Annotated in this window: 58 protein-coding genes, 2 tRNA genes, 1 other RNA gene and 1 pseudogene; 21 read left to right on the forward strand and 41 right to left on the reverse strand. The window is 56.6% G+C overall.

Going from position 1 to position 55,741, the window contains the following annotated elements:
* Positions 1-177: 177 nt before the first annotated feature.
* On the reverse strand, positions 178-2,676 hold the full coding sequence (locus UN63_RS03555; RefSeq protein ID WP_219821060.1) for an ABC transporter permease: 2,499 nt from the start codon (positions 2,674-2,676) through the stop codon (positions 178-180).
* Positions 2,667-3,353: an ABC transporter ATP-binding protein gene (locus tag UN63_RS03560; protein WP_104485413.1), complete on the reverse strand. Its 687-nt coding sequence runs from the start codon at positions 3,351-3,353 to the stop codon at positions 2,667-2,669. Before UN63_RS03560 ends, UN63_RS03555 begins: the two co-directional genes overlap by 10 nt.
* A 777-nt stretch (positions 3,354-4,130) precedes the next feature.
* On the opposite strand from UN63_RS03560, the gene UN63_RS03565 reads away from it, so the two are divergent.
* Both UN63_RS03565 and UN63_RS03570 read left to right on the forward strand, forming a co-directional pair.
* Positions 4,131-4,970 carry an alpha/beta fold hydrolase gene (locus tag UN63_RS03565; protein ID WP_229793514.1) on the forward strand — a complete coding sequence of 280 codons (840 nt, stop codon included), beginning with the start codon at positions 4,131-4,133 and terminating at the stop codon, positions 4,968-4,970.
* Positions 4,960-5,868 carry a sensor domain-containing diguanylate cyclase gene (locus tag UN63_RS03570; protein WP_104485415.1) on the forward strand — a complete coding sequence of 303 codons (909 nt, stop codon included), beginning with the start codon at positions 4,960-4,962 and terminating at the stop codon, positions 5,866-5,868. The genes UN63_RS03565 and UN63_RS03570 overlap by 11 nt, the downstream gene beginning before the upstream one ends.
* 192 nt (positions 5,869-6,060) lie before the next feature.
* Here UN63_RS03570 and UN63_RS16925 read toward each other — a convergent pair whose 3' ends face one another.
* From UN63_RS16925 to UN63_RS03585, 4 genes are all read right to left on the reverse strand, one after another.
* Positions 6,061-6,342 (reverse strand): hypothetical protein, encoded by a 282-nt coding sequence (locus UN63_RS16925; protein ID WP_146084710.1) that lies wholly within the window; start codon positions 6,340-6,342, stop codon positions 6,061-6,063.
* Positions 6,343-6,594: 252 nt separating this feature from the next.
* Positions 6,595-6,972 carry an ankyrin repeat domain-containing protein gene (locus UN63_RS03575; protein WP_104485416.1) on the reverse strand — a complete coding sequence of 126 codons (378 nt, stop codon included), beginning with the start codon at positions 6,970-6,972 and terminating at the stop codon, positions 6,595-6,597.
* 408 nt (positions 6,973-7,380) lie between these two features.
* Positions 7,381-7,605 carry an amphi-Trp domain-containing protein gene (locus UN63_RS03580; RefSeq protein WP_104485417.1) on the reverse strand — a complete coding sequence of 75 codons (225 nt, stop codon included), beginning with the start codon at positions 7,603-7,605 and terminating at the stop codon, positions 7,381-7,383.
* Positions 7,606-7,784: 179 nt separating this feature from the next.
* Positions 7,785-8,033: a DUF3297 family protein gene (locus UN63_RS03585; protein WP_104485529.1), complete on the reverse strand. Its 249-nt coding sequence runs from the start codon at positions 8,031-8,033 to the stop codon at positions 7,785-7,787.
* Positions 8,034-8,682: 649 nt separating this feature from the next.
* Here UN63_RS03585 and UN63_RS03590 point away from each other — a divergent pair.
* Complete coding sequence (locus UN63_RS03590) at positions 8,683-9,441, forward strand: IS4 family transposase (protein WP_104485418.1); 759 nt, start codon at positions 8,683-8,685, stop codon at positions 9,439-9,441.
* A gap of 369 nt (positions 9,442-9,810) precedes the next feature.
* Here UN63_RS03590 and ffs read toward each other — a convergent pair.
* Positions 9,811-9,908: signal recognition particle sRNA small type (gene ffs / locus UN63_RS03595), an RNA gene on the reverse strand.
* Positions 9,909-10,068: 160 nt separating this feature from the next.
* On the reverse strand, positions 10,069-11,796 hold the full coding sequence (locus tag UN63_RS03600; protein WP_104485419.1) for an SLC13 family permease: 1,728 nt from the start codon (positions 11,794-11,796) through the stop codon (positions 10,069-10,071).
* A 121-nt stretch (positions 11,797-11,917) separates the two neighbouring features.
* Between UN63_RS03600 and cysD the strand changes: the two genes are divergently transcribed.
* Both cysD and cysN read left to right on the forward strand, forming a co-directional pair.
* On the forward strand, positions 11,918-12,817 hold the full coding sequence (gene cysD, locus UN63_RS03605) for a sulfate adenylyltransferase subunit CysD (RefSeq protein ID WP_104485420.1): 900 nt from the start codon (positions 11,918-11,920) through the stop codon (positions 12,815-12,817).
* Positions 12,817-14,739, forward strand: a complete 1,923-nt coding sequence (gene cysN / locus UN63_RS03610) for a sulfate adenylyltransferase subunit CysN (RefSeq protein ID WP_104485421.1) — start codon at positions 12,817-12,819, stop codon at positions 14,737-14,739. The genes cysD and cysN overlap by 1 nt, the downstream gene beginning before the upstream one ends.
* A gap of 249 nt (positions 14,740-14,988) precedes the next feature.
* Here cysN and UN63_RS03615 read toward each other — a convergent pair whose 3' ends face one another.
* The 5 genes from UN63_RS03615 to prmB all read right to left on the reverse strand — a co-directional run bounded on the left by UN63_RS03615 (position 14,989) and on the right by prmB (position 19,064).
* Positions 14,989-15,285 (reverse strand): YfcL family protein, encoded by a 297-nt coding sequence (locus UN63_RS03615; protein WP_104485422.1) that lies wholly within the window; start codon positions 15,283-15,285, stop codon positions 14,989-14,991.
* A complete protein-coding gene (locus UN63_RS03620) occupies positions 15,286-16,416 on the reverse strand; it encodes an ATP-NAD kinase family protein (protein WP_104485423.1) in 1,131 nt (376 codons plus the stop codon).
* A 15-nt stretch (positions 16,417-16,431) separates the two neighbouring features.
* On the reverse strand, positions 16,432-16,956 hold the full coding sequence (locus tag UN63_RS03625) for an elongation factor P hydroxylase (protein ID WP_104485424.1): 525 nt from the start codon (positions 16,954-16,956) through the stop codon (positions 16,432-16,434).
* A gap of 79 nt (positions 16,957-17,035) precedes the next feature.
* Complete coding sequence (aroC, locus tag UN63_RS03630; RefSeq protein WP_104485425.1) at positions 17,036-18,121, reverse strand: chorismate synthase; 1,086 nt, start codon at positions 18,119-18,121, stop codon at positions 17,036-17,038.
* Between the two features lie 22 nt (positions 18,122-18,143).
* Complete coding sequence (prmB, locus tag UN63_RS03635; protein WP_104485426.1) at positions 18,144-19,064, reverse strand: 50S ribosomal protein L3 N(5)-glutamine methyltransferase; 921 nt, start codon at positions 19,062-19,064, stop codon at positions 18,144-18,146.
* Positions 19,065-19,113: 49 nt separating this feature from the next.
* Here prmB and smrB point away from each other — a divergent pair, with 49 nt between their 5' ends.
* A complete protein-coding gene (gene smrB / locus UN63_RS03640; RefSeq protein WP_104485427.1) occupies positions 19,114-19,638 on the forward strand; it encodes an endonuclease SmrB in 525 nt (174 codons plus the stop codon).
* A gap of 293 nt (positions 19,639-19,931) precedes the next feature.
* Here smrB and UN63_RS03645 read toward each other — a convergent pair whose 3' ends face one another.
* The 4 genes from UN63_RS03645 to UN63_RS03660 form a co-directional block, all read right to left on the reverse strand.
* Complete coding sequence (locus UN63_RS03645; protein WP_104485428.1) at positions 19,932-20,144, reverse strand: DUF1107 domain-containing protein; 213 nt, start codon at positions 20,142-20,144, stop codon at positions 19,932-19,934.
* Positions 20,145-20,189: 45 nt separating this feature from the next.
* Positions 20,190-20,702 (reverse strand): phosphohistidine phosphatase SixA, encoded by a 513-nt coding sequence (gene sixA / locus UN63_RS03650; protein ID WP_104485429.1) that lies wholly within the window; start codon positions 20,700-20,702, stop codon positions 20,190-20,192.
* 330 nt (positions 20,703-21,032) lie between these two features.
* A complete protein-coding gene (locus UN63_RS03655) occupies positions 21,033-21,167 on the reverse strand; it encodes a TIGR02808 family protein (protein ID WP_104485430.1) in 135 nt (44 codons plus the stop codon).
* A 266-nt stretch (positions 21,168-21,433) separates the two neighbouring features.
* On the reverse strand, positions 21,434-21,634 hold the full coding sequence (locus UN63_RS03660; RefSeq protein ID WP_104485431.1) for a hypothetical protein: 201 nt from the start codon (positions 21,632-21,634) through the stop codon (positions 21,434-21,436).
* A gap of 302 nt (positions 21,635-21,936) precedes the next feature.
* Between UN63_RS03660 and UN63_RS03665 the strand changes: the two genes are divergently transcribed.
* Positions 21,937-22,374, forward strand: a complete 438-nt coding sequence (locus UN63_RS03665) for a universal stress protein (protein WP_181068167.1) — start codon at positions 21,937-21,939, stop codon at positions 22,372-22,374.
* 66 nt (positions 22,375-22,440) lie between these two features.
* Here the strand turns inward: UN63_RS03665 and nfsA are convergent, their stop codons facing one another.
* Complete coding sequence (gene nfsA / locus UN63_RS03670) at positions 22,441-23,166, reverse strand: oxygen-insensitive NADPH nitroreductase (protein ID WP_104485433.1); 726 nt, start codon at positions 23,164-23,166, stop codon at positions 22,441-22,443.
* A gap of 69 nt (positions 23,167-23,235) precedes the next feature.
* Between nfsA and UN63_RS03675 the strand changes: the two genes are divergently transcribed.
* Complete coding sequence (locus UN63_RS03675) at positions 23,236-23,904, forward strand: DUF2982 domain-containing protein (protein ID WP_229793512.1); 669 nt, start codon at positions 23,236-23,238, stop codon at positions 23,902-23,904.
* 73 nt (positions 23,905-23,977) lie between these two features.
* Complete coding sequence (locus UN63_RS03680) at positions 23,978-24,907, forward strand: LysR family transcriptional regulator (RefSeq protein WP_104485435.1); 930 nt, start codon at positions 23,978-23,980, stop codon at positions 24,905-24,907.
* A 156-nt stretch (positions 24,908-25,063) separates the two neighbouring features.
* Here UN63_RS03680 and UN63_RS03685 read toward each other — a convergent pair whose 3' ends face one another.
* Together UN63_RS03685 and UN63_RS03690 are read right to left on the reverse strand one after the other, a co-directional pair.
* Positions 25,064-26,734 carry an AMP-binding protein gene (locus UN63_RS03685; RefSeq protein ID WP_229793511.1) on the reverse strand — a complete coding sequence of 557 codons (1,671 nt, stop codon included), beginning with the start codon at positions 26,732-26,734 and terminating at the stop codon, positions 25,064-25,066.
* A gap of 178 nt (positions 26,735-26,912) precedes the next feature.
* Entirely contained in the window at positions 26,913-27,512 is a 600-nt protein-coding gene (locus UN63_RS03690) for a TetR/AcrR family transcriptional regulator (RefSeq protein ID WP_104485436.1), read from the reverse strand.
* A gap of 123 nt (positions 27,513-27,635) precedes the next feature.
* Here UN63_RS03690 and UN63_RS03695 point away from each other — a divergent pair, with 123 nt between their 5' ends.
* Entirely contained in the window at positions 27,636-28,334 is a 699-nt protein-coding gene (locus UN63_RS03695; protein ID WP_104485437.1) for a glutathione S-transferase family protein, read from the forward strand.
* Between the two features lie 86 nt (positions 28,335-28,420).
* Here the strand turns inward: UN63_RS03695 and UN63_RS03700 are convergent, their stop codons facing one another.
* The 4 genes from UN63_RS03700 to UN63_RS17170 form a co-directional block, all read right to left on the reverse strand.
* Positions 28,421-28,762, reverse strand: a complete 342-nt coding sequence (locus UN63_RS03700) for a Fis family transcriptional regulator (protein ID WP_104485438.1) — start codon at positions 28,760-28,762, stop codon at positions 28,421-28,423.
* A gap of 74 nt (positions 28,763-28,836) precedes the next feature.
* On the reverse strand, positions 28,837-29,055 hold the full coding sequence (locus tag UN63_RS17385; RefSeq protein WP_219821061.1) for a diguanylate cyclase domain-containing protein: 219 nt from the start codon (positions 29,053-29,055) through the stop codon (positions 28,837-28,839).
* A gap of 11 nt (positions 29,056-29,066) precedes the next feature.
* Positions 29,067-29,258: a diguanylate cyclase domain-containing protein gene (locus tag UN63_RS17455; RefSeq protein ID WP_373294569.1), complete on the reverse strand. Its 192-nt coding sequence runs from the start codon at positions 29,256-29,258 to the stop codon at positions 29,067-29,069.
* Positions 29,186-29,701, reverse strand: coding sequence for a response regulator (locus tag UN63_RS17170; RefSeq protein ID WP_219821063.1), 516 nt, complete (start codon positions 29,699-29,701; stop codon positions 29,186-29,188). The genes UN63_RS17455 and UN63_RS17170 overlap by 73 nt, the downstream gene beginning before the upstream one ends.
* Positions 29,702-29,735: 34 nt before the next feature.
* On the opposite strand from UN63_RS17170, the gene UN63_RS03710 reads away from it, so the two are divergent.
* Positions 29,736-30,035 carry a hypothetical protein gene (locus UN63_RS03710; protein ID WP_104485439.1) on the forward strand — a complete coding sequence of 100 codons (300 nt, stop codon included), beginning with the start codon at positions 29,736-29,738 and terminating at the stop codon, positions 30,033-30,035.
* 3 nt (positions 30,036-30,038) lie between these two features.
* Here UN63_RS03710 and UN63_RS03715 read toward each other — a convergent pair.
* A tRNA-Ser gene (locus UN63_RS03715) sits at positions 30,039-30,126 on the reverse strand.
* A gap of 244 nt (positions 30,127-30,370) precedes the next feature.
* On the opposite strand from UN63_RS03715, the gene rnt reads away from it, so the two are divergent.
* A complete protein-coding gene (gene rnt / locus UN63_RS03720; RefSeq protein ID WP_104485440.1) occupies positions 30,371-31,087 on the forward strand; it encodes a ribonuclease T in 717 nt (238 codons plus the stop codon).
* Positions 31,088-31,144: 57 nt separating this feature from the next.
* On the opposite strand, the gene UN63_RS03725 is transcribed toward rnt, so the two are convergent.
* Positions 31,145-31,843 (reverse strand): cupin domain-containing protein, encoded by a 699-nt coding sequence (locus tag UN63_RS03725; protein ID WP_229793510.1) that lies wholly within the window; start codon positions 31,841-31,843, stop codon positions 31,145-31,147.
* A gap of 222 nt (positions 31,844-32,065) precedes the next feature.
* Positions 32,066-33,544 carry a molybdate ABC transporter ATP-binding protein ModF gene (gene modF / locus UN63_RS03730; protein ID WP_104485442.1) on the reverse strand — a complete coding sequence of 493 codons (1,479 nt, stop codon included), beginning with the start codon at positions 33,542-33,544 and terminating at the stop codon, positions 32,066-32,068.
* A gap of 170 nt (positions 33,545-33,714) precedes the next feature.
* Between modF and UN63_RS03735 the strand changes: the two genes are divergently transcribed.
* Entirely contained in the window at positions 33,715-33,960 is a 246-nt protein-coding gene (locus tag UN63_RS03735) for a TIGR02647 family protein (protein WP_104485443.1), read from the forward strand.
* Between the two features lie 99 nt (positions 33,961-34,059).
* Here the strand turns inward: UN63_RS03735 and UN63_RS03740 are convergent, their stop codons facing one another.
* Positions 34,060-34,665, reverse strand: coding sequence for a peroxiredoxin C (locus tag UN63_RS03740; protein WP_104485444.1), 606 nt, complete (start codon positions 34,663-34,665; stop codon positions 34,060-34,062).
* Positions 34,666-34,902: 237 nt separating this feature from the next.
* On the opposite strand from UN63_RS03740, the gene UN63_RS03745 reads away from it, so the two are divergent.
* Positions 34,903-36,225: a Na+/H+ antiporter family protein gene (locus tag UN63_RS03745; RefSeq protein WP_104485445.1), complete on the forward strand. Its 1,323-nt coding sequence runs from the start codon at positions 34,903-34,905 to the stop codon at positions 36,223-36,225.
* Between the two features lie 274 nt (positions 36,226-36,499).
* Here the strand turns inward: UN63_RS03745 and UN63_RS03750 are convergent, their stop codons facing one another.
* Positions 36,500-37,402, reverse strand: coding sequence for a LysR family transcriptional regulator (locus UN63_RS03750; protein ID WP_104485446.1), 903 nt, complete (start codon positions 37,400-37,402; stop codon positions 36,500-36,502).
* 201 nt (positions 37,403-37,603) lie between these two features.
* Between UN63_RS03750 and aguB the strand changes: the two genes are divergently transcribed.
* Complete coding sequence (gene aguB / locus UN63_RS03755; RefSeq protein ID WP_104485447.1) at positions 37,604-38,494, forward strand: N-carbamoylputrescine amidase; 891 nt, start codon at positions 37,604-37,606, stop codon at positions 38,492-38,494.
* Positions 38,494-39,564 (forward strand): agmatine deiminase, encoded by a 1,071-nt coding sequence (gene aguA, locus UN63_RS03760; RefSeq protein ID WP_104485448.1) that lies wholly within the window; start codon positions 38,494-38,496, stop codon positions 39,562-39,564. The genes aguB and aguA overlap by 1 nt, the downstream gene beginning before the upstream one ends.
* Before the next feature lie 298 nt (positions 39,565-39,862).
* Here aguA and dedD read toward each other — a convergent pair whose 3' ends face one another.
* The 6 genes and pseudogenes from dedD to UN63_RS03790 all read right to left on the reverse strand — a co-directional run bounded on the left by dedD (position 39,863) and on the right by UN63_RS03790 (position 45,116).
* On the reverse strand, positions 39,863-40,567 hold the full coding sequence (gene dedD / locus UN63_RS03765; protein WP_104485449.1) for a cell division protein DedD: 705 nt from the start codon (positions 40,565-40,567) through the stop codon (positions 39,863-39,865).
* Between the two features lie 37 nt (positions 40,568-40,604).
* Complete coding sequence (gene folC / locus UN63_RS03770) at positions 40,605-41,843, reverse strand: bifunctional tetrahydrofolate synthase/dihydrofolate synthase (protein WP_181068171.1); 1,239 nt, start codon at positions 41,841-41,843, stop codon at positions 40,605-40,607.
* Positions 41,840-42,703 (reverse strand): acetyl-CoA carboxylase, carboxyltransferase subunit beta, encoded by an 864-nt coding sequence (gene accD / locus UN63_RS03775; protein ID WP_104485451.1) that lies wholly within the window; start codon positions 42,701-42,703, stop codon positions 41,840-41,842. The genes folC and accD overlap by 4 nt, the downstream gene beginning before the upstream one ends.
* A 281-nt stretch (positions 42,704-42,984) precedes the next feature.
* Complete coding sequence (truA, locus tag UN63_RS03780; protein WP_104485452.1) at positions 42,985-43,779, reverse strand: tRNA pseudouridine(38-40) synthase TruA; 795 nt, start codon at positions 43,777-43,779, stop codon at positions 42,985-42,987.
* A 92-nt stretch (positions 43,780-43,871) separates the two neighbouring features.
* Positions 43,872-43,994: pseudogene (locus UN63_RS03785) on the reverse strand (FimV/HubP family polar landmark protein); the annotation flags it as partial.
* Positions 43,995-44,012: 18 nt separating this feature from the next.
* Complete coding sequence (locus tag UN63_RS03790) at positions 44,013-45,116, reverse strand: 4-phosphoerythronate dehydrogenase (RefSeq protein ID WP_104485453.1); 1,104 nt, start codon at positions 45,114-45,116, stop codon at positions 44,013-44,015.
* Positions 45,117-45,261: 145 nt separating this feature from the next.
* Between UN63_RS03790 and UN63_RS03795 the strand changes: the two genes are divergently transcribed.
* On the forward strand, positions 45,262-45,993 hold the full coding sequence (locus tag UN63_RS03795; RefSeq protein WP_104485454.1) for a phosphatase PAP2 family protein: 732 nt from the start codon (positions 45,262-45,264) through the stop codon (positions 45,991-45,993).
* A gap of 78 nt (positions 45,994-46,071) precedes the next feature.
* Here the strand turns inward: UN63_RS03795 and fabB are convergent, their stop codons facing one another.
* Positions 46,072-47,286, reverse strand: coding sequence for a beta-ketoacyl-ACP synthase I (gene fabB, locus UN63_RS03800; protein WP_104485455.1), 1,215 nt, complete (start codon positions 47,284-47,286; stop codon positions 46,072-46,074).
* Between the two features lie 105 nt (positions 47,287-47,391).
* Between fabB and mnmC the strand changes: the two genes are divergently transcribed.
* Entirely contained in the window at positions 47,392-49,383 is a 1,992-nt protein-coding gene (gene mnmC, locus UN63_RS03805) for a bifunctional tRNA (5-methylaminomethyl-2-thiouridine)(34)-methyltransferase MnmC2/FAD-dependent 5-carboxymethylaminomethyl-2-thiouridine(34) oxidoreductase MnmC1 (protein WP_104485456.1), read from the forward strand.
* Positions 49,384-49,387: 4 nt separating this feature from the next.
* Here the strand turns inward: mnmC and UN63_RS03810 are convergent, their stop codons facing one another.
* Positions 49,388-49,882, reverse strand: a complete 495-nt coding sequence (locus UN63_RS03810) for a DUF922 domain-containing protein (RefSeq protein WP_229793509.1) — start codon at positions 49,880-49,882, stop codon at positions 49,388-49,390.
* Between the two features lie 192 nt (positions 49,883-50,074).
* Here UN63_RS03810 and corA point away from each other — a divergent pair, with 192 nt between their 5' ends.
* Positions 50,075-51,022 (forward strand): magnesium/cobalt transporter CorA, encoded by a 948-nt coding sequence (gene corA, locus UN63_RS03815; protein ID WP_104485457.1) that lies wholly within the window; start codon positions 50,075-50,077, stop codon positions 51,020-51,022.
* 108 nt (positions 51,023-51,130) lie between these two features.
* Here the strand turns inward: corA and nrdD (UN63_RS17175) are convergent, their stop codons facing one another.
* The 3 genes from nrdD (UN63_RS17175) to nrdG are packed head-to-tail and all read right to left on the reverse strand — an operon-like array spanning position 51,131 to position 52,561.
* On the reverse strand, positions 51,131-51,694 hold the full coding sequence (gene nrdD / locus UN63_RS17175; RefSeq protein ID WP_219821067.1) for an anaerobic ribonucleoside-triphosphate reductase: 564 nt from the start codon (positions 51,692-51,694) through the stop codon (positions 51,131-51,133).
* On the reverse strand, positions 51,663-52,094 hold the full coding sequence (gene nrdD / locus UN63_RS17180; RefSeq protein WP_219821064.1) for an anaerobic ribonucleoside-triphosphate reductase: 432 nt from the start codon (positions 52,092-52,094) through the stop codon (positions 51,663-51,665). Before nrdD (UN63_RS17180) ends, nrdD (UN63_RS17175) begins: the two co-directional genes overlap by 32 nt.
* Entirely contained in the window at positions 52,091-52,561 is a 471-nt protein-coding gene (nrdG, locus tag UN63_RS03825) for an anaerobic ribonucleoside-triphosphate reductase activating protein (RefSeq protein ID WP_229793508.1), read from the reverse strand. Before nrdG ends, nrdD (UN63_RS17180) begins: the two co-directional genes overlap by 4 nt.
* A 188-nt stretch (positions 52,562-52,749) precedes the next feature.
* On the opposite strand from nrdG, the gene UN63_RS03830 reads away from it, so the two are divergent.
* Complete coding sequence (locus UN63_RS03830) at positions 52,750-53,220, forward strand: CreA family protein (protein ID WP_104485458.1); 471 nt, start codon at positions 52,750-52,752, stop codon at positions 53,218-53,220.
* A gap of 86 nt (positions 53,221-53,306) precedes the next feature.
* Here the strand turns inward: UN63_RS03830 and uvrB are convergent, their stop codons facing one another.
* Positions 53,307-55,307, reverse strand: a complete 2,001-nt coding sequence (gene uvrB, locus UN63_RS03835; protein ID WP_104485459.1) for an excinuclease ABC subunit UvrB — start codon at positions 55,305-55,307, stop codon at positions 53,307-53,309.
* 155 nt (positions 55,308-55,462) lie between these two features.
* On the opposite strand from uvrB, the gene UN63_RS03840 reads away from it, so the two are divergent.
* Positions 55,463-55,538: transfer RNA gene (locus UN63_RS03840), tRNA-Asn, on the forward strand.
* The last annotated feature ends 203 nt before the right edge of the window (positions 55,539-55,741 follow it).

A 55,741-nucleotide genomic window follows, 5' to 3' on the forward strand; every position in this document is an offset into this window, starting at 1 on the left:
TGGCGTGAGCATAGCCCTGGCTTGATGCGCCCAGACCGGAAAAGCCGGCTCTGCCGCCATTAACATCCGTACCGTTATCCGCTTCAGGTACAGAAACCGGGCCGCAGGCCCCGAGCAGCAACAGGCATAGCACGGATAAACCTCGACTCAGTGGGCTCTGGTGCCACCGTTTGATCATCAGGTGTCCTCCTCGGCCAGCAGTGACCGGGGCGGCGTGCGCCACAGCTTGAACATCGGCAGACCCGCCGCCAGCAGGGCGACCAGCACGGCGGTGATCAGGGTCAGGCTCATCTCGCCGGGAAAAATGTGCAGCGGCAGCCGCCAACCAAAGGCGGCCACATTGATGCCCCACACCAGACAGGCGGTAATGGCGATACCCAGGGGAATGGCCAGCAGGCCCGTGACCAGGGCGGCACCGGCCAGCTGAGCCAGCTGTATGCCAAGCAGCCGACGCAGTGGCACCCCAATCGCCCACAGTGCTGCCATACGCCGGCGTCGTTCCTGGGCTTGAGCCAGCAGGGTCGCCAGCAGCGCCAACGCCGCCACGGCAAGGGTCAGGGCATTCAACGCCCGGGTGATGGCAAAGGTGCGCTCGAAAATGGCGGTTGCCGTGGCCTTGACCTCGCGCTGGTCTCGCAAACTGTGCGGCGTCAGGTCGAAACGGTCGATCAGCTGCTGGCGTAGCAAACCGGCATCTTCACCAGACTGCATCACAATGCCGATGGAGACCGGCGGCACCTTGAACAACCGCCGTACCTGCGGCGTGGCCAGCACCACCTCGCCCCGCGGGTTGCCGTAATCGGGGTAGATGCCCACCACTGTGACCGATTCGACGCCCCCGGACGTGGCCAAGCTTAGCCGGTCTCCCAATACGATGCCCTCACCCCGGGCCAGCTGCTCGTTGATAAAGGCCTCGCCGTGCTGGAGCGCCTGCCAGGCGGCATCCCGATCACCCAGGGTGGCGAGCAGCGGCCAGTCCGCCATCAGCGTTTGGCCCGGCGTGATGCCAAACACCGGTAGCGGCAGGCCCGGACGACGGGGATCGCCCTTGCCCGTGGTGATTTCGAGCAGCTGCGATTCGGCGTCGGCGGTGATCAGCCGCTCCTTGACCGCATCGTGCCGGGCAAGCCAGGTATCGATATCGGCGAACCGGGCCGCCGGCGGCTTGAAGTAAAGATCCGCCGTCAGCCGCTGATCGAGCCAGTCGAGAAAAGTCAGACGAAAACCGCCGACCATGCTGCTGACGCCCAGGTTGGCAGCAAGCGCAATCAGCAGCGCCATCATGGCCAGCGACAGCCGTGGCAACTGCAGTTGTAAATCGGCCAGGGCCCACTGGGTAAGTGGCCAGCTGCGAGCCAGGCGTGTCAGCCCGCCGAGCGACAAGGACAGTACCAAAGCCAGCAACGGTGGCAGCCACAGGGCAGCGGCCAGGATGATGGCCGCGACCAGGCCGAAACCTGCTCCCAGCCCCTCGCCGCTGGGCCGGGTAACCAGCCATAGCCCGAGCACCAGCGCCGACAGCCCAGCCACCCCGCCCAACCGTGCTTGCACCCGCAGCTGACGCTGAAAACCGGCTCGCCACGCCTGCGCCTGACCGAGCCCCAGCAGACTGATACGGCTTGCCCGCCACAGCACGCCACTGCCGGCAATGAAGAGGCCACCCTGCGTCACCCCAATACCGCCCAGCCAGTAATGCCAGGGCAGGCTGAGCGTGTCGCTGACGTCGGCACCATAAAGGCTTTGCAGCGTGGCGGCTACGTCAGGCAGCAGTGTTTTGGCCAGCCACAACCCGCTTACCAGCCCTGCCAGCGCGCCAAACAGCCCCAGCAGCACAAGCTCCAGTGCCAGCAAGGTAACCAGGGTGCGGCCAGACACGCCAAGGGCACGTAGCGTGCGCAACAGCCCCAGGCGTTGCTCCAGCGCCAGCCCCAGCGCAGCCTGAACGATAAACAAGCCGACAATCAGGGCAAGCATCGCCATGGCCGTCAGGTTGAGATGAAAACTTTGGGTCAGCTCACCGGGGCCCGCCCGGGCATCGGCGCGAACCAGGATGAATCCGTCGGGAGCCGCAGGCAGCGCATCCACGGCGCTGACCAGCGTGGTGATACCATCGCCGCCGCCCAGCAGCCGGGCGGCGATGGCGATATCCATCACCAGGGTATTGGGCGGCAGTTCGGGCACCTCCATCATGGGGGGAAACGGCGTGCCACCGTGCAGTGTTGGCTGAGTACCCAGCTGGGAGCGGGTATCTGGCGCCAGGCGGGTCTGCCAGGGGGGCAAAAGAAAGTCCTGCAGCTGACCCGGCACTCGGGTGCGGGCCAGGGTGCTGTTGCCGGGCAAGGTAAGTGGATCGATACCAATGAGGGTGATTTTCTTGCCGCTGTCGGTAACAAGCTCGCCCTCAAGCAGTGGCGAGACCAGTACACCTGCCCGGCGCAGCTGAATGAAGTCGTCTCGGGTCAGTGCCTGGCCATCCTCACGTTCGAGGCGATCGAAGCCGCTGCCCAGTAGTGCCTCTGCCCGAGCATAGTTGTCTCGCGCCGAGGCATTAATGGCCTGTACACCACTCCATAGCGCCCCCGCAACCCAGAGCCCCAACAGCAGCATGGCCAGCTGACCGGGGTGGCGCCGATAGTGCGATAACAGCGTCGCCAACGCCACCATCATCAAGCGCATGGCAAGCGGCTCTCGGCGGGATCGACCAGCAGCTGGCCACGGCGCAGGGTTAAACGACGATCCAGCGGGGCCGCGACCTTGGGGCTGTGCGTCACCATCAACAGGCTACTGCCGCTTTCGGCAACCAGCTCCAGCAGCAGTGTGAGCACCACTTCGGCGGTGGTTTCATCCAGATTGCCGGTGGGCTCATCGGCCAGCAACAAGGCCGGGCGAGGCGCCAGCGCGCGACCAATGGCCAAACGCTGTTGCTGACCGCCAGACAGCTGCTCGGGATAATGGCGCTCGCGCCCGGCCAGACCCAGTCGCTCCAGCAGCCTGGCCGACCAGGCTGGATCTTCACGCCCCGCCAGCCGGGCCTGCAGGCGCAAATTGTCGGCCACGTTGAGGCTGGCGACCAAATGAAACTGCTGAAACACCAGGCCGATAGTTTCGCGTCTGACGCGCGCCCGGCCGGGTTCATCCAGGCTGGCCAGAGACTGATTACCGATGTATACCTCGCCCTGGTCGGGCAGGTCGAGCCCCGCGGCCAGGTGCAACAGCGTCGACTTGCCGCAGCCCGACTCCCCCATCAGCGCCAGACTTTCACCGGCGCCAAGGTGCAAGTCCACGCCTGACAACACGCTCAGCGGCCCCTGGGGGGTCGTGTAGGTCTTGTAGACCTGGCGAAACTCGAGCATAGCGGACTCCCTGTTTTTTAACGTCACCCTTGTTTTACACCAGAATAGTGGCACAAATTCCCGACCGGCCCCGGCCTGCGCGATGAAGTCAAAAACATAACGCCCGTGGCATCGGCTTAAACTATCGCAGGTATATTTAAGCCATGCCGCTGCTGACTAAACAGTATCAGGGGCAGATACCCAAGGGCGACGTATGATCACTTTTCACTCAACCTGATCAATCCTCGATCGGTCAAGCAGCAAGATGAACGGTTGGCCTTATCTCCTTCGCCACAAGAGAGTAAATAGTAGAAATTTCGACCAGCACATCGCACCGACTGAGCATGGTGAACAAAAGAAAGCTTTGCTATCTGAATGACGATTATTTATTAAAACTAATGGACTGTTCAAATTATAAACGCTGATGCGTCAACCATGGGTCTTCCACCGGCTGGAAATGGGTTTTAAAGGTCTCAATGTGTATAGAATTCTCGCAAAAGGGAGTATAAGATAATAACCAATAGATCTCGCCAACCAGAACTCTTTTTGTTCAAAAAACGTTCGCGACCTCACACTGCTTGATCAATAATCTAATAAAACCAAAATAATATTGAAGTAATAAGTAAAAGGTGTGACAAATGAAACGACATTGGTAAAATAACACTAGCATTCATAATGTTAGGTCTCAGTGATTTTTGTCGATTTAGCTGAACACTGAATGCTCCCTCATATTATGTTTTGAACCTTGTCCTTTTGTTATAACTAGTAATTTAGTGGGGATACCTCAGGTTCTACACCTTGAAATTTAACATTAGAGCTACAACTATGAACTATTGTGATGATGTGTTAAAAAGAAATAATGTTACCGTTTTAGGTGAAGGTAACACCACGTTATTATTAGCACACGGATTTGGCTGCGACCAAAATGTGTGGCGATTTTTATTTCCGTATGTTAAAGATGATTATAAAGTCATTCTGTTTGATTATGTAGGATCCGGCAAGTCTGACATATCGCAGTTTAAGCCCCAAAAATATAATACATTAGAAGGGTATGCCGAAGATATTATTGATATATGCGAAGCATTATCGCTAAATAATGTCACTTTAATTGGTCACTCTGTCAGTAGCATCATAGGTTTATTGGCCTCCATTAAAAAACCAGAACATTTCGCCAAACTGGTCATGGTATGCCCATCACCTTGTTTTTTGAATTATCCTCCTGATTATTTTGGTGGTTTTGATGAAGCTGACCTACATGAATTGTTAAGTTTGATGGATAAAAACTACATTGGTTGGGCTGAATATTTAGCACCTTTAGTGATGGGCGTTAATAATTCAGAAACGCTGATTGGCGAACTTTCAGGTAGTTTCTGCTCTACTGATCCAGTCATTGCCAAAAGCTTTGCCAAAGCGACATTTTTTTCTGATCACAGAGCGAATTTACATCACGCTAAGCACCCAACGTTGATATTTCAAAGTGAAAATGATGCGTTAGCCGCCAAGTCAATTGGCGAATACATACATAACGAAATACCGTGTTCATCACTAGAAGTGATTGAAGCGGAAGGTCATTGTTTACATATGACTCACCCAGAATTAATTTCATCTCTGTTAATAAAATATATTAATGAAAAATAACCTTACCAATATAGATCCTTGTTTTACGCTGGATAATTTACCTTGTGGTGCGTTAGTCACTGATGCTGAGCATGTCATTCTTAATGTGAATGCATACTTTGCTAATGAACTTTATTGGGATATAAACCTCCTTATTGGTCATAAGGTCGAAATAATTTTAACCAAGGCATCTAAAGTTTTTTATCAAAGTTATTTAATGCCTATGTTATTACATGAAAAGAATTGCGAAGAAATACAATTAAGCATTGTAAATGGAAACGGTAAGCGCATCCCTATTACTGTTAACGCAAAGGTGGATGCAAATAAAAAAATTTATTGGAGTTTTTTTACTGCCAGTAATAGAAATAAATTATATGATGAGCTTATTCAAGCTCGTGAGAAATTGGAGTTACAAACTAAAGAGTTAAAAGAGTTGGCATCTATTGATGAGTTAACTGGCCTGCTAAATAGACGAGAAATTAAATCTCGATCAACATTTGTATTATCGCAGTTGACTAGCGACCAACACCCAATATCGATACTAATGATAGATATAGATTTTTTTAAGAGCATTAATGACAACTATGGCCATACAGAAGGAGATAGAGTATTAAAAGAGCTTGGTCGCGTATTAATGAACTGCGGAAGGAAAAGAGATTTAATTTCTCGGTATGGAGGGGAGGAATTTTTAATTTTATTACCTGACACGGACTTAGAGCAGGCAGTGATTTTTGCGAACAGACTACACAATTCCGTAAGTACAATATTAATTGACGGGAAGCCATTAACAATAAGTGTTGGCATTAGTTTATTCGATGAAGAAATGTCTTTTGAGGAAGCTGTAAATGAGGCCGACACTGCGTTGTACAAAGCGAAAGACTTAGGTAGAAATAGAACAGAAGTGTTCTCTTTAGCTTAACCTTCATATCAGCCACCTTTCATAGTATTACCTCAGTATCTAGCTGCAAAATAATAACGCTCACCTTTGAAAAAAACCAAGGCCAGGCCTTACATTTCACACTTTCATCATATTTAATCTCCCCCATTAGAATTCACATTGTTTGGCCATTGCTTTGCTAAGTGTAAAGCCTGATCCCGTTATTTCCCCTGACTATTTTGAGTGTTGCATTGGATTTCGAATATAAGCAGGGATGTTTATTATCTCACTATTATATCTGTCATCTTGCGTTACTGGGGTTGATCTGAAGCTTTGCTCTTGTGATAAGATCTGTTGTAGTTCATCGGAGCTGATGCCAAATATTTTTCCTGCCACCATCAAGCCATTAATATAACTTTTAGCTTGAGCTCGCTCTATAGGTGATTGTTTTACTACAGTGAAATAATCTCTGAATGAAGTTTGAAGGTGGGCTATAAAATTTTGTTTGTTATTCATCTATTTGTTCCCTGTACATTTAAACTACTGGTAATATTATTTGCGATGATAACCGCAGAAAAATGAAAAGCATATGAACGCCATGCTTTCATTTGAACCCACCGAACTCTGCAATACAAGAAATCGGAGGAGATTTTACATTATACAGTTTTAATATAATAACCGCTCCATTCACATTCGTATTGTTTGGTCCTTATCGGTACTGGTTTGGCCAAGTGTAAAATGTAAGGCCTGATCCTATTATTTTTGTGGTTAATAATTTCTGCTTGACACTCCACCAAACTCGGTTAATAAATCTACCATAGCTTCGAGCCTATCTGATACTGCATAGTCCAGTGGTGACCAACCATGAGTATCTGTAACATTAACATCTTCCCCCCTGGAAACAAGATATCTTACATACTCTTGGCGATCATAAGTGACTGCATGAAACAATGACGTTCTGTTTCTGTTATCGCCGTGCTCCATGTCAGCACCCGCTGCTAACAACACCTTGGCTGATTCAAGCTTCCCTTTTCTTCCAGCCCAGATCAAACTGGTTATTTTATTTTTATCCAGGCATTCAACATCAATTCCACTCGCAATCGCCTTCGAAAGCTTATCTACGTTCCCTGTTCGGCAGGCTCGCATGAAATTTTCGATTTCATTACTTAACTCGAATTCCTTGTGTGCTTAACGTCGGTGATAAGCCGCGGCGTCATTGGTCTACTTCATCACATGGCATCTCCGTCCCACCACGACCTCGATAGCAAGTGCGCGCGGCGACCCAGCCGAAGCAAACCGTTCGAAGAGGACCATCCGACGCCGTGTTGTCGAAGTCAAGGCGCTCAATGCCACGACACGAGCACTCCTTGTACCAAGCCCCCATGGCTCCACCCGCCGCGCACTCGTGGTAAAAAAATATCCAGGATATGGCGACTACAAGCAACGGCACACCAAACAGTGCTATCCATTTTTTGTTACGCATGCTGCCTCCGCACGCCCGCCATAAGCGTTTTGGAAAGCTGTCACTCGTTATATTAACTTTTAATGATGAAGTTATTCTAGGGTCCATTTTATCTGAAATTCTATTTCTTCTTCTGAATCTCCTCGCTCGTGCTCAACACTGTACTCGGCACGAACGGGAACATAAATCCTTTCACCGGCTATCTGTATCTCGAATTGTTTACCGCTCTCCAATGCGTCTGCCAAACGTCTCAATTTAGCGACAAACTCAGGTGTGGAATATGCTTTTTCAATATCTCTTTCTTTTTTTGAACTCATTAGATCATTTCCTTTTCTGCCATGTACAACACATCATTGTAGATTAAAAAACATTTTGAGGCACAACATTAAAGCAACATCTGGTTGAGTGACATCAATACATCATGGCACATGCAAAAAAAGAGCCTGAATTTCTCCAGGCCCTCTTTTAGTGACGATAGTAAGTGGTATAAAACCACTTAACTATAAAAGGCTTCAACAGTCCCTTTCAGCGTAATCAGCATCGGTTGTCCGCGACGATCCAGGGCTTTAGGCGACGGAATTTTCACCCAACCTTCACTGATGCAATATTCTTCGACGTCGGAACGCTCTTTGCCGTTAAGTCGAATACCGATGTTGTGCTCGAAAATCTCTGCCACATGGTGTGGGCTGCGGGGGTTAACCGAAAGGCGATCCGGTAAAGCGGGTAGCGAGTTAGTGTCGTTCATGTTCAACCTGAGGTAAATAAATAGTGCGCTATTGTAGACAATATGCGTCTGGCGCTCAAGAACTGTAGCAACTTTCACAAGCCCCATACGAACCCAACTCTTGCAGCCGCCTGGAACAGAATTTTAGATGAGAACAAAGCGGAGTTTATTAGTACCAAGCTCAATAGCATTGTCATGATTTCTTGCAACTAAAGTGATGGGTTTATCTTGTTTTTAATAAGAAAATCACTTTACATATAACGTTTTATTAAATGGCCGGCTTTAGCCCATCCTGAGTGAACAAAGCGAGCGGCTTGAACCTCTTGTTATGTGCTCTTAACTCGTAGCCAATGTTTTTTTATTTTACCTGCCGCTTAATCTTTCCAGCTTTTATAAGCTGATTGAATGAAGTAGTGAAATTAGAAGCTCGGGAAACGAGTCTGGTTGCTGAAGCAGCATCAGCAGTTCATGCCGTTGCCGGGGTTGGAGCTCAGTCAGGTGGCGTTTAAGTTGGGCAAAATCTGTACTTTTCATCTCTCAGTCTCCCACGAGGTGACTGGTTCAAGTATAGCTTTCAACGATTAACTCAAACATAGCCGCCGCTTACCGTGGCTGGAGTGAAACCAAAGCAACTTATCGCCTGCTGGAGCAGGATATCAGCTGGGATACCTTGCTCCAGCCTCATTGGGACAGCACTCTGGCCCGGGCGGCAGAGCACAACACCGTACTGTGTCTGCAAGATACCACCGGGCGCAAGCTCAAGGAGGTCGTCGCGGCGGAGCCGGCATTAGGTGAGGTACGCTTTACCTTGCCCAAGGGGAGAAAACGCCCCTCCAGGTCGGTCACCCTGAGCATCCGTGTCGCCCGGGTGGAGTTGAAACAACAGCAGTTGCCCATCACCGTGGTGATGGCAGAAGAACAGAGCGCCCCAGCGGGGGCAACGCCAGTCAGCTGGATACTGCTCAGTAACATCCAGGTAGAGACGCTATCCGGCGCTCAGGAACTGCTCAACTGGTACCTGTGCTGTTGGGAAATTGAATTATTTTTCAAAACGTTAAAGAGTGGCTGTCGAGTAGAGTCGATGCAACTGCGCAGCCGGGAAAAACTGGAACGGCTGCTGGTAATCAAGATGATTGTCGCTTGGCGAGTGATGTACCTGATGCGGCTCAATCGCGTGGTGCCGGAGCACAGCTGCGAACTGGTTTTTGACCCAGAAGAATGGCGGATAATATACGCTTCGACGTTACGGAAAACGCCGCCTAAAGAGGCCCCGAGCCTAAGAACCCTGCTCCACTTGGTGGCCTCTTACGGTAGTTTTTTAGGGCGTAAGGGAGATGGAGAACCCGGGTTACAAACGCTGTGGCTGGGCCTGGAGCGTTGCCATGATATGGTTCGTGCCATACAAGAGACAAAGGAATTGTTGGGCTGACTTATGGGTAAAGGGATGACCTTGAAGTCTGGCGTGTAGGGCAACCTTTTACCTTCGAAATTATAATAGAAGCCTTCAGGTTGTGCCTCAAACGAAACTATGCCGGGGGAATACTCAAGGTGGAAGCAGGTATCAAATTCAAGAGAGGATTCTACCGTCATTACAGCGTGCATCTTGGCGCTTGCAAAACGGAAGAGGTTTTTTACTCGGGAGTGCTTCAACCGACGCCGATACATAACCAAGCTACCATCTGTAGTTTTACTACTACAAAAATAGTCTATGTCAGCTTATGGGGCAATTTATGTCGGCTTTAACTGGAAATATGTCAGCTTATGGTGCAAGCGACAACATCTGAAAATTGGAGGTGACCGCCGCCAGCCACATCCCGGCACTCAGAGGTTCCTGCTTTGGTTGCTCCCTTCCGGGCCTGGCCAGGTAAACAAGATTCTGATGCGAGAGGACCAACGGGGTCACCATCGAAGAAAGGCCAGTTTAGCAAAGATCTGTTTGATTGCAATAAGCCACTGACTGTTTGCGGATTTATTGCTCAATCAGGAAGATCGTGAGGGGGAAACGGTGCCCGCTTGTTTACATCTCCCCCCTCACACCTTTCCCTTCACTGTTCAATTAAAACGGGAACATAAGCGGCACCAGGGTGATCACCCCCGCCGAATACAGCAGGCTGATCGGCAGCCCCGCCTTCAGGTAATCCACCATGCGATAACGCCCGGGCGAATAGACCATCAGGTGGGTCTGGTAGCCGAACGGGATGATAAAGCAGGCACTGGCGCCAAAGGCCACCGCCATGATAAAGGGCATGGGGTCGGCACCAAAGGCACTGGCGGTAGATAAACCGATGGGAAACACCAGGGCGGCAGCGGCGTTGTTGGTCACCACTTCGGTGAGGATCAGCGTAATCAGGAATACCCCGATAAAGGCACCGTACACCCCATAACCGCTACAGATGCTGCGCACCGCGTCGGCCACCAGTTGTGCCCCGCCCGAGCTTTCCAGCGCCTTGGCCACGGTAAGCGCCGAGCCGATGATCAGCCACAACTCGAACGGAAAGCGTCGGCGCAGCTCGCTGATGGTCAGAATGCGGGTCAGCAGCAGCGCCGCCAGCAATACCAGCAGGCCGTTCAACAGCGGCACCAGCCCGGCCGCCGCCAGGGCAATGACCACGCCAAAGCCGCAAAAGGCCAGCAGGCTCTGGTTTTTGCGCAGCTTGGGTCGCTGCAGGGTGCCGCTCAACACGTGAAAGTTGCTGTCGATGTTGCGCTGATCGGTAAAGTCGGGGCCCACCGCCAGCAAAAGGCTGTCGCCTACCCGCAGCGGAATCTGCCCCAGCTGGCCGGTCAGCCGGCGCCGGCCGCGGCGAATGCCCACCACACCGGCGTTGAACAGGGTGCGAAAGTCCACTTCGCGCAGGGTGCGTTTGGGCAGTTCCGACTCGTTGGCGATCACCACTTCCACCAGGTTGGAGGCCAGCAGCCGATCCGCACCGTGGCCGAACAGCTGCAAACCGGGAAAGCGCTGCAACGCCTGCACCTTTTCCACTTCACCGGTAAAGACCAGCACATCACCCTGCTGCAAGACTTCGTCTGGCGACACCGGGCTTAGCAGCCGTTCATGACGCATTATTTCCAGCAGGAAGAGTCCGTCCAGACTGCGTAGCTGGTTGGCTTCTATGCTGTTGCCGATCAGCGGCGAGTCGGCCATGACCTGAGCTTCCAGAAAGTAGGACTGGGGTGTTTCCTGATCGAGCATCTGGTTTTGCGGCAACAACCGGGCACTGAACAGCAGCCCCAGTATGCACAGCAAGGCCACCGGCAAGCCGACCATGGTGAACTGAAACATGCCCAGCGGCGGCAAGCCGGCGTTGATGACGAAGGAGTTCACCACCAGGTTGGTTGAGGTGCCCACCAGGGTGGTAACGCCGCCCAGAATAGAGGCGTAAGACAGCGGGATCAGTAGTCGAGAAGCCGGAATGTAACGCTGCCGTGAAATCACCCCCAGCAAAGAGCCCACCACGGCGGTGTTGTTGAGAAAGGCGGAAAGAAAGGCGGTCACGCCCATCAGCCGCAGGCTCGCCATCGACTCGCGCCCCTTGAGCAGGGTGTCCGATAGCCGGTCGAGCAGGGGCGAACGCTCCAGCGCCAGCGACACCAGCATCAGCACCAACAGGGTGATCAATGCCGGGTTGGAAAAGCTGGTCAGCAGCGCCTGTTGTTCTGTTACGCCCAGCAGCACATAGCCCACCGCCCAGCCGGTAAACAACACCGCCGGTGACACTCGCCCCTGGATCAGCAGCGCCAGTAAGGCGCCAATTGATGCTAATACCAAATATGCCGACATATATAACCACTCGCTCTTTAGCAGGGCTATCATTGTAACCATATATCAAATAGACTGGATACATAGATCATCTATAACATTTGGTTATTAGTATAATCCATAATTGAGAGCGGTATCACATATGAATCTGACGCATCTGCAACGGCTGGAAGCCGAAAGTATCCACATCATGCGGGAAGTAGTGGCAGAGGCCGACAACCCGGTCATGCTCTATTCCATCGGTAAAGACAGCGCCGTGATGTTGCATCTGGCCATGAAAGCCTTTTACCCTTCCCTTCCGCCCTTTCCGCTGCTGCATGTGGATACCCGCTGGAAGTTTCGCGAAATGTACGAATTCCGCGATCAGATGGTAGAAAAGCTGGGCATGGACTTGCTGGTGCACGTCAACCCCGAGGCTGTAGAGAAGGACATCAACCCCTTCACCCACGGCTCGGCTGTGCATACCGACATTACCAAGACCGAGGGCCTGAAGCAGGCTCTGGACCAGTACGGCTTTGATGCCGCCTTTGGTGGTGCCCGCCGGGATGAAGAAAAATCCCGCGCCAAGGAGCGTATTTTCTCGTTCCGTACCGCTCAGCACCGCTGGGACCCCAAGAACCAGCGCCCGGAGCTGTGGAAGCTGTATAACGCCCGCAAGCAAAAGGGCGAGTCGATTCGGGTGTTCCCGCTGTCCAACTGGACCGAGCTGGATATCTGGCAGTATATCCACCTGGAAAACATTCCCATCGTGCCGCTGTATTACGCAGCCAAGCGCCCGGTGGTGGAACGCGACGGTGCCCTGATCATGGTGGATGACGAGCGCATGCCGCTGAAAGAGGGAGAAGTGCCGATGATGAAGAACGTGCGCTTCCGTACCCTGGGTTGTTATCCGCTGACCGGTGCCGTGGAGTCGGAGGCCGACACCCTGCCCGCCATCATTCAGGAAATGCTGCTCACCAAAACGTCTGAACGTCAGGGCCGCATGATCGACCACGACTCCGCCGCATCCATGGAAAAGAAAAAACAAGAGGGCTACTTCTAATGGCGCACGTATCCGACCTCATCTCCTCCGATATCGAGCAATATCTGCAGGCCCACGAGCACAAGAGTCTGCTGCGTTTCATTACCTGTGGCAGCGTGGACGACGGCAAAAGCACCCTGATCGGGCGTCTGTTGTTCGAGTCCAAGATGCTGTTTGAAGATCAGCTGGCCGCCATGGAGGCCGACTCCAAGAAGTGGGGCACCCAGGGCGACGATATCGACTTTGCCCTGCTGGTCGACGGCCTCGCCGCCGAGCGCGAGCAGGGCATTACCATCGACGTGGCCTATCGCTTTTTCTCTACCGACAAGCGCAAGTTCATCGTGGCCGACACCCCGGGGCACGAGCAGTACACCCGCAACATGGTCACCGGTGCCTCTACCGCCGACGCCGCCATTCTGATGGTCGATGCCCGTAAAGGCATCCTCACCCAGACCCGCCGTCACAGCTACCTGATGTCGCTGCTGGGCATTCGCCAGATTGTGGTGGCCATCAACAAGATGGATCTGGTCGAGTATTCCGAGCAGCGTTTTAACGACATCGTCGAAGAATACGGCCAGTTTGCCGAACAGCTGGGCCTGACCAACATCACCTACATTCCGATGTCGGCGTTCAAGGGCGACAACATCGTTGAGCCCAGCCCCAGAATGACCTGGTACCAGACGGATAAGTACAAGGGCACCACCCTGATGGGCTTTCTGGAAACCGTGGAAGTGGACGACACCCGCATGCAGCGCGCGCCCTTCCGTCTGCCGGTACAGTGGGTCAACCGCCCCAATCTGGACTTCCGTGGCTTCTCCGGCTCGATCACCAGCGGCATGATCAAGCCCGGTGACCGCATTCGGGTTCAGCCCTCGGGCAAGGAAAGCTCGGTCGATCGCATCGTCACCTATAGCGGCGATCTGGAGCAGGCGGTAGCCGGCCAGTCGGTCACCCTGACCCTGAAAGATGAAATCGATATCTCGCGTGGTGATGTGATCTCCATCGCCGACGCGGCGGCCGAAACCGCCGATCAGTTTGAAAGCACTCTGGTGTGGATGCACGACGACGCCCTGCTACCCGGTCGCCCCTATCTGTTGAAGATTGGCACCCAGACCGTGACCGCCAGCGTCACCGACATCAAGTATCAGGTGAACGTCAACACCCTGGAGCACACCGCCGCCAAGCAGCTGGAGCTGAACGGCATCGGCGTCTGTAACCTGAGTCTGGACCGCGCCATCGCCTTCGATGACTACCAGACCAATAAAGACACCGGCGGCTTTATTCTGATCGACCGCCTGAGCAACACCACGGTGGCGGCCGGCATGCTGCACTTTGCCCTGCGCCGCAGCCAGAACATTCACTACCAGCATGTGGACGTGAACAAGGACGCCCGCGCCCAGGCCAAGAGCCAGAAGCCTAGCGTGCTGTGGTTTACCGGCCTGTCCGGTGCCGGCAAGTCGACCATCGCCAACCTGGTGGAGAAAAAGCTGCACGCCCAGGGCCGCCACACCTACCTGCTGGACGGCGACAACGTACGCCACGGTCTGAACAAGGATCTGGGCTTTACCGATGCCGACCGGGTAGAGAACATCCGCCGGGTGGCGGAAGTGTCGAAGCTGATGGTAGATGCGGGACTTATCGTGCTGACCGCCTTTATCTCTCCGTTCCGTGCCGAGCGCCGCATGGCCCGCGAGCAGCTGGAGGACGGCGAGTTCATCGAGGTGTTTGTGGATACCCCGCTGAACGTGGCCGAAGAGCGTGACGTGAAGGGGCTGTACAAGAAGGCCCGAAGCGGCGAGCTGAAAAACTTCACCGGCATCGACTCGGCCTACGAGCAGCCGGAAGCGGCGGAAATCCACCTGGATACCACCCGCCTCAGCGCCGAGGAAGCGGCCGACCAGGTCATAGACGCACTGCGCCAGCGCGGCATTATCACCGCCTGAACGCCCAGCGTTTAACCGTAAGAAAAAAGGAGCCGAAAGGCTCCTTTTGTACGCCTACAGTAACCCCTCCCCAACCCTCCCGAGGCTTCTATCGTCATTCCCGCGCAGGCGGGAATCCAGTGTTCTATCCCTATGCCATGGATCTCCGCCTTCGCGGAGATGACGGCAATAAACCACGGCGCCATGCCTGTGACGCAAAAAGGCCGGATTGCTCCGGCCTTTGGTATAGGGTGTTTTACAGCGCCGCGCTTATTCGGCGGTCGCGACCGTCTGTTCTATCTTGCTGACCAGGTCCGCCCAGAATGACTGCACCAGTTTCTGATCATCATCGTTCAGCTCACCGCTCAAAATGGCCTGGTTGAGGCTGGTGTTGACCCGGGCTTTTACGTCCCGTATGTGGTTTCGGCCGGCTATTTCGCTCTGGGCGACCGACAGGGTGATGTGTCCGCGCAGGTAACCACCGGCAAACAGCTGGTCGTCTGTGGCGGTTGCTATGTTGCCGTCGATTTCTGCCAGCAGCAGCCGTTCAAATTCAAAAATATTCATTTATTGCGCCTCGTCTTCCGGGTTTGCCACCCGCACCAGAACTTCATCATGATAGCCAGTGATCACGCGTATCAGGCCGCCAAGCGCTCGGTCCAGTTCGAAATCATTGGTGTCCACTCGCAACGGGCGGCCTTGCAGCGAATTAAGCTTGGTCTTGGTCGCCAGTAGCCAGATATTGTCGCGCCCCACGGCCTTGATCACCTCGGGGCTCAGCTGTTGATTGCCACGGCCAAAAATATGGCCCTGGCCCCCTATCAGGGTGATCACCAGCTTGCATTTCTTGTCCCTGATTTGTTGATACAGGCCTCTGGCGTCCAGATCCGAAGCCACCAGGCGCTTCTGGTAAACCAGATCCACGCCCAGCAAGGTATTCTCGAGCCCCAACCGTTCCATCACCGCTGCCACTGTGCCGCCGGAGCCCATGATGAAATGGCAGTCGTCGTGTTCTTCCATCCGCTCTATGATGTCGTCGGCGATGTCGGTCAGCACCAATTCGTCGGACTCCACGCCGGATACCTTGACCGCCTGCACGTAGCTCAGGTCACCCGGTATCAGCATTTCGCCGTAACGGCGGGCATGCACCCGGCCTTCGCGAAAGGCGGCTTCGTCGATGTCCATCACGTCCGCTGCCAGCAGGCTGACCGGCTCGCCACGCACCAGCATGGCCAACAGGCGGCCGGTGCCGGCGGGCGTGACACCATAGACGCCGGAGTGAATTTTCACCCCGGCGGGAATGCCCAATACACAGAGGCCTTCGGGTGCGGCGGCGCACACATCCCGTGCGGTGCCGTCGCCGCCGGCGAACAGCAACAAGTCTATGCCTTGCTCCACCAGCGAGGTCACCGCGTTGCGGGTGTCGTTGGCCGTGGTGGGGCTGGCGGGCTGATAACAAACTTCGACGGGCAGGTCCAACTGGCGACAGACGGTTTCACCCATGTCACCGGCTACGGTGAAGAGCATGAATCTGTCTTTGAGGGCCCTCAGTTCGGCCAGCGCCAGCTGGGTGCGCTTCAGCGCCCGGGGTTCGGCCCCCAGCGCCAGCGCCTGTTCGGCCATGCCGTCGCTGCCCTTGAGCGCCACACTGCCGCCCAGCCCCGCCAGGGGATTGATAATCAAGCCAATCTTAAACATCACTGCCCTCTTGTATTAGCTAAAGTCGGCCGCCGTGAGTACCGGGCGCCGGTAATGACGTCGCAATGCCGCCATCAGCGTCTGGGCTCGGGGCGGAAAGCCCTGCTCCAGATAACAGAGCGCCTGTTCCCGTACCTTCGCCTTGAAGGCGTGCCTGTCCGGCTCCACGCTGCCGTTGAGGTTGTCGCAGCTCACGTTGAAGTGAAAACCACAACACAACGACAACGCCCATTCGATGGCCTGGGGTTTGATCTCCACGCCTTCAAACTGCTGCTGCTGTTCGCCATCACGACCGTCCGGGCAATACCAGTAGCCATAGTCCACCTGGGTGCGCCGGGCCTCGCCCGCCAGCAGCCAGTGGGCCACCTCGTGCAGGGCGCTGGCAAAAAAACCATGCGCAAACACAATACGATGATGATCCACCTCGGCGTCTGCCGGCAGATAGATGGGTTCGTCATCACCCCGCTCGAGGCGGGTATTGTACGTGGCTGCAAAGCAGTGGTTAAACAGGGAAATCAGATCCCGGTAGCAAAATGACATAAAAAAGCGGCCCTCGATTCAGGGCCGCCATTTTACCCGGCTACGGGGGGTAAACAAGGGGGAAAATTAACCCTGCCTGTTAACTCAGCTTTGGCGTTCCGGTATGTACCTCGGCGTTCTGGCCTCGGTTGAGCAGCAAGTGGTCCAGCAGCACTATGGCCAGCATCGCCTCGGCGATGGGCACGGCACGAATGCCCACACAGGGGTCGTGACGACCACGGGTCACCAGCTCGGCCGCATCACCGGTAGTGTCGATGGTATTACCCGGCACCATAATGCTGGACGTCGGCTTAAGCGCTATGCTGGCCACGATGTCCTGACCGCTGGAAATACCACCCAGAATGCCGCCCGCATGGTTGCTGGCAAAGCCGTCCGGGTGCAGCTCGTCGCGGTGCTCGGAGCCTTTTTGCTCCACCACCGCAAAGCCGTCACCGATTTCCACGCCCTTGACCGCATTGATGCTCATCAGCGCATGGGCGATGTCGGCATCCAGACGATCGAACACCGGCTCACCCAACCCGACCGGCACACCCTGGGCCACGACCTGAATTTTGGCGCCGATGGAGTTGCCTTCTTTTTTCAGGTCACGCATGTATTGATCCAGCGCGTCCAGCTTGCCTGCATCGGCAAAGAAGAAGGGATTGGTTTCAATCACACTCTTGTCGAACGCCTCGGCCTTGACTGGGCCCAGTTGGGTCAGGTGCCCGAAGATGGACACGCCGTACTTGGCCAGCACCTTCTTGGCGATGGCGCCGGCGGCCACCCGCATCGCGGTTTCCCGCGCCGAAGAACGGCCACCGCCGCGATAGTCGCGAATGCCGTACTTCTGGTGATAGGTGTAATCCGCATGGCCCGGACGGAACAGATCCTTGATGTCGGAATAATCCTTGGAGCGCTGATCAGTATTTTCGATCAGCAGCCCGATGGAGGTGCCCGTGGTCTTGCCTTCAAACACGCCGCTCAGGATCTTGACCTGATCCGCTTCCCGCCGCTGGGTGGTAAAACGGGAGGTACCCGGCTTGCGCCGGTCCAGATCCTGCTGCAAGTCTTCTTCGCTCAGTTCAATGCCCGGCGGTACGCCATCGACCACGGCGCCCAGGGCCAGGCCATGGCTCTCACCGAAAGTTGAAACGCGAAAAAGGGTGCCGATACTGTTCCCTGCCATTAGTGATTTCCTTTATTGATATTTAAAACTGGTCCCGAAAGGGTTCAAGATCGCGACGACTGATCACAAAGACGCCATGGCCACCGTGCTCGAATTCAACCCACAACAGCGGCAGCTGGGGATAGGCCTCTTCCATGTGTATCTGGCTGTTGCCCACTTCCACCACCAGGATGCCGTCTTCGGTGAGAAAGTCGCAGGCCTGGGCCAGCAAACGACGGGTAAAGTCGAGACCATCGCAGCCGGACGCCAGCGCCAGCTCGGGCTCGTGCTGAAATTCTTCCGGCAGGTCGCTCATGTCTTCGGCGTCCACATAGGGTGGATTAGCCACGATCAGGTCGTATTGGTCGCCTTGTGGCAACGCCGAGAACAGGTCCGATTCTATCGGAATGACTTGCTGCTCCAGGCCGTGGTTCTGGATGTTGATTTCCGCCACGTCGAGTGCATCACGACAAATATCCAGCGCGTCCACTTCAGCATCCGGGAAGGCGTGCGCCAGCGCAATGGCGATGCAACCGGAGCCGGTGCACAGGTCCATGATGCGGCGGGGCTCCAGGCTCAGCCAGGGCGCAAAACGACCTTCGATCAGCTCGGCGATGGGTGAGCGCGGGATCAGCACACGTTCGTCCACATGAAACTCGTAACCGGCAAACCAGGCGGTGTGGGTAATATAAGGAGTGGGTATACGCTGCTCGACCCGCATCTTGAGGGCATCAAGCAAGACTTGCCGCTCGCTGGTCAGCAGGCGGGCATCCCGTACCTGTGGCGGGCAGTCCTGGGGCAGATGGAGCAACGGCAGTATCAGCTGCACCGCTTCGTCCCAGGCATTGTCGGTACCGTGGCCATAAAAAAGGCCGGCCTGTTGAAAACGGCTGACGGAAAAACGTAACCAATCGCCTACAGTGTGCAGCTCGATGAGTGCTTCATCATTAAAAAGCGTGTCCAAAACCCCTCCGCCTCGATAAAATGGCTGTTTTTAATAATCGGATACAGACATGCCCCCCACCTCTTACCCCGAAGACGACGAAAAAGCGCTCTTTAAGGCAGCGGTGCAGGGTGTCCGCAAATTGAAGCAGGATACCATAAGTCCGCACCGGGCGCCGGTCAAGGTGAAAGCACAGCGGCAAATGGTACGCAAAGAACGGGCCGAGGCGCATCCTTTTTCCGATGTGTACGAGCCTTATCTGGATCAGGAGGGGCCGACCCGCTATCGCGACCCCGACACCTCGGCCTATGAGCTGAAAAAACTGCGCCGGGGCGACTATGTGCCGGAGTTTTTTCTGGACCTGCATGGTCTGACCCAAGAACAGGCCAAGGAAGAACTATCGGCGCTGCTGGTGGCAGCCCGGCGCCAGCATGTGAAGTGTGTATCCATCATGCACGGTCACGGCAAAAACATTTTAAAGCAGCGGCTGCCGATGTGGCTGGTGCAACACCCCCAGGTGCTGGCCTTTCATCAGGCTACCCGTGGCTGGGGTGGCAACGCCGCCCTGCTGGTGCTGTTGAGAATCGAGATTTAGTGGAACTATCTATCTATTGTCAGACAGCGCCGCGACACCCCCACCCCGCCTCCCCCTGGCGATAACCCGCTGTTATGTCTGTCGGGTCGCAGCCAAGGGGAGGAGCAATTCGACGGTCAATCTGTAAATTAGACGCCGGTTTGCTCCCTCCCCTTTAACTCCGGTTCGTCGGAATAACCGCGGAGTGCAACGCAAGGGGAGGGTTGGGGAGGGGTTACGGTAGACCGACAGCACTCATAGCCCTGTGCGAACTGAAGCTGCAGCGACAGGGCTATTCGAGAGTTAACGTGGGATCACACGGCCTCGGCCGGCGCTTGCATCTTGCCGATAAGCTGGTTGATTTCCTGCACCGTGATGCGGTGCCGTTCATCGGCGTGCTCCGGCATCACCAGTATCCCTTTGGCGTAATTGAAGGCCCCGCGGCCATGAATGTATAACCGTCCACTGAAAAAGGTTTTTACATACTTGGCGATCAACAAAGGCTGATATTTGTTGAATATACGCATCTTGCACCTCTGCTTTGTTTTCTTGTTATCACTCAACTCAAGGTCTTATCCCATAGACCCTAGTGCCTGGCAGTGTTGCTGATAATGAGGACGCACATTATGCGGTCCTTCCAGCCAGTCGAACACCGCCCCCTGCTCTTTACCGAACGACACCCTGGCAATACCCGCTGTCACGAAAATCGGGGCCATGGTGGCCGGGCAAAGACTTTCGACCAGAAAACCGACTATCGGCATGTGGCTGACCACCAACAGGTTGCCCCCGGGATGAAGATCGCCGTACGCTAGCAGCAGGCTGGCCGCAATATCCGCATCGGCGTTGGGCGTGAGTTCATCACAGCTTTCCACCTGGGTACCGACAATATAGTTTGAGAGCTGCTGCCAGGTTTGCCTGGCACGCAGATAAGGACTGACCAGTACACGATCGAACACCGGTACTTGCGGTGCCAACCACTGCGCCATTAAACAGGTTTCATCCCTTCCCTGTACGGTCAACGGCCGTAATGCATCGCTTGATGCTTCCGGTGCCGCCTGCCCGTGGCGCATGATAAAGATATTCATCTCCACCTCACTTTCAGGCGAACCCGCCTTTTTCAACGGCGGGCATCATACCCCTGCATTTTGTTGTGCTCAAGGATCCAGCTCACTCTTTGCTCAAGTTGCAGGAACTCTGCTTTTATTCTTATCCTTAGCTATAACATAAAGAACACAATTACACCGGAAATCGTTCGTTTTTTACGATCTCTGCGAGATTAAGGCGCTTTATTCGGGCTTAAAACGCAGGTGAGTCTAGTGCGGCCTGATGACAATATTATGAAAACAAAGATAAAAAAACTGGCCCCGAGGCCAGTTTGAAAAAATACAGACTAACGCGTGAATATGCAGCAGGCGTCAGCTCCGACGCTTATCCAGCCACATCAGGATCAGACAGGCCCCGACTGATACACCGACAAAGCCCAGCAAAAAAATCAGCGGCATGGCGGTGTAACCCAGAACGTCCCAGACGAGTTTTTCCAGTACGCTCATAAATACTCCTAAAAAATCCCAATAGCTATAGGGTCTGTTGACCTTTCGCGGTTAAATTTTGTTCGAGTAAAACGCGTTTAGCCGAACCCGCAGGGCAGCGCTTGTGGGGTCTTGCTACTGCGTTATCGCTTATTTATGTAGAGTGACTACATGACATAAGCGCTGCCTTGTATCAAGCCCCCACAAACTGCTGCAAAAATCATCTCGAAAGGTCAACAGACCCTAGTCTGTCATATATAGAGAAAACGGCCTTGCGCAAGATCAACTCAGGCCCGCAACAAGCCGTAAGCCATGCCTCGGGCACACACTAACGACCAGCGTCGTCTTGCCATAAACAAAGGGAAAATCGCCGGCCCGAACAGGCAGCCCAGCAAAGCCCAGCGACGAGGCGGCAAGGCACTTTGCAATGCGGCAACGTAAAACAGCCCGCCAAACAAGGGGGCTGCCAGTGTAAGAATAAGGATCATGAATCGACCTCCTGATGGGCAAAGATTAACACAGCTTTTGCCGGCTTGTCAGGAAGGGTAGTAGTAGTGAAACTCGCGAATTCCGCTGCCGCCGATCTCGATAAGTGTCATGCGGAACTTCGATAGTCAGCCGCTGGCCCCGGAGACTCGGGTAAAGAGGATAAACCCGGTGGGCTGGCCCCCGGCTGCTGGCGGCGAGACTGTTCTTGCATTTGATGATGCCAGGGCTAATAGTGATGAATAAAGCAACATCCTGGTTGTAAGACGATGGCATTGATGCCATCGGCTCCAAGGAGGGAACTATGCCTTATCGTAATATTCTGGTTGCTCTGGAGCTGAGCCACAGGGAAAAACCGCTGTTGAAGCGGGCGGTAGAGCTGGCTGAGTGTCATCAGGCCGGGCTGCATATCATTCATGTCGAGCCTGACCTGAGCGGGGTTTATATGGGGAGTCTGAGCCTGGATTTACGTCAGCTCAAAAACAAACTTCGCCTCGAAAGCGGTCATGAAATCATGCAGATGCTCAAGGAGGAGCAACGTAATGCCAGTAGTGTGTCTTTGCCACACGGCGATGTTCGCCAGGCGGTACAGCTGGCAGTAAAAGAAAAACAGGCGGATTTGCTGATTTGCGGTCGCCAGCTTGAACGCCCCTTTCTTGGTCACCTGTTTTCTCACTCGACCGGCTTTCTCGATATCAACGGCTGTGACTTGCTAGTGATCAAGCTATCGGACAATACATGACTTTCAGGGGTGAGGCGTGAGGCATCGCCTCCCCCCCACTCTTCATCCCTTCACCTAACAATGACATCAACGCAAACAAAAGCCCTGGCGGTGCAGAAATTCCAACATGAAAGGACGCGCCTCTTTGGCCAGAGTCTCCCCTATCTGTCCGGTCCAGCTCATGTCCTTGTTACCACCGGTACGAGTGCGGTAATACTGCTGTACCTGCTCGTCATAGGCCTGCATCTGGCCCTCGTCGAAGCGTGCCGGATAGCCGTTTTCACAAAACATCAGGCTGGCCGGCAGTCGGGGCTTGGGCTCGGGATCCTGTGCGGGATACCCGAGGCAGAGTCCGAACAGCGGTATCACACCTTTGGGCAGTTCCAGCAGAGCGCAAAGCTCAAAGGGCTGGTTGCGCACCGCGCCGATGAAGACACCGCCCAGCCCCAGTGACTCCGCCGCCGTCAGGGCATTCTGCCCCATCAGCGCGGTATCGATGGCCCCGATCAGCAGCTGCTCGGCAAAACCGGTTCTGGCCTCGGGCACCCACTGCAAGTGACGATGAAAGTCGGCACAAAAGACCCAGAACTCGGCGGCGCCACCGATGTAAGGCTGGTTACCGCACAGGGCCATCACCTGTGTTCTCAACTCGGGATCCGTCACCCGGATCACCGCCGACGCCTGCAAAAAGCTCGAACTGGAGGCCGCCTGGGCCGATGCCATTATCGCCTCGATCTGGTCGGCACTCAGGGCTTGCTCGGTAAACTTGCGGATAGAACGGTGATGACGCATCACCTCGATGGCGGCTGACATTGTTACCTCTTGCTGTCGGTCTGTGTGTATCATCACCTTAAAGGAATCGCGCACGAAATGGGAGGCAGGGTGCGGGAAACACAACACATAGAGCCCATGTCGCGCCGCAACGGACTGGCGCTGACCCTGGCGGGCCTGGTCGTGATGCTGACGCTGCTGCTGGTCGGCTATTGGCTGGACGAACGCGGCCGGCTGGTGGTGATTTTTCTGTTTATGGCCGGTCTGGTGATGACGGTGCTCGGTATTCTCAAACTGCGCGAGCCGGTGTACAGTTTTTCTCTGAGTGCCGACACCCTGCATTTTCATCACAAAATTGGTGGCTGGAGCCTGCACTGGAGCAATATCATACGGGTGGATCAGCCAAGGCTGCAGAGCGGGCTGGATCTGGTCGACCTGCCCTACATCGGCATCAAGATCCGTGATTACGACGAATTTCTGCCGCTGATGACCCCGCGGCTGGTGGTTCATCTGCTGACCGAACAAAGGCCCCTGCTGGCCATGGCCCTGCGCCATGGCGCCATCAGCCGCCATCATCTGCAAGACTGGTTGGTGGAAGACAGCCACTATCGTTCGGCCGCCGGCCGGGATTATCAGGGGCTGGCCGCCATGCTCGGGCACCGCATGACGCACCTGCGCGAGCTCTATGGCTATGATCTGCTGATACACGAGTCCAATCTGGACCGGGAAGCACCCGAATTTATCGCCCTGCTGCGCCGCTATCTGCAGCCAATCATCTGAGCGGCCGAACCATCAGCAAGCGTAAATACCAACACAAATATCGACACAATTAACAACATAGACAAGACCATTGATGAAACATCTGGATTCGTTTTACCTGTTTATCAAGGTGGTACAGCAAGGGGGCTTTTCCCATGCGGCCAGCCAGCTGGCCATGCCCACCGCCACCCTTAGCCGGCGTATTTCGGCCCTGGAGCAGTCGCTGGGTTGCAAGTTGCTGAGCCGCACCACCCGCAAACTGCAACTGACCGAAGAAGGCCGCCGCTACTATGAACGACTTAACCCGCTGCTGACCGAAATGGAGCAGGTGACAGGCGATATTCAGGGGCAACGCCAGCGCATGAGCGGGCTTATCAAGGTGGCTGCCCCCATCGCCATTTCCAACACCTTCCTGATCGACGGCATTACCGACTTCTGCCTTGAATATCCGGAAATACGCATCGATTTGCTGCAAAGTAACGACTATACCAGCCTGCTGGATACGGATCTGGATGTGGTGTTCTTCAGCGGCGAGCTGCCGGACTCCAGCCTGCGGGCCCGTCGGTTGGGCGAGGTGCACTACGGTCTCTTCGCCTCCCCTCAATATCTGGAACGCGAAGGTATGCCGGAAGAACCGGACGCGCTGGATCAGCACCATATCATCCAGTGCTGGCCGCACCGCAACTGGCAGCTGACCAATGAAGACGGTCGCCGCTTTCATCTGAAACCGGTGGCCCGCTTATCGGTCAACCAGATGCAATCGGCAGTCAAGGTCGCTATTCAGGGGCTGGGAATCGTCAACGTGCCCAAACATTATGTGGCGCATCATGTGGATGCCGGACTGCTGTGCCCTGTGCTACCCGGCTGGCTGGGCGGCAAGCGACCCTTTCATATGGTGTATCACAATCGAGAACTGGCGCCGGTACGGCTCAATACCTTTATCGAATTTATCGATCGGCATATGCGGGAGCGGTTGGCGTCAACCTGGGTCAGACATCGGCAGGGAAAAAGCGAAGAGGAGTAAACGACAGACAAAAAAAATGGGCAGCTTCCCTCTGCCCGATTCCACTAACAAAAGACAATCATCTGTGTTCTGTTAATGACGGTAACATAGCTTTTGCAGCCAAATTAGCCGTTATTACGTAAAACGAAAAAAGTGATTATTCCGTTTTTGCAATAATCACTTTTTCTCGGGCAGCAGCTGCTCCCACTGAATCTTGCTTCCCTTCGGCCAGCGCTGCTCCAGATCCGCATATTGCTGCTCCAGCAGGTGGCGTTTGATCTTGAGCGTGGGGGTCATGATGTTGTTTTCTATGGTCCAGGGAGCCTGCATCACCAAGATACCGCCCAGCCGCTGGTGAGATTCCAGTTGCCGGTTGATATGATCCAGAGTCGCGTTCAGTTGCTCGGCGACAGGCCCTTTATGGTGCAGGTCGGTACCCTCAGCCAACTGCACCAGGGCCAGCGGCTGCGCCTGACCACTGCCAATCACGCAGGCCTGCTCTATCAAGGCGTTGTCGGTCAGCATAGATTCAATAGGCACTGGCAGTACATACTTGCCTTTGGCGGTCTTGAAAGCATCTTTTATCCGACCTGTGATAGTGAGATAGCCTTCATCGTCAAGCGCTCCCTGATCGCCGGTATGCAACCAGGCATCCTGCAGTGTCTCGCGAGTGGCCGACTCCTGCTTGTAGTATCCGCGCATCATGCCCGGGCAACGGCAGAGTATTTCGCCGTTGTCGGCAATGCGAATGTCGACATGAACGCCAGGCTTGCCCACGGTACCCACCTTGTCGGAGCGAAAGGGATAATTCAGGGTGGAATAGGCCAGGTTTTCGGTCATGCCCCAGGCTTCGGTAATGGGCATGTCAATCTGCTCGTACCAGCGCAGCAGCGACGGCGATACCGGGGCCGAGCCACAGCCCAAAACACGGGCATCGCCGAGACCCAGACCGGCCCGAATCTTCTTTTTGACCAGCCCGGAGATAAACGGAATTTTCAGCAGCACATTCAGTTTTTTCTGGGGCAGCCTGGCCAGTATGCCGCTGCGAAAGTTGGTCCACAGCCGGGGCACCGAGATAAATACCGTGGGCGAGATGGTTTTCACATCATCGATGAAGGTGTCCAGACTCTGGGCGAAGCCAACCTGTACACCGCCATAGAGGCTGGCCCCCAGCACATAGACGCGCTCGGTAATGTGCGACAGCGGCAGATAGGAAAAGGCGCGATCCTCGCTGTTCAGCCCCACGGTTTCCACTATGCCCTGGCAGGCCGCCGCATAGGCACCAAAGTCGATAATCACGCCCTTGGGGTGGCCGGTACTGCCCGAGGTATAGACCAGGCTCATCAGTCGATCCGGCGTTGGCGCCGGCGGCCGTGCTATGGGGTCGTGCGCCAGCAGGCTGTCCCAGCTGTGCTGAGTATGCATGGTGGACGGATACGGCATGGCAATACGGAGAATACCTTCGGGGATGCCCGGCTCCTGAACGCTCGGCTCGTCCAACTTGCCGGTAATAATGGCCCGGCTTTCACTGTGCTCCAGCACATAACGCACCGTGTCGGCACCGGCGGTGGGATAGATGGGCACGCTGACAAAGCCACCCATCTGCAGGGCAAAGTCGCAGATAAACCACTCGGCACAGTTTTTGGACAGCAAGGCCACCTTGTCGCCGGGTGCCAGCCCCAGGGCATTCAGGCCCGCCACCAGACGAGAAGCCTGATCCAGCACCCGGGACCAGCTGTAATGATGCCAGTGGCCATCTTTCGGCTGATGCAAATAGACGTCTTCAGGCTGATGTTCGGCCCTGTAGTACAGCATTTCCAGCGGGAGCTTGTCGGGAGTGTGTGTCATGAGCGTCCTTGGCAACAGGGGTTTTCGTATTTAGTAGCATAGCCGAAAGAGCCCGTTTTGAGGCTGCCAACTTGTTGATGTGTCTCAAAAAGACGATGCGGTACGCCGAACCGGGCTCAAAAGACGTACTCTAATACTTTCCTGAAAAATTATGTCGAACACCCTGACTTGTATTCTCTCAGCTCGACAATAGACAAAGCTCAATCTCTTCATTCGCTTCCCACGGCAGCCAGGGCAGGCCGACTTTCATGGCCGTCACCATGACATCCCGCTCATGCCCCAGGTAGCCATACACCCGGATACCAAAGATGTGCAACATCAGGCTCGCCGCATACTGCCGGGCCAGCTCGGGCGCATAGAGGCGCCCCAGATAGTCGGCATAAAGGCTTTCAATGTCGGTCAGGTAGACACTCACCTTGTGCTGCAGGGCGCCTCCTGATGCGGCCAGCTCCAGCTGGCTTTTCACCAGAAAACAGCTGCAGTAATCCACCTTGCCGGCCTCATCCACCATGCGCAGCAATTGCCGGCATATTCCCTCGCCGATGGACGGAGCCTGCTCCAGCACCTGACACAGCATAGACTTGGCCTGACCGGCATAGTGTTCCAATGCCGTCTGGTAAAGCGCTTCCTTGCTGCCAAACGCCAGGTACAGGCTACCCGGCTTGAGTCCGGTTGCCTTGACGACCCGCTGAATGGAGGCACCGCTAAAGCCCTGCTGCCAGAATAGTCGGGTTGCATCCCGAATCACCTGTTCTCGATCAAACTGTACTCGTGTCATTTTCACTACTGCCTTGAATCATCTGGCTGAAGTATACCTTTTGCTTCAAACCATGTTCAAATCAACTTGAACGTTCACTCAAGCCATGCTTGAATGAACGTTCAAATTATACCGGAGCCCCCCATGATCAAATTCTTTTTTAACCGTGCACCCAATCCACTGAAGATTGCCCTCTACCTGGAAGAAACAGGTCTGCCCTATGAAGCCGTGCCCGTCGACACCCGCAAAGGCGAACAGCACTCCCCCGCCTTTCGCGCCATCAACCCCAATGGCAAGGTGCCGGCCATTGAAGACAATGGCGTGCGGGTATTCGACTCCACCGCCATTCTGCTCTACCTGGCCGAAAAATCAGGTCATCTGGCAGGCGCCCCGCAGGATCGCGCCGAGCTATTGTCCTGGATGATGTTTATCGCCAGCGGCGTCGGGCCCTTTTCCGGCCAGGCGGTACACTTCAAGCACATGGCACCGGAAACGATCCCCTATGCCATCAACCGCTACGAGCGTGAGACAGAACGTCATTACGAGGTGCTGGATACGCACCTCGAGAACCGCCAGTACATGGTCGGTGACAGCTACAGCATTGCCGATATTTCGGTCTGGGGCTGGATCGACAAGGCCGCCTTCATCCTGGGGGAAGACGTCCCGCAGGCCTATCCGAACCTGATGCGCTGGTTCGACAGCGTCAACAACCGCCCCGCCGTTGCCCGCGCCCGGGACGTCGGCAAGGATGTCTCGTTCAAGACGGAGCTTGACGAAGCCAGCAAGCGTGCCATGTTCCCGCAGAACTATCCTAAAGCGTCCAACACCACCAAAACCGCCTAAAGAGAAACAGAAGCAGACACGGCAGGCTCAAAACAAGAGCCTGCTGTAACGACGATTCCAAGAACTTCCCCTGGTCAGGATAATACTCAACGCAGCCTGTCGGCCCATTTTCCGTTATGGTCTCTGTCGCAGTTTTCTTCGGTATCATACGCAATGCCGCCTGCCACAGATTTTGGATTGATGCCCACAGCGGAGAGCTTTTTCTGGATCAGGGCATTCAATTCTTTATGACTGCTGCCGGCGATAAAACTTGCGAGGTTTTCATTTGTATCGAAAACACATACAACCTTTAAACTTGCAGGAAAGTCAGAATAATCAACAATATGGGTAAGCCATTGAAACCCATTAATTTCTTTCAATGCCATATCGCAAACGACGGTCAACTCGACTCTAAGCCGATTTTCTATTTTTTTGTCCGTTTTTCGCACACATCACCTTATTTTGTCTCACGCCAAAAAAACGGGTGGCTTGCGGCCTGCTCCCACCCTTGCGCTGCGGCGTATCAGCCTGGCAGGGGAAAGCACTCCGACTGCTGGGTGAGCTCGATAGCGCAGACTCTGTCCCGTCCCTCTTCCTTAGCCCGATACAATTGTCTGTCGGCGGCCGCCAGCAAGGCCTGAGGGGTCAGGTCGGGAGTGGGTATCAGTGTTACCACGCCCTGGCTGATGGTCACCCGATTGCCACTCTTCGAGCCCAGATGTTCAATGTTAAGCGCCCTCACCGCCGCTTACATCACCTCCGATCGCTGGATGGCACCCCGGAAGTCGGTATCGGGAAGAATACAGACAAACTCCTCGCCACCAGATCGTGCGGTCGCCGAACAGACTGGTTTAACGCCTCCGCGACCGCAATCAGACAGCTGTCTCCTTCCTGATGTCCGTATATATCGTTGAACCGTTTGAAATAGTCCAGATCCAGCAGCACCAGCGACAACGGACGTCCTTCACGCTGGCAGCGCGCCAGCTGAGCGACAGCTGAGCGACAGCTGAGCGACAGCTGAGCGACAGCTCTTCATCGAATTTGCGCCGATTGGCCACCTTGGTCAGGCTATTGAGCATGGCAAGGGAGCGCAACATATCGCTTTGCTGCTTCAACGCCAGGTGGGTGCGCACCCGGGCCGAGACGATCACCGGGTTGATGGGCTTGGTAATAAAGTCTACAGCACCAATTTCAAATCCCAGGACTTCTTCCGCTTCCTGACTCTGGGAGGTCACGAAAATAACCGGAATATCCCGGGTTTCCGGCTCCGCTTTCAGCCGGCGACAGACTTCATGGCCACTGAGCCCTGGCATAACCACATTCAGCAGTATGATATCCGGACGCTGCTCCCGGAAGAGGGTCATCCCCTGCTCGCCGCTCGGCGGCATCTTCCTCGAACCCCCTCAGCAGTCGTCGATACAGATGCGCTCTCCCACCGAAGCGGCGAATAACATCGTCGATGTTCTCATCCGTTCCGGCCTGGTGCTCAAGCGGCTTGGTCACCTTTGGTCCATCGATATTGGCACTAAACGACTGCAGCATGGCCACCAGTTGCTCTATATCCACCGGCTTGCCGATGTGCGCATTCATGCCCGCGGCCAGACAGGATTTGGTGATACCTTTCGCAGTGGATTCCGAGGAGTGGATTCCGAGGAGTGGAGCACTGGTGCGGAAAGCCCCAAAACGAAAAAACCCGCCGATTTCTCAGCGGGTTTTTCTTGAAGATGGCGGTGAGGGAGAGATTCGAACTCTCGATACGTTGCCGTATACACGCTTTCCAGGCGTGCTCCTTAAGCCACTCGGACACCTCACCAGATTTTGCTTGGCTGCCGGTCCGTTACCGTCCTCGGCGAGCGGGGCATATAGTAGGCAAGCCGCTGCCGGGGTGCAATCTTTTTTTGCCCGCACCTGAACCGTTTGCACAATATTGCGCCACTATGACTTCACGATCACGCCACTGCGGTGGTGCCCAAGGCTTGGCAGGCCGAGAGAGGCGACGCCGAGGGGCGACTCTGGCATAATGACGGCCCGGTTTTTTCAGGTAAATTAGGACGATAATGACGGAAACTGCAGCGCTAACTCAGCTTAACGAACGCTTTCGGGGCTATTACCCGGTGGTGATCGACGTGGAAACCGGCGGTTTTAATGCCAGAACCGATGCGTTGCTGGAAATTGCCGCCATTACCCTGAAGATGGACAAGAATGGCTGGCTGGTGCCGGATCAGACCTTTCATTTTCATGTCTCCCCCTTCGAAGGCGCCAACCTGGAACCCGCCGCCCTGGCCTTTACCGGCATAGACCCTTTCAGTGCCCTGCGCGGGGCCGTGACCGAGCAGGAAGCCCTGGAGCAGATATTCAAGGGTATCCGTAAAGGACTCAAGGCCAACAAGTGTCAGCGCGGCATCGTGGTGGCCCACAACGCCTCCTTCGATCACGGCTTCGTAATGGCGGCGGCAGAGCGGGCGGGCATCAAGCGTAACCCCTTTCATCCCTTTGCCACCTTCGACACCGCCACCCTTGCCGGTCTGGCATTAGGGCAAACGGTGCTGGCCAAGGCCTGCAAGGCCGCCGGTATGGACTTCGACAATAAAGAGGCGCACAGCGCCCTCTATGACACCCAGAAAACCACCGATCTGTTCTGCCGCATCGTCAACCGCTGGAAAGAGCTAGGCGGCTGGCCCCTCGCTCCCATCGTCACCGACAGTGACAGCGAGCAAGACAACGAAAGCAATGACGAAAGCGATGGCCAGAGCGAGTCGGTTCCCCTGGCATAACGCCACCTTCGTCATCGTCAACTCTGCTCCCGACCCGGGTCGCCCGGTCGGGACAGCTTAATCGGCGGTAACCGCGCCCAGGTGCCCGGTTCTGACCCACAAGCGGGTGTCGGGGCCGGCTTGCAGCTGGGGCTGACTGCCGGGAGGAAAGCGCAACCAGCTTAGCCCCGGATAGTGCGCCGTCCCCTTGCTCGCCTCCCCTGCCTGCTCTTGTTTGGCAGGGACGTCTCCTTCCAGCAGCTCCCCTTCCAGTACAAGAATTTCCAGCCCGTGTCGATAACAGCAGGACGGAAAGGCCCCACCATCGGGAAAATGCAGCACGCTGGTATGTACACCGCCATGATGGTGCAGCGGCAGCCGGCGATAACCCTGACCACCGGTGATCCATAATCTCTGCTCAGGCAGCACCTTCAGCCACATATCATCATCTTCATCAAACTGATTCAACTTGACGAAAATCACGCAACCCTCGCGGGTGAAGGAGCCGTGGCGGCTGCCGGGCGGATGGCGCACATAGCTGCCGGCGGGGTAATCGCCGTTTTCGTCGGAAAAGGTCCCTTCCAGCACCCAGAACTCTTCACCCAGTGGGTGCAGATGCTCGGGAAAGTGAGAGTCTGGTTCAAACCGCACCAGGCTGGTGACATGGCCGCTCTCGACCTGCTGTCGCTCCAGCGGATAGCGCCATACGCCAGCCGCAGGCGATGGCTGCCAGCGGCTGGCGTCGTAGTTAAGGGAAAGGGGTTGGGAAAAATTCATGTTCAGCATCGGTTCATGTCCCGACAGACGAGGGTAAGCTCATCCTCGCCTGCCCCCGCGTTTGGGTCAAGAAGGAAACGCCGTGAGGCGTGACATGGTAGATACCATTTATGCGGCGCAAACCCGCAAACGACTCGGCGTTTGCAGGCATGGCGTTATCACCTGAACGTCTCGCGTGCTCTGATCCGCCAGCTGAAGCGGCGGCTACAAAACACTGACAGCTTATTGCTCATGGCTTACGGCTGTAGTGACATACCGATACCCTTCGCCGTCGGCCACGAAGGTCAGGCGGTGGCTGATGCACGACGGGGCATCCTGCTGATGGTGCGACACAAACAGCAGCTGGGTGCCGCCTTCGGCCACCAGCAGATCGATCCAGCGCTTGACCCAGTGTCGGTTGAAGCTGTCCAGCCCCTGCAGCGGCTCGTCCAGGATCAGAATAGGCGGATGCTTGACCATGGCGCGGGCAATCAGCAGCAGCCGTTGCTGACCGTAAGACAGATGACGGAAGGGCTCGTTGGCAAGCCGCTGCATACCAAGCAGGCTCAGCCATCGGTCGACCAGCGCCAGCTGGGCGTCGCCGGGCTGTTGATAGACGCCAATGGAGTCGAAGAAGCCGGACAGGATTACCGCCCTGGGGGTGGCGGTAACGCGGTAGTCCTGCTGCATGGTGGTGCTGACATAACCGATGTGCTGCTTGATGTCCCAGATAGTTTCGCCGCTGCCCCGTCGGTGACCAAACAGGGTCAGATCGTTGCTGTACCCTTGAGGGTGATCGCCGGTGACCAGGCTTAGCAGGGTCGACTTGCCGGCACCATTGGGGCCGATGATCTGCCAGTGCTGGCCCGGATTTACCTGCCAGTTCAGGCCGGTGAGAATACGCTTGTCGCCATAGCTGACGTTGATGTCACGCATGATGATGCGCGGGGTATCTGCATCCAGAGCCCGACGCTGTGCGTCCGGATCGGCCGGTGGCAGCGCCTGCGTCGACGCTTCCATCGCCGCCAGGTGGCTCAATTGCATCAGCTCGGCCGAGGCCGCCACTTCAGCCCGAGGGCCGGCCAGACTCAGCTCGCACTCGGTCAAGATGCCGAGCCGGTCGGCAAAGTCGGGGATTTCCTCGAAACGGTTGAGGATCAGCACCAGGGTCTGCCCCGACGCCACCAGCTCATGCAGCAGGCTCATCAAGCCTTGGTGCGATGCCACGTCCAGGCCGTCGAAAGGTTCGTCCAGGATCAACAGTTCCGGCTGTTGCAACAGGGCCCGGCACAGCAGCACCTTGCGGGTTTCACCGGTAGAAAGATGGCGAAAGCCCCGGTCGAGCAGCGCGGTAATGCCGAAGCGGGTGGCCAGGTCCTCCAGCTCGCCCGCATCGCCGCCGGCTTCCAGCATGATCTGCCGGGCGCTGTGCCCCTCGTCCTGATAGTCGAGCAAGTCGCTTTCGTCTTCTTCCCGCTCCCGGTCGGCCAGTTGCTGCAACTGTTCGAACGACACCCATTCGATACGATCGAAACCATTGTCGGCCTCCCCGCTCAGCTGTTTCAGCTCGCCGGCCAGGGCCCGGGCCAGGGCAGTTTTGCCGCTGCCATTGGCGCCGACAAAACTCCAACATTGCCCGGCGTCCAGCTCAAGCGCTTTGATGGACAGGCGATGATGTTCGCTGATGGCGAAGTCGGCGTGGCTGATACGAATGGCAGTCATGGGGTCAAAGTTCCTTTTCGATGAATGGCAAAAAATCACATCATCGACAACCCGGCCCTGTGATGCAAGTAACAATATGCACGACTAAATTCCTAATTGTGAGCCAGCGCGCAACCGAAGACGGCAGAACAGGCTAACGTTTAGAGGTATTTTTTCATCGAGGAATTCATATGCGCTATCACCCGGACCTGCTCAACGAACTGAATCTGCTGTTGCATTTCGATCTCGATACCACCCGGCAAGGCATCAAGGTACATCACGACGCCGAGCCGTCGCTGATTGCCGCCGCCATTCGGCTGCATGAAAAGGGGCTGAGCACTCAGCCAGACGGGGGTTATCTGACCGACCTGGGACGGGAAGCCAGTGAACACGCCCAGGCCCTGCTGACACTGTTACGCGAGCCCGCCACCGCCTGAGATGTTCTTTCGGCGCTTGAATGGCGCCACTTTCATCACGTATAAAAAATGCCGGCAATTACTTGCCGGCATTTTTATTTAATCTTGAATCGAGAAGGCTTACAGGCCTTTGGCGTTCTCGGTCAGGTACTTGGCTACGCCTTCGGTAGACGCTTCCATACCTTTTTTGCCTTTTTCCCACTGAGCCGGGCACACTTCGCCGTTGGTCTCATGGAACTGCAGGGCATCAACCATACGCAGCATTTCGTCGATGTTACGACCCAGCGGCAGATCATTAACCACCTGGTGACGGACCAGGCCGTTGGCGTCGATCAGGAAAGAACCGCGGAAAGCCACACCGGCTTCCGGATGCTCAACGTCGTAGGCTTTGCAGATGTCGTGCTTGATGTCGGCAACCAGCGGGTATTTAACCTGGCCAATACCGCCATTTTCCACGGCGGTGTTGCGCCATGCGTTGTGGCTGAACTGGGAATCGATGGACACGCCGATCACTTCCACGCCACGCTTCTGGAACTCTTCAAAGCGGTGATCGAAGGCGATCAGCTCTGAAGGACATACGAAGGTGAAGTCCAGCGGGTAGAAAAACACCACGGCTGCTTTGCCCTTGGTGAATTCCTTGAAGTTGAAGTTATCAACGATTTCGCCATTACCCAGTACAGCAGCAGCGGTAAAGTCGGGGGCCTGACGGCCTACCAATACGCCCATGTCTATCTCCTTGGTGATTACACTAATGGGTTTCCAGGAAACCTCGTCGTTCGACTACACAGTATATGGGCGCCTGCGACCAAACCCAAGGGGCAGCACACCCTATATGTTGCCGGTTGCGCAAAGTTACAGCGGCGAGGAATGCAGATTATCGACAAAAAAGCTCGACATTCGGGGCTGAATTCGCAAACTAGCCCCCCTTAGTTCCCCTCAGTCAAAATATCATAAGGATAATCAATGAATCCTGTTGTCGTCGCCGTCTGCCTGATGCTGGCCCTTAGCCTGCTACGCATCAACGTGGTGATCTCTCTCGCACTCAGCGCCCTGGTGGGTGGCATGGTCGGTGGCCTGTCACTGACCGAAGCCGCCAATATATTTGCCGATGGCCTCGGTGGCGGTGCCACCATCGCCCTGAGCTACGCCATGCTGGGCGCCTTCGCCGTGGCCATTGCCCGCTCCGGCATTACCGACCTGCTGGCGGTCAAGGTCATCAAGGCCCTGGGCCAGAACGCCACGGCTGGCCGCATGCTGTGGATCAAGGCGATGCTGTTAAGCTCCCTGTTGCTGGTGGCCATTTCATCCCAGAACCTGATCCCCATTCATATCGCCTTTATTCCCATCCTTATCCCGCCGCTGCTGCATGTAATGGCCAGGCTCAAGCTGGACAGACGTGCCGTGACCTGTGTGCTGACCTTCGGCCTTACCGCGACTTACATGATGTTGCCGGTCGGTTTTGGTGGCATCTTCCTCAACAACATATTGCTGGCCAACCTGGTCGAGAACGGCGTCGCCGTCAACAAGTCCATGCTTCCCACCGCCATGGCCATTCCGGTTGGCGGCATGTTTCTGGGTCTGCTGGTGGCCTTGTTTATCAGCTACCGCAAACCGCGCCTTTACGATGAAAGCAAGATACTGGCGGTCGAGCCCGAGCATATTCAGGTGAACGGCGCCCATATCGCCATCGCCGTGGTCGCCATTCTGAGTGCCTTGAGTCTGCAGCTGTACAGCGACTCCATCATTCTTGGCGCCATGGTTGGTTTCGTGATTTTCACTCTGGGTGGCGTCATCAAATACAAGGAAAGTCAGGATGCCTTTACCCAGGGGGTGAAGATGATGTCGCTGATCGGCTTTATCATGATTGCCGCCGCCGGTTTTGCCGCCGTGATGAAGTCGACCGACGGCATCGGCAGTCTGGTGCAGGCAGTAGACTCGGCGCTGGGCGACAATAAGGCGCTGGCGGCGCTGGCCATGCTGGTGGTGGGGCTGTTTATCACCATGGGCATCGGCTCGTCGTTTTCCACCATTCCCATTATCGCGCCCATCTATGTGCCGCTGTGTATCGCCCTGGGCTTTTCGCCGCTGGCGACCCTGGCCATTATCGGCACCGCCGGCGCCCTGGGTGATGCGGGCTCTCCTGCCTCCGACTCGACCCTGGGCCCTACCTCGGGCCTGAATGCCGACGGCCAGCACGATCATATCTGGGACTCGGTAGTACCGACCTTCCTGCACTTCAACCTGCCGCTGATTGGCTTCGGCTGGGTAGCCGCCATGGTGCTTTAAATCAAGCCGTAAGCTGTCAGTTTTTGTGCCGGGCCATGCCCGGCACTTTTGTTTTATCTTCACTCCTTTCCCTCGCTTACTACCAAGTCGCCAGGCAGTCTCTAACAGACAACTCCGTGCTTGCACGAAGCAGCAGCAGGGATTGCCGGAGCCGACCGTCAAATGCCATGGACGGCATTTGCCGAGCGCCCCATGGAAGGGCTCGCAGCGTGTCGGCGCAGACAACGCTGCTGATGCTTCGCGTTGCTGCTTCTCCTCACACCTAATCTTCAACTCAGATCAGCGAGCGCAGCAAGCCCCGTAACCACTGCAATGCCGGCTGGCGGTCGTGCAAAGGATGCCAAACGCAGTTGAGATGATAAGCAGGCAAATCCGCCGGCAACGTCACCCGTTTCAGCGGCAGCGCCTCGGCCAGCATCACCGCTACCTTGTGAGGCAGCACCAACAGATGATCGCTCTGGCTAACGATGGCCGCCGCCGACATATAGCTTTGGCTGTTGACCGAGATGCTGCGTTTCAAGCCCTGGCTCGCCAACCAGGTGTCGACGATGGACTCCCGGGTGCCCAGCGGCGAATGAAACACATGAGGCAGCTCGGTGAGCTGCGCCAGGTTGATCCCGTCGGCAACGACCGGATGCTCCCGACTGACCACCCCCGCCAGCGGCTCGGTCAGCCAGGTTTCTGTACGCAGCGAGCCCGGCACCTGCATGTATTCATCGAAGCCCAGCACCAGATCCACCTCGCCGTTGGCCAGCGCCTGCTCGGGCAGCCGGTCGCGCAGTATCTCGATTTCGATGCGCACCCCCGGGGCTTCGGTCTGCAAGCGACGGATTAGTGGCGGTATCAGCACACACTCCACGTAATCTGTGGTGCTGAGCACGAAACGGCGGTTCGAGGTGGCCGGCACGAAGCTGTCTTCCCGCCCCAGCTCCTGCTCCAGCAGCTCCAGGGCCTGCCGCACGGTTTGATGCAGGGCCTGGGCCCGGCCGGTGGGCTGCATGCCGGTGGCGCTGCGCACCAGCAGCGGGTCTTCGAAGAACTGGCGTAGTCGGTTGAGGGAATGGCTCATGGCCGGCTGGCTGATAAAGCACTGCTGGGCCGCCCGGGTGACGTTGCGCTGGGTCATCAGGGCGTCGAAGGCCAGCAGCAGGTTAAGGTCGAGTTGGTGCAGCTTCATCTTTATTCACCAGATAAATAATTAAATTAATACTATTCATTTGATGGATGATAACGCAAGGGGCACACTGCGGTCTGAAGAGTCGAGTTGTGGATAAATGAATGACATGTAGCCCAAGGCATGTCACGGCCGGCGGAGCAGAGCCCTTTACCCTCCTCCACCGGCAACTCGCTGACAATTTACCGAATAAAGGAGTTGATCATGGCAATGGTTACCGTAGCCGCCACCCAGATGGCCTGCAGCTGGAACAAAGAAGAAAACATCAATCGTGCCGAGAAACTGGTGCGCGAGGCCGCCACTCAGGGCGCCCAGATTATCCTTATTCAGGAATTGTTCGAAACCCCCTATTTCTGCATAGACCAGAGCCCGGAGCACTTCGCCCTCGCCCATGATGTCGATAACAGCCCGCTGATCCATCACTTTCAGGCCCTGGCCAAAGAGCTGGCCGTGGTGCTGCCGCTGAGCTTCTTCGAGAAAGCGGGTAACGCCTATTACAACTCCCTGGTGGTAATCGACGCCGACGGCACCGTGCTGGATCTGTATCGCAAGACCCATATTCCCAACGGCCCGGCCTATCAGGAAAAGCAGTTCTTTACCCCCGGCGACACCGGTTTCAAGGTATGGCAGACCCGCTATGCCAAGATTGGCGTGGGCATCTGTTGGGATCAGTGGTTCCCGGAAACCGCCCGCAGCCTGGCGCTGATGGGTGCCGAGCTGATTTTCTTCCCGACCGCCATCGGCTCCGAGCCCGCCTATCCCGAGATCGACAGCCAGCCGCACTGGACCCGTACCCAGCAGGGTCATGCCGCCGCCAACCTGGTGCCGGTTATCGCCTCCAACCGTATCGGTACCGAGCAGAGCAAATTCATTGACGGCCTCGAAATGACCTTCTACGGCTCTTCCTTTATCGCCGACCAGTTCGGTGAGCTGGTAGCCCAGGCAGACAAGACCACCGAAGGCGTGCTGGTGCACAGCTTCGATCTGGAAGACATCGCCAAGACCCGCATTAGCTGGGGCCTGTTCCGGGATCGCCGCCCGGCCATGTATCAGACCCTGCAGACCTCCGACGGCAAGCAGCAGGGAGGCCGCTGATGGACGCACTGAAAGGTTTTCACATGCCCGCCGAATGGGCTCCCCAGCAAGCGGTATGGATGATCTGGCCCCACAGACCCGACAACTGGCGCGAGCAGGGTAAACCGGCTCAGGCCACCTTTGCCCAGCTGGCCAAGGCCATCGCCGCCTCCACGCCCGTATATATGGCGGTGCCGGCAGAAGAAATGGACAAGGCAAAGCAGCTGATGCCGCCACAAGTCAATCTGGTGGCCATCGACAGCGACGACGCCTGGGCCCGGGATACCGGCCCAACCGTGGTCATCAACGGTAAAGGCGAGGCCGCCGGTATCGACTGGATGTTTAATGCCTGGGGCGGTCACGAAGAAGGCCTCTATTACCCTTGGGAGAAGGATCAGGCCATGGCCGGCGCCATGATGGCCCATCAGCAACTGCCGGTGCACAAGGCGCCACTGGTGTTGGAAGGCGGCTCCATTCATGTAGATGGCGAAGGCACCCTGCTGACCACAGCCGAGTGTCTGCTCAACCCCAATCGCAACCCGGATTACACCCAGGAAGACATAGAGCAGCAGCTGAGAGACTATCTGGGCGTCAGTCATTTTATCTGGCTGCCGCACGGAGTTTATCTGGACGAAACCAATGGCCACATCGACAACATGGCCTGTTTCGCCCGCCCCGGTGAGGTGATACTGCACTGGACCGATGACAAGAATGATCCTCAGTATGCCCGCTCACAGGCGGCCTACAAGGTGCTGAGTCAGGCCCGGGATGCCAAGGGTCGCCCGTTGAAAATATGGAAGCTGCCCCAGCCCGGCCCATTGTTTATCACCAAACAGGAAGCCGCTGGCGTGGCCCCCGGCCCTGGCGTACCTCGAGTCGCCGGTGAGCGGATGGCGGGCTCTTATGTCAACTTCCTGATCAGCAATAACCGGCTGGTGTTTCCGCTGCTGGACAAGCGTACCGACGAAGAGGCTCGCCAGATGCTGGAAACCATTTTCCCGGAGCTGGAAGTGGTGGGCGTACCGACCCGGGAGATTCTGCTCGGCGGTGGCAATATCCATTGCATCACCCAGCAGATCCCGGCAGTGTAATTACACCGAACAGCCCCTCCCCCTTGGCATCGGAGTCGCAGGCATTACTGTGGAGATTCGCCAGGGGGAGGTTGGGATGGCGTGTCTCCAGCAACGCCGTACAGTAACCCCTCCCCAGCCCTCCCCTTGCCTTGCACCCCGCTGTCATTCCTACGCACCGAGGCTAAGGGGAGGGAGCAGAGCGGCGCCTGCCGCCGGCGTTGCGGGCCTTCGATGATCTCGCAATAAAAAGCCCCGTTAACCGAATCGGTTAACGGGGCTTTTTTGTCTACTGGTTATCGTACTACTGGTTCGCCTACTACTGGGGCCGCACGCTGCCCTTGAGGCCGGTGAGCCGCTCCAGCGCAGACAGCTGCTGTTCCAGACGTGCTTTGCTGTCGGGACCAACCCATACCCGGTTCAGCTCGCCCTGACGGGGTACCGCCGGGGTGGTCTGAGCCCGGTAGCCGGATGCACGCAGTTTTCTGACCAGCGCATTGACGTTATCCGCACTGCGAAACGCCCCCAGCTGAACCACATGATCTCCCTGCTGAGGGGTTATCTGCTGAGGCGCTATCTGTTTAATTACAGGCGCGGGCCGCACCACAGGCGCAGGCTGAACTATCGGTGCCGGTTTTATTATCGGTGCGGGTTTCACCACCGGGGCCGACTTGGGCGCGGGTACGGGTTTCGGCTCAGGTTCTGGTCTCGGTTCTGGTTTGGAAACGGGCTGAGGAGCCGCCGGGGGCGCCTCTTGGGCTTGTTCCAGCGACCAGACCTCGGGCCTGACCTCCGCCGACACCGGCTGGCCGGCCGTTACCTGCCCGGCCGCCGCCTGCTGTTCAGCGGCGGGCGGTGCCGTCACAACAGGGCGAGCCGGCTCAAGTTCCGGGCGCAACGGTATGGTGACCGCCTCATCGGGGGCCAACTGTTGTTTGCCATCCAGTAGGTCGGGCAGAAAAATAACACCCAGCGCCACCAGAATGACGGTACCCACTAATCGATGCTGAAATTGTGTCGCCAAAGCGCCCTTCCTCACTTGCTGCCAGTTATGCCGTTGGTTATGTTCTGCTCGCCAGCACCTCGGCGACGGTAAAGAAGGAGCCGAACACAATGATGATGTCCTGCTCACCCGCCTCCATTTCTGCCGCCGCCAATGCCGCCGTTACCGAGTCGAAACAGGTGCCCGCTTGCCGCTCGGCCAGCTCATTCGCACTGGCACCACGAGGGCCGCCGAGACTGGCCAGATACCAGTCGTCCACCAGATCACGAAGAGGTGCCAGGCTGGCGGCAATGTCCTTGTCTTTGAGCATTCCCACCACGGCCCGGCAGCGCCTGCTGCCCTTAATGCCCGGTAACCGGCTAGCCAGATAGCCGGCCGACTCCGGGTTATGGGCAACGTCTATCCACAACCTGGGCCCGAGCTGCTGTAGCCGACCACTCAAACTGGCCTGACGCAGCCCCGCCCTTATCGCCTCGATATCGAGGGAAAAAGGCGAAAGCGCCAGGGTCGCCAGTGCCGTGGCCGCGTTCATCAGCGGCAAGCTCGGCAACGGCAAGACGTCCAGACTCAGACCCAGCCCCTGAAAACGCCACTGGTCATCCAGTACCTGCCATTGATAGTCCCGCCCGGTACAGCTCAGCGGGGTTTCCAGCAGCTCGGCATGGGCCAGCAGACTGGCTGGAGGATTAAGATCACCGCACACCGCCGGCTTGCCGGCGCGGAAAATACCGGCTTTTTCGAAGCCGATGGTTTCCCGGTCAAAGCCCAGCCAGTCGGTATGATCGAGTGCCACCGTGGTGACCACCGTCTGATCCGACGCCACCACGTTGGTGGCATCCAGCCGACCACCCAGCCCCACTTCCAGCAACACCACATCGGGAGCGGCATCACGAAACAGCCACAGCGCCGCCAGTGTGGTGAACTCGAAGTAGGTCAGTGCCACTTCGGCCCGGGCCGTTTCCACCGCGGCAAAGGCGGCACAAAACGCCGCGGCATCCGGGCTGACGCCGTCGACTCGCACCCGTTCGCGGTAATCGACCAGGTGAGGAGACGAATAGACGCCCACGCTGTGGCCACCGGCCCGCAGCATGGCCTCCAGCAGGGCACAGGTAGTGCCCTTGCCGTTGGTGCCGCCGACGGTGATCACATGACTGGGCAAACTAAGCAGATCCAGACGGCCAGCCACCAGCGCCATGCGCTCCAGCCCCAGCTCGATATGAGCCATGTTGAGGCCTTCCAGCACGACCAGCCAGTCGGCAAGCGAGCGGTTGCGAGAGTCGACAAGGCTGCTCATCAGAACTCTGCCGGCTCCTGATTCATCAGCTTGCCGATGAGTCCTGCCAGCTTGTCGCGCATTTCACGACGGTCGACGATCATATCGATGGCACCATGCTCCAGCAAAAATTCGCTGCGCTGGAAACCCTCGGGCAGTTTTTCCCGTACCGTTTGTTCGATGACGCGCGGACCGGCAAAACCGATCAGTGCCTTGGGCTCGCCGACGTTGACGTCGCCCAGCATCGCCAGGCTGGCGGATACGCCACCCATGGTCGGATCGGTCAGCACCGAAATATACGGCAGACCCGCCTCGGACAAACGGTTGAGGGCTGCACTGGTCTTGGCCATCTGCATCAGCGAGAACAGGGCTTCCTGCATGCGGGCACCACCGGAGGCGGAGAAACACACCAGGGCCCGGTTTTCTGCGATACAAGCATCAACCGCCTTGATAAAGCGCGCACCCACTACGGAGGCCATGGAGCCACCCATAAAGGAGAATTCGAAGGCACAGGCCGCTACCGGCAGGCCTTTGAGGGTGCCGGTCATCACCACCATGGCGTCTTTTTCATTGCTGCTTTTCTGGGCGGCGCTGATACGGTCTTTGTATTTTTTGGAGTCTTTGAACTTGAGCACATCCTGAGGCTCGAGTTCGGCACCCAGCTCGACACGGCCATCCTGGTCGAGGAACTTGTCCAGTCGCAGCCGACCGCCAATGCGCATATGGTGATCGCACTTGGGGCAGACTTCCAGATTGCGATCCAGTTCGGCACGGTACAATACCTGCTCGCAATTGGCGCACTTGGTCCAGACACCTTCCGGAATGTTATGACGACGAACACCGATGTTCTTATTCTTGGGAAGAATTTTCTCAAGCCAACTCATGGAAATCCTTAGCGTTATTGCATCGTTATTGCAGCTTTGTCACTGCATGGTTATTGCAAAACAATTGCATCGTTATCACGCAGCCTGGTCAGATTGGGCGGCCGCTAATCGGTCAAGCATCACCGATGACCGGTGCTGTTCGCCGTTACCCCGCCCTCTGCCAGCCTGGTTGCCGGGCGCTCCCCTTAGGGGTGCCCGAGGCGTTATGGCTGGCATTAAACCATATATCTGCATGCGCGTTGATAAAAAACTTAAGCCTGACGGTACTGGTCCTACCCCGATCAGCGCAACTGATCCGGTAGCCATAATGGTCCTGGCGGGGCGTCCGGCAAACCATAGTGTTCCGGGTAATCTACCGTCACCAGATAAAGTCCACCCGCCTTGGCTGTGGGCCCTGCCAGGTTACGATCCCGTCCTTCCAGTACTTCCTGCACCCAGCCGACGCTTTCTTCTCCCATCCCCACCTTCAACAGCGTGCCGGTGATGTTGCGCACCATATGATGCACAAAGGCGTTAGCCTTGATGTCGAGCACCACATAGTGGCCATAGCGCTGCACATTCAGGTGCAGGATGTTGCGATTGGGGCTGTGCGACTGGCACTGCATGGCACGAAAGGAGGTAAAGTCGTGCTCACCCAGCAGATACTGGCCCGCCTCATGCATTTTCTGCACATCGATATCGCCCACATAATGACTAACCCCGCAGCCATGAATGGCGGGCCGCATGTTGTGGTTGAATATAATATAGCGATAGCGACGGGCGGTGGCGCTGAAGCGCGCGTGAAAGTCGTCACCCATCGTCTTGACCCACCGCACCGCAATGTCGGATGGCAGATTCGCATTCATGCCCAGAGTCCAGGCGCCGGCCTGCCGATCCGCATGGGTATCGAAGTGCACCACCTGGCCGGTACCGTGCACACCGGCGTCGGTACGGCCGGCACACTGTATGCTAATCGGATGATCGGCAATCTTGGACAGGGCTTTTTCCACCTCAGCCTGAACGCTGGGGACTTCTCGTTGCCGTTGCCAGCCATAATAACGGCTGCCGTCATACTCGATGCCAAGGGCAATGCGCATAATCAGTTCCAAGGGTAAAAAAGGACGGCAATTATACCCGTTACCGAGTCAAATTGAAGAACCGGCCTCGGAACGAGGCCGATGAAAGGAAATCAGCGCCTGGCCAACCGCTGCAACAGCTTCTGCGCATCGCGCTGCTGCTCTTCATTGCCATGCTCCAGCGCCTCGTTCAGCAGTTCGCGTGCGCTGTCGATTTCGAGATAGGCCCGAGCCAGGCTATCGGCACCCCGCCTTCATACTTTAAAGCCCAATGCCTCGCCACTGCCGGTCATTCCCGACAGTTGCACAGATCCCAGCTCTCGACGCTGGGGATATTGCTTGCGCAAATGGTCAAAAAAGCCTGGCTGACCCAGAGCCAGGCGAAAGGCGGCGTCGTCCTGCTCTATGTCATACACCAATCGTACCAATCGGGCTACCAGGGCCTGATCCGGCGCCTCCTTCAGGTGCACGGCGCCTATCGGCGATGGCGGCAACAACTGCTCGGGGGTCAGGTGTATGCTAACCTGCCGCTGCTCACACAAGGCACGGTAAAGAGCGAAGGTGCCCCTCGCCTTGCCTTCGAGGCTGTAGCCGGCGATATGGGGAGTGGCCAGCAATGCATGAGGCACCAGCGGTGCCAGCACCTCGGGCTCATGCTCCCACACATCCATCACCAGGGTCAGTGGAGAGGCACCTTGTTGTCGAGCCAGCAGGGCTTGGTTGTCCCACACATCGCCCCGACAGGCGTTAATCAGCACCTGTTCGGTATTCAACCCAGCGATGGCCGCCTGATCCAGCAAATGCCAGGTTGGATGCTCGCCCCCGCGAATAAGGGGCACGTGAAAACTGACGATATCGGCGGACAACGCCTGTTCAAAATCGACAAACTCTGTCGTGTCCGTCAATGCCCTCGGCGGGTCACACAACAGCACTGTCATACCCAGTGCCCGGGCCCGCTCGGCCACCTCGGCACCGGTATTACCGACCCCCACCACACCCAGGGTTTTATCCTTTAGCGACCAGCCCTTGTGCGCCGCCACCCGCAGCAAGGCCGCCAGCACATAATCACCCACCGCCACCTTGTTGCAACCCGGGGCACTGGCAAAGACGATGCCCCGCCGGGCGAGCAGCTCGGTGTCGATATGGTCACAGCCGATGGTGGCGGTGCCCACGAAGCTCAGCCGTTCGGCCTCAGCCAGCAGGGTCTCATCCACCCGGGTAATGGAGCGCACCAGCAGCACATCCACATCACGCAGCTGCTCGGGGCTGATTTCCCGCCCAGGGCAAGTCACTATCTCGGCCCAGTCACCAAACAGTTCCTGCACGAAGGGCATGTTTTCATCGGCCAGCAATTTCATCGACTATTTCCTTGAGTGTCGGGATCCTTAAATGACGAGTTCCCTGAATGGCGGGTCATTGTACCCCGAGTTGCGGAGGTCTTCAGCTTCCATCGGCCTGCCGTTTTGCTAGAATCGCCGCTTTCCTCTCAAGCGATTTCTTTTCATGACACCACGATTACTGTTCACGGTGCTGGCGATACTGGTATTGCCGGTCGCCATCGCCAGCATGGGCTACCAATGGCACTGGCAGTGGTTTCCGCTGCTGGATCTGGATGATACCCCTGCCCTGCTGGCCTATGGCCTGACCCTGTCGGTCGGCAAATACGGCATCGCCATCACCCTTGTCGCCCTGAGCCTGCTGGCCTTGCGCCGCTGGCGGCACAGACCCGGCCTGTTGTTGATGTTTTTTTTCTGCCTGATGGCTGCGCTGGGCAGCGCCTTTGTCACCAAGACATTGGCCAAGCAATACTTTAAAGAACCCCGCCCTTACGTGCTGTGGCTGGCAGAAAAGGGCCGACTCGCCGACAGCGACCGTTTTTATGCCCAGCTACCCTCGATACGGGAAAAATGGCTGGCCGATGGTTTAAGAGAAATGCCGGAGCGGCAGGTGCCGGGCTGGCTCAAGCTGCACTGGCAGGATGAGGTCAGCTACTCCTTCCCTTCTGGCCATTCGATTGCTGCCATGACCATCGCCGGCTTCTATTGCCTGTTGCTGCTCTACCGGCGCCGTTCGCCCTGGCTTATCGGTGCGCTCGCTACCTGGGCCGTGGCGGTATGCTATTCGCGCCTGTTGCTGGGTCTGCACTGGCCGGTGGATATTCTGGCCAGCAGCGTGCTGGGGGTCATGTTCGGCATGCTCGGCGCCTGGGCCTTCATCCGTTGGGATCAACGCTGAGGCGTGAGATGTGAGATGTGAAAATGAACACAAAAAGGGCGCCGAAGCGCCCTTTTTTAGTGCGGTGTTACCAGGCTATCAGCCTTTGTACTTGCTGAATACCAGGCTGGCGTTGGTGCCGCCGAAACCGAAGCTGTTGGACATAACGGTGTCCAACTCGGCTTCTTTGTATTCGGTGACGATAGGCAGATTCTTGGCCTTCTCGTCCAGCTCGGTGATGTTGATGCTCGGGGCAATGAAGCCGTGCTGCATCATCAGCAGTGAATACACCGCCTCGTGCACACCGGCGGCACCCAGCGCATGGCCGGTCATTGCCTTGGTGGCAGAGATATAAGGAGCATTGTCGCCAAACAGGTTGTTGATGGCTTCCAACTCTTTCACATCCCCTACCGGCGTAGAGGTGCCGTGGGTGTTGACGTACTGCACCGGGGCTGGCGCGGTGGCCATGGCCTGCTGCATGCAGCGCACAGCGCCTTCACCGGACGGAGCCACCATGTCGTAGCCGTCGGAGGTGGCGCCGTAGCCGGTGATTTCGGCGTAGATCTTGGCACCACGTTTGAGGGCGTGCTCCAGCTCTTCCACTACCACCATACCGCCGCCACCGGAGATGACGAAGCCATCACGGCCCGCATCGTAGGTACGGGAGGCCAGTTCGGGGGTGTCGTTGTATTTGCTGGACAGAGCGCCCATGGCGTCGAACTGCAGGGCCAGGGTCCAGTCCACTTCTTCACCGCCACCGGCGAATACGATGTCCTGTTTGCCCAGCTGGATCTGCTCCAGCGCATGGCCGATACAGTGTGCAGAAGTCGCACAGGCCGAGCTGATGGTGTAGTTGATACCCTTGATCTTGAAAGGGGTAGCCAAACAGGCGGACACGGTTGAAGACATGGTGCGCGGCACCATATAAGGTCCTACACGACGTACGCCTTTGGTGCGCAGAATGTCACAGGCTTCGATCTGGTTCTTGGAAGAAGCACCACCGGAGCCAGCGACCAGACCGGTGCGCTCGTTGGATACCATGGACTCGTCAAGGCCCGCATCGGCGATCGCCTGTTCCATGGAAAGATAGGCAAAGGCGGCGGCATCGCCCATAAAGCGCATGACTTTACGATCGATATGCTCGGACGGGATCAGATTAACGTTCCCCCATACCTGGCTACGCAGGTTATGATCAGCAAACTGCTGGGAGAAGCTGATACCGGAGCGGCCCGCCTTGAGTGAGGCCAGAACTTCTTCCTGATTGTTACCGATGCTGGATACCACACCGATACCGGTAATGACTGCTCTTCTCATCTATCTTTCCTACTGTCTTGATTTGGCGCCAATTCTAACCACAAAATATGGTCAAACTGGTCTGCTTTCACATAAAATGACCGTTTTTACGGCCCCGGAGGTTCAGTGTCACCCCACTTCATTACAACCGCAAGTCTGGACTGGAATGACCAAGGCACGCCGGTCGCCGCTACGTTCGACGATGTCTACTTCTCTAGCGACAATGGTCTGGCCGAAACCCGCTATGTGTTTCTGGGTCACAATGGCCTGCCCGAACGCTGGATTGACCATGACAGGCCGCTGTTCGTGGTCGCCGAAACCGGCTTTGGCACCGGCCTTAACGTGCTGGCCACCTGGCAGGCCTTTATCGACTATCGCCTGCAACATCCGCAAGGTAACACCCAGCGCCTGCACCTGATCAGCGTGGAAAAATTTCCGCTTACGCGCGCCGATCTGCAACAGGCCCTGGGCCAATGGCCAGAGCTTAGCATTTTAAGCGAACGTTTGTTAGCTGAATATCCGCCCGCCGTTAACGGCTGTCACCGGCTCTGGCTAGACGAAAATGTATGCCTGGATTTATGGCTGGGAGACGTGGCCGAAGTACTGCCTCAGATGGAAGCGGGCCTGGCCGGAAAGGTGGATGCCTGGTATCTGGACGGCTTCGAGCCCAGCAAGAATCCGGAAATGTGGACGCCAGAACTTTTCCGGCAACTGGCGCGTCTGGCCCGTAATGGCGCCACCCTGGCGAGCTTTAACGCCGCCGGTTTCGTGCGCCGTGGGCTGAACGAAGCCGGCTTTCAGGTCGGCCGGGCCAAGGGCGTTGGTAGCAAGCGGCAAATGCTGGCGGGGGTTCGTCGCTGTGACCAGCGCCTCCCCTACCCCGCGCCCTGGTTCTGGCGCCGGCCAGGTCGGTCCGGCCAGACGCTGATTGTCGGGGCTGGCATCGCCGGGGCCAGTCTGGCCTATGCCCTGACCCGCCGTGGCCAGCGAGTGACCCTGCTTGATCAGAATGATGCCCCGGCGATGGGCGCCTCGGGAAACCGCCAGGCCGCCATTTATCCGCTGCTTAACGGCGATCATGACTGCTTGAGCCAGTTTTTTCTGCAGGCCTTTCTTTATGGTCGCCGCACGCTGCCTGCCCTGGCCGAACGGCACGCCTTCAGTCATGACTGGTGTGGCGTGGTACAGCTGGCCCATGATGAAAAAAGCGGCGCCAAAATCGACAAGCTGCTGGCAAGCAGCTTGCCGGCGACACTGGTACAGCCGTTAACCGCCGAGCAGGTGAACGCACGTACCGGTATTGCTGCCAACCTGCCCGGCATCGAGTATCCGCTGGGCGGTTGGGTCTGCCCCTTCGAGCTGACGGCCGCCCTGCTGGCCGAGGCGCAAAAAAGCGGCTTGCTGAGCTGCCACTACCAGACCCGGGTCGAGACTCTGGAGCGGGAAGAAAACCAATGGCATCTCACCACCGAGGGCGAGACTTTCTGTGCCGACAATGTGGTACTGGCCAGCGGCCACGAAGTCACGAGATGGCCGCAAACCAGTACCCTGGCGATGTCGCCGGTACGAGGCCAGGTCAACTATCAGCCTTCTTCTCCCACTCTGTCGGCACTGAAAACCGTGGTCTGCTACGAGGGTTATCTCACCCCAGCCTGGCAAGGAAACCACTGCGTCGGCGCCAGTTATGGTCGCAGGCAGTCGGCATTGGATTATCGGGAGCAAGACGAGCAGGAAAACCTGCACAAACTGGTGCGTACCCTGCCCGAACTCGATGATCTGACACCCGCTGCGGGTGCCGGTCGGGTGAGTGTTCGCGCCGCCTGCCGCGATCATCTGCCACTGGCCGGCGCGGCGCCGGACAAGGCCAAACAACTGGCACAATATGACAAGATGCCACGGCGAAAGTGGGAGGCGTTGCCCTTGGCGGAAGATCATGCGGGGCTGTATGTGATGTCGGGGCTGGGCTCGCGGGGCTTGTGCTCGGCCCCCTTGCTGGCCGAGCTGATGGCAGCGCAGCTATTGGATGAGCCCTATCCGTTGTCGCAGTCGCAATTGGCGGTGCTTAACCCCAATCGACATTGGGTGCGCAAGCTGCTGAAAGGAAAACCCGTGGAATAAACGCCTAATCGGGCCGAATAAGCCCGAGGTTGCGACCGTAGTCGTTCTGCTGCTGAAAGTCCTGTAACAGGGTGCGGGCGATGTCGAGCTGGTGATAGCCGACGTTGTCTGCCACCTGCAGCAACTGCTCGCAATTCGATTGGGGTGCTATCTCGAACAGAGAACGTTCCAGCCACTCACCCGACAGCAGGGCCCGCTCCCGCACCAGCCGTTCGTAACCGGTCAGCGCCAGTCGATAGTTCTGCCAGGCGGGTGTTTGCGGCCATTCCAACGGTTCGGTCACGGTGGCAATCAGCAAGACCTCCACCTGGGACGGCAGGCAGCCCGCCTCGGTTTGCTCCCCCGACAACTGCCAGGACAATCGATAATCCACATCGGCCAGGATCGGCTCCTGGGCGCTGGAGCCATAGATATCCACCGTTTGCCGTGCCTTCAGCGTCATATCGGCCGCGGCGGGCATCGCCAGCAACAATATCAAGGCACAACAACGTTGTTTCACGATAACTCTCCGATGGGGGATTCTGATGGCAGGGATCACGTCATTATAGGCCGGACACAGAGTCAAGTCATTTGAGTCTACTCTCATACTGCTAAAATAAACGTCAATAAACGAGGCTAACCCACTGATTACCTGACATCCGGCCCTGGCCTCTATATAGTGCAAGTCATTGTTTACTGGTTGGAGAGCTGCATGATCACAGCCTACACACTGAATGGAAAATCTCTCGACATTCAGCCGCTCAACCTGGAGGACGCCTTACCTCCCAACACCCTGTGGCTGGATATCCTCAAACCGGACGAACAAGAACAACGCTGGATGAAACAGCTGTTCGTGGAAGAAGTACCTGAGCTGGACGAACTCGACGACATCGAGGCCTCGGCCCGTTTTTACCGGGACAAGGACGGCTTGCACATTCATTCGCTGTTTCCCCAGCGCATGGGCAAAGAAATCGACGGCATCAACGTGCTCTTTACCCTGCGCAAAGACCTGTTAATCAGCTTTAGGGAAGACGATCTCGGCCTGATGCGGCTGCTGCGCCACTACATGCGCCAGGACCGGCTGGAAGCGAAAGACGCGCCGGACCTGCTGCTGGAAATTTTTCAGCTCAAAATCGAATATATTTCCGACCTGATCGAAGACGGTTACAAGACCCTGGAAGCCACCGCCAAACAGGTGCTGCAGGTGGATGACTTGCGCCGCACCATGTCTGATTTGATGCTGCAGGAAGACGGTAACGGCCACATACGGCTGGCCCTGTACGATACCCGGCGGGCACTGCGTTTCATCAAGCGCTCTTTTCGCCAGAGTGGTAACGACGAGCAACGCAAGTGGATCGATGAAATGCTTTACGACATCGAATCTCTGCTGCCCCACACACAGTTTCTGTTCGACAAGATCAACTTTCAGCTGGAAGCGGCCATGGGCTTTACCAGCCTGGAGCAGAGCAAGGTGATCAAGATTTTCTCGGTGGCCGCCGTGGTGTTTCTGCCGCCAACGCTGATCGCCAGCATCTATGGCATGAACTTCAGAATCATGCCGGAGCTGGACTTCGCTTTTGGCTACCCCATGTCGCTGGTGATGATGCTGATGTCTGCCTGTGGCACCTATTATTTCTTCAAACGCAAAGGCTGGCTGTAACTTCAGGGACTGGGGAATAGGGAATAGGGAATAGGGACAGGAAATTAGCGCCTCGGAACCAAATAGCAACGCCGCTAATTCCTGCTCCCTAATCCCCAATCCCTGTTGTTAAAGGTGGTAGAAGCGCCGGCCATGTTCGTCCCGGCGACCGGCGCTGAACGCCGACACCCGCTTCAGATAACCGATCACCCGGGTGGCATGGTCTACGTCTTCACTACCGCATGTACCACACTGCCAGTCGGTATGCTTGCTGATATGGCCGCAATCGTTGCAGATGGTGCTGCGTACATTAACGGTGAAGTAGTGACAGCCGGTGGAGGCGGCAATACGGTACAACTGTCGGTAGCCGGCACTGGTCAAGTGCTCGTCCAGGTTCAGGTGCAGCGCCGAACCACCGTCCAGGAATTGCACCAACTCACGCCCGTGCAGCACGAACTTGTCGAGAACCTGGGTGCCATCCTCGTCTTCCACCACGTAGAAGTAGGAGTTGTAGCAGTCACGTGGCACCTGATAACCGTCGGCCCTGTCCCATTTGGCGTTTTTCACCCCCAGGTTTTCCGCCGGCACAAACTCGGTATTGAACAGGTAGCCGTATTCCCGGCGAGCCTCACGGTTGGCATCATAGATAATCTTCAGCCGTTTACTGACAAAGGCCTGGTAGTCGGGGTTGATTGACGAATGCGCCGCAGAACGACTCCAGGTGTCTGGGGGCCTTGCTCTCGCCTCCCAGCCGGGTCAGCCCATCGAGCAGGAAGGGATACATGCTCACCGACACGCAATAGGGCTTGAGGCTGGTCTCGTCGTGTACATAAATCTCGTGCTGTTCAATCTGGCGTTCATACTCCGTCGCCAGCGCCTGGCCAAACAGCTCGGCTATCTTGTTTTTCACCAGGCCGCGGTTCACCTGCACAAAAAAATCCTTCATCAGCTCCGCCTCGGCTGTGGCGATGTTTTTATGAGTAACATTGGCATTAGGATCCATCACGGACCCATCCGCCGCATTACCGGCATTCAGATAGGCATTGAAACTGGCGATCTTGGCATCGAGCTGGCTGGGTTGCAGGCGTATCATGAACGTCTCCAAAAATGATGATTGAGGGATCCGCCGCTGTGCAGGCAAATCAATCGTTGGTTGCTGTGTCTGGAGTCAAGTCCGCCCAGGTGCGCCACCCAGGCACCGGTTTTCAGGTAGTCCAGCTCGGCCATCAGGGTCTGGCTTACCCTGTCCCGACCGCTGTACAGGCAGGTTTTCAGCCCCTGCTCCCGCGCCAGCCGCAACAGAGGCAGCAAGGCATCCCGATCCCATTCTCCACCGAAAAACAACACACAGGTGAGCAGCCCCTGATAACGCGTCAGCCAGCCTTGCAGCCGCTCGGGTGTTAACAGGGTCCCCGCCGCCGGATCCCAGCTGTCCTGGCTGTGACAGCCGGAACACGCCAGCGGACAGCCGGTTACCAACCAGGCCAGGCTGACTTCTCCCGGCACTTCCTGCAGCACCACCCGAGGTTCGAAGGCATTCAGCATATCGTCACCAATCACTATATGTTGTGCCTTAACACTAGATTAAAACACAACATATGGGATTGTGAGTTCAGGCCTATTTCATATTTCCCTGATCTGGATCAGCCTTGTCGCTGAACGTGATAATGCAAATGCATACCCCGGCTCACTGGCCCCGGAGCCGGCTTTGTGTTATCACAACAACAAAGATAAACATAAGGAATGTTATGAAAAACAGAACCATAGCCGCCCTGCTGCTGGCCACCCTGGGCCTCGCAGGCTGTGACAATAATGAAGTGGGCGATGTGTCGCTCGGCCTGTTTACCACCAAGGACATCAAGATAGAGGTACTGACCGATCCGGGCGTACCCGGCGTGACCTGTCATATCTCCGATGTGGTGGCCGACCTGAGTCTGGCCGATCCGTCCGACATGTCGATCAGCTGCCGCCAGACCGGCGAGATCACCGCCGCCATGGTAGCGGCCATCGACAAGTCGACCAGCGGAGAAGTGGTGTTCAAGAAATCGAAGAGTATCTTCCTGAAAAGCCTGAAGATCCGTCGTATTTACGACGCGACCAGCCAAAGCCTGCTCTATGTGGCCTACAGCACCAAGGAAACCGAAGGCAGCTTCAAGCATTCCATGTCCACCGTGCCGCTGTGGGGATCCGCTGCCTACCAGGCACCCGCACAACCATAGAACGCAGAAACCTGTAACGGCCCTGCGTAGTCCGTAGGTTGGGATCCCTTCCTCATCCCAACCTACGAAGCTCTCCACCTCACCGTTTAACTGCGGATCAGCTGCTCGCGTAGTTCGTGGATGCGATCCCGGGTGGCTGCGGCCTGTTCGAACTCCAGATTGCGGGCGTGTTCCAGCATGGTTTTTTCCAGCTCAGTGATTTGCTTGTCCAGCTCTTTGGCGGTGGGCAGGTGTTCCGGCAGCGGTGTCTTGTCTTTGGCGCGTTTGGATCCAATACGGCGGCTGCCGTCCAGATCCATCACGTCGCTCACGCCCTTGGTCAGTCCCTTGGGCACTATGCCATTCTCTTCGTTGAACTGCCGTTGTACTTCCCGACGGCGCTCGGTTTCACTCATGGCCGCGGCCATGGAGCGGGTCACCCGGTCGGCATAGAGAATGGCCTTGCCGTTGAGGTTACGGGCGGCCCGACCTATGGTCTGAATAAGCGACCGCTCGGAGCGCAGGAAACCTTCTTTATCGGCATCCAGAATGGCCACCAGCGACACTTCCGGCATGTCCAGCCCCTCGCGCAGCAGGTTGATGCCGACCAAGACATCAAACACGCCCAGCCGCAGGTCCCGGATGATCTCCATGCGCTCCACCGTGTCTATGTCCGAGTGCAGATAACGCACCCGTAAGCCGTGATCGTTCAGGTATTCGGTCAGGTCTTCGGACATACGCTTGGTCAGGGTGGTGACCAGTACCCGCTCGTTTTGCGCTATGCGCAGCCGCGCCTCTGACAGCACGTCGTCCACCTGAGTGGCCACCGGCCGCACTTCCAGCACCGGGTCGAGCAAACCGGTCGGGCGCACCACCTGCTCGGCCACATCGTCGCCGGACTTGTCCAGCTCGTAGGGGCCGGGGGTGGCAGACACAAATACCGTCTGCGGCATAAGACTTTCGAATTCCTCGAAGCGCAGGGGGCGGTTGTCCAGCGCCGAGGGCAGACGAAAACCGTATTCCACCAGAGTTTCCTTGCGCGAGCGGTCGCCTTTGTACATGCCGCCAATCTGCGGCACCGTAACGTGGGATTCATCGATGATCAACAAGCCATCACCGGGCAGGTAATCGAACAGGGTCGGCGGTGGCTCGCCCTCGCCCCGGCCCGACAGGTAACGGGAGTAGTTCTCGATGCCCGAGCAATAGCCCAGCTCCTGAATCATCTCGATATCGAACTGGGTGCGCTGGCTGATTCGCTGCTCTTCCAGCAATTTGCTGGACGACAGCAGCTGCGCCTTGCGCGCCTGCAACTCCACCTTGATATGTTCGATGGCGCCGAGCAGTTTTTCTCGCGGGGTCACGTAGTGGGTCTTGGGATAGATGGTAAAGCGCGCCAGCGTTTTTGACACACCACCGGTCAGGGGATCGAACAGGCTGATGCGCTCGATTTCGTCATCGAACAGCTCTACACGAACCGCCTGGTTGTCGGACTCGGCCGGAAAGATATCGATCACCTCGCCCCGCACGCGGAAGGTACCACGCTGAAAACCGGCGTCGTTACGAGTGTATTGCAACTCCGCCAGCCGGCGCAGCATGTCCCGCTGATTCAGCACATCGCCGGTGCGCAGGTGCAGCATCATGCTCAGATAAGACTGGGGATCGCCCAGACCATAGATGGCCGATACCGAGGCCACGATAATCACATCCCGCCGCTCCATCAGCGCCTTCGTGGCCGACAGTCGCATCTGCTCGATGTGGTCGTTGATGGAGGCATCTTTCTCTATAAAGGTATCGGTCGTCGGCACATAGGCCTCGGGCTGATAATAGTCATAGTAGGAAACGAAGTACTCCACCGAGTTATGAGGAAAGAACTCCTTCATCTCGCCATAGAGTTGGGCGGCCAGGGTCTTGTTGGGTGCCAGTATCATGGTGGGCCGCTTCAGCTCGGCAATCACGTTGGCCACGGTAAAGGTCTTGCCCGATCCGGTGACCCCGAGCAGGGTCTGGTGAGCCAGGCCGGCATCGATCCCCTCCAGCAGTTGCGCAATCGCCGTCGGCTGATCACCTGCGGGCTGATATTCGCTGACCAGTTGGAAATCTTTGCTCATTACCCACTCTCCTCTAGATTCGGCACCCAGTTTACCCCCTGAGAAGCAGTAAATTTAAGCGAAAACTGTCTCTATTGTCTTAAGGGTCAAAATTCACATTTTGTCCTTGACCCCACTTACCGGCCTGCGTATTATCTGCGGCCTCTTCACGAGATTCCCCCTTAGTTCAGTTGGTAGAACGCCGGACTGTTAATCCGTATGTCGCTGGTTCGAGTCCAGCAGGGGGAGCCAAATTTCGCACCACTTCTATTGACTTATCCACTACAAGCCCCGCGCTTTCTTCAAAAAACCCACATTCTGTGTCTTTACTCTAATGTCGCTGCTATCGTTCAGATATCGGGCGATGATTTGTTATATCTTTTTTCAAGCATTTGATTTTAAAGTACTTATTTTTTGGTTACTTTTTTGCCGTCTTATCGGAGAAGCCTGCCCTG

Origin of the sequence: Oceanisphaera arctica (assembly GCF_002936955.1) — a bacterium.
In the GTDB taxonomy this organism is placed as follows: Bacteria; Pseudomonadota; Gammaproteobacteria; order Enterobacterales; family Aeromonadaceae; genus Oceanimonas; species Oceanimonas arctica.

What these genes read in the sequence shown, in the direction of transcription:
- UN63_RS03555 (WP_219821060.1), bottom strand. Translation starts at nt 2,676, where the DNA reads ATGCGCTTGATGATGGTGGCGTTGGCGACGCTGTTATCGCACTATCGG.
- UN63_RS03560 (WP_104485413.1), bottom strand. Translation starts at nt 3,353, where the DNA reads ATGCTCGAGTTTCGCCAGGTCTACAAGACCTACACGACCCCCCAGGGG.
- UN63_RS03570 (WP_104485415.1), top strand. Translation starts at nt 4,960, where the DNA reads ATGAAAAATAACCTTACCAATATAGATCCTTGTTTTACGCTGGATAAT.
- UN63_RS16925 (WP_146084710.1), bottom strand. Translation starts at nt 6,342, where the DNA reads ATGAATAACAAACAAAATTTTATAGCCCACCTTCAAACTTCATTCAGA.
- UN63_RS03575 (WP_104485416.1), bottom strand. Translation starts at nt 6,972, where the DNA reads ATGCGAGCCTGCCGAACAGGGAACGTAGATAAGCTTTCGAAGGCGATT.
- UN63_RS03580 (WP_104485417.1), bottom strand. Translation starts at nt 7,605, where the DNA reads ATGAGTTCAAAAAAAGAAAGAGATATTGAAAAAGCATATTCCACACCT.
- UN63_RS03585 (WP_104485529.1), bottom strand. Translation starts at nt 8,033, where the DNA reads ATGAACGACACTAACTCGCTACCCGCTTTACCGGATCGCCTTTCGGTT.
- UN63_RS03600 (WP_104485419.1), bottom strand. Translation starts at nt 11,796, where the DNA reads ATGTCGGCATATTTGGTATTAGCATCAATTGGCGCCTTACTGGCGCTG.
- cysD (WP_104485420.1), top strand. Translation starts at nt 11,918, where the DNA reads ATGAATCTGACGCATCTGCAACGGCTGGAAGCCGAAAGTATCCACATC.
- cysN (WP_104485421.1), top strand. Translation starts at nt 12,817, where the DNA reads ATGGCGCACGTATCCGACCTCATCTCCTCCGATATCGAGCAATATCTG.
- UN63_RS03615 (WP_104485422.1), bottom strand. Translation starts at nt 15,285, where the DNA reads ATGAATATTTTTGAATTTGAACGGCTGCTGCTGGCAGAAATCGACGGC.
- UN63_RS03620 (WP_104485423.1), bottom strand. Translation starts at nt 16,416, where the DNA reads ATGTTTAAGATTGGCTTGATTATCAATCCCCTGGCGGGGCTGGGCGGC.
- UN63_RS03625 (WP_104485424.1), bottom strand. Translation starts at nt 16,956, where the DNA reads ATGTCATTTTGCTACCGGGATCTGATTTCCCTGTTTAACCACTGCTTT.
- aroC (WP_104485425.1), bottom strand. Translation starts at nt 18,121, where the DNA reads ATGGCAGGGAACAGTATCGGCACCCTTTTTCGCGTTTCAACTTTCGGT.
- smrB (WP_104485427.1), top strand. Translation starts at nt 19,114, where the DNA reads ATGCCCCCCACCTCTTACCCCGAAGACGACGAAAAAGCGCTCTTTAAG.
- UN63_RS03645 (WP_104485428.1), bottom strand. Translation starts at nt 20,144, where the DNA reads ATGCGTATATTCAACAAATATCAGCCTTTGTTGATCGCCAAGTATGTA.
- sixA (WP_104485429.1), bottom strand. Translation starts at nt 20,702, where the DNA reads ATGAATATCTTTATCATGCGCCACGGGCAGGCGGCACCGGAAGCATCA.
- UN63_RS03655 (WP_104485430.1), bottom strand. Translation starts at nt 21,167, where the DNA reads ATGAGCGTACTGGAAAAACTCGTCTGGGACGTTCTGGGTTACACCGCC.
- UN63_RS03660 (WP_104485431.1), bottom strand. Translation starts at nt 21,634, where the DNA reads ATGATCCTTATTCTTACACTGGCAGCCCCCTTGTTTGGCGGGCTGTTT.
- UN63_RS03665 (WP_181068167.1), top strand. Translation starts at nt 21,937, where the DNA reads ATGCCTTATCGTAATATTCTGGTTGCTCTGGAGCTGAGCCACAGGGAA.
- nfsA (WP_104485433.1), bottom strand. Translation starts at nt 23,166, where the DNA reads ATGTCAGCCGCCATCGAGGTGATGCGTCATCACCGTTCTATCCGCAAG.
- UN63_RS03680 (WP_104485435.1), top strand. Translation starts at nt 23,978, where the DNA reads ATGAAACATCTGGATTCGTTTTACCTGTTTATCAAGGTGGTACAGCAA.
- UN63_RS03685 (WP_229793511.1), bottom strand. Translation starts at nt 26,734, where the DNA reads ATGACACACACTCCCGACAAGCTCCCGCTGGAAATGCTGTACTACAGG.
- UN63_RS03690 (WP_104485436.1), bottom strand. Translation starts at nt 27,512, where the DNA reads ATGACACGAGTACAGTTTGATCGAGAACAGGTGATTCGGGATGCAACC.
- UN63_RS03695 (WP_104485437.1), top strand. Translation starts at nt 27,636, where the DNA reads ATGATCAAATTCTTTTTTAACCGTGCACCCAATCCACTGAAGATTGCC.
- UN63_RS17170 (WP_219821063.1), bottom strand. Translation starts at nt 29,701, where the DNA reads ATGCCGCCGAGCGGCGAGCAGGGGATGACCCTCTTCCGGGAGCAGCGT.
- UN63_RS03710 (WP_104485439.1), top strand. Translation starts at nt 29,736, where the DNA reads ATGCGCTCTCCCACCGAAGCGGCGAATAACATCGTCGATGTTCTCATC.
- rnt (WP_104485440.1), top strand. Translation starts at nt 30,371, where the DNA reads ATGACGGAAACTGCAGCGCTAACTCAGCTTAACGAACGCTTTCGGGGC.
- UN63_RS03725 (WP_229793510.1), bottom strand. Translation starts at nt 31,843, where the DNA reads ATGAATTTTTCCCAACCCCTTTCCCTTAACTACGACGCCAGCCGCTGG.
- modF (WP_104485442.1), bottom strand. Translation starts at nt 33,544, where the DNA reads ATGACTGCCATTCGTATCAGCCACGCCGACTTCGCCATCAGCGAACAT.
- UN63_RS03735 (WP_104485443.1), top strand. Translation starts at nt 33,715, where the DNA reads ATGCGCTATCACCCGGACCTGCTCAACGAACTGAATCTGCTGTTGCAT.
- UN63_RS03740 (WP_104485444.1), bottom strand. Translation starts at nt 34,665, where the DNA reads ATGGGCGTATTGGTAGGCCGTCAGGCCCCCGACTTTACCGCTGCTGCT.
- UN63_RS03745 (WP_104485445.1), top strand. Translation starts at nt 34,903, where the DNA reads ATGAATCCTGTTGTCGTCGCCGTCTGCCTGATGCTGGCCCTTAGCCTG.
- UN63_RS03750 (WP_104485446.1), bottom strand. Translation starts at nt 37,402, where the DNA reads ATGAAGCTGCACCAACTCGACCTTAACCTGCTGCTGGCCTTCGACGCC.
- aguB (WP_104485447.1), top strand. Translation starts at nt 37,604, where the DNA reads ATGGCAATGGTTACCGTAGCCGCCACCCAGATGGCCTGCAGCTGGAAC.
- aguA (WP_104485448.1), top strand. Translation starts at nt 38,494, where the DNA reads ATGGACGCACTGAAAGGTTTTCACATGCCCGCCGAATGGGCTCCCCAG.
- accD (WP_104485451.1), bottom strand. Translation starts at nt 42,703, where the DNA reads ATGAGTTGGCTTGAGAAAATTCTTCCCAAGAATAAGAACATCGGTGTT.
- truA (WP_104485452.1), bottom strand. Translation starts at nt 43,779, where the DNA reads ATGCGCATTGCCCTTGGCATCGAGTATGACGGCAGCCGTTATTATGGC.
- UN63_RS03790 (WP_104485453.1), bottom strand. Translation starts at nt 45,116, where the DNA reads ATGAAATTGCTGGCCGATGAAAACATGCCCTTCGTGCAGGAACTGTTT.
- UN63_RS03795 (WP_104485454.1), top strand. Translation starts at nt 45,262, where the DNA reads ATGACACCACGATTACTGTTCACGGTGCTGGCGATACTGGTATTGCCG.
- fabB (WP_104485455.1), bottom strand. Translation starts at nt 47,286, where the DNA reads ATGAGAAGAGCAGTCATTACCGGTATCGGTGTGGTATCCAGCATCGGT.
- corA (WP_104485457.1), top strand. Translation starts at nt 50,075, where the DNA reads ATGATCACAGCCTACACACTGAATGGAAAATCTCTCGACATTCAGCCG.
- nrdD (WP_219821064.1), bottom strand. Translation starts at nt 52,094, where the DNA reads ATGATACGCCTGCAACCCAGCCAGCTCGATGCCAAGATCGCCAGTTTC.
- UN63_RS03830 (WP_104485458.1), top strand. Translation starts at nt 52,750, where the DNA reads ATGAAAAACAGAACCATAGCCGCCCTGCTGCTGGCCACCCTGGGCCTC.
- uvrB (WP_104485459.1), bottom strand. Translation starts at nt 55,307, where the DNA reads ATGAGCAAAGATTTCCAACTGGTCAGCGAATATCAGCCCGCAGGTGAT.